Genomic DNA, 54,194 nt, shown 5'->3' with positions numbered 1-54,194 from the left:
GGCCCATCTGCGGCCGGACGTGGTCCTGATGGACCTCCAGCTGGGCGCGGGCATCGACGGCGTGGAGGCCACCCGCCGGATCGCCCCGACCGGGGTGCACGTCCTGGTCCTCACCACGTACGACACGGACGCGGACATCACGCGGGCGATCGAGGCGGGCGCCACCGGCTATCTCCTGAAGGCCGAGCGCCCCGAGGAGCTGTTCGCCGCGATCCACTCCGCCGCCCAGGGCCGTACGACGCTGTCGCCGCCGGTCGCCAGCCGGGTCATGGACCGGATGCGGGGCGCCGCGGGCCCCTCGCTCACCGACCGGGAGCGCGACATCCTGGGCCAGCTCGCCCACGGTCTGGGCAACCGCGAGATCGCCCGCGCGCTGTTCATCAGCGAGGCGACGGTCAAGACCCATCTGGGCCGGATCTACGCGAAGCTCGGCGTCGACACGCGCGCGGGCGCGGTGGCGGTGGCGAAGGAGCAGCGCCTGCTGCCGTAGCGGCCGCCGGGTGCTCCAGGGGCGGGCCCGTCCCCGACGGGCGGCGCCGGACGCTCACCCGGGCGTGCGGACCGGACCCGTGTTCCCCTTCCCGCGCCGCCCCCACTGCTACCCTGCGTTGCCACCCAGGCGCACACCGTCATGTCCTCGTGGGAGCGCATGTGAAGATCACCATCGTCGGCGGCGGGCCCGGCGGCCTGTACTTCTCGATCCTGATGAAGCGCCAGGACCCGTCCCACGAGATCACCGTGTACGAGCGCAACCCGGCCGGTTCCACGTACGGCTGGGGCGTCACGTACTGGGCGGGGCTCCTCGACAAGCTGCGCGCGGGTGATCCGGAGTCCGCCGGGGCGATCGCCGCCGCGTCGGTGACCTGGACCGACGGTGTGGCGATCGTCCGCGACCGGCGGACCGTGCACCGCGGCGACGCGGGCTTCGGCATCGGCCGGCGCCGGATGCTGGCGCTGCTCGCCGACCGGGCGAGGGAGCTCGGCGTACGGGTCGAGTTCGAGCACCCCGTCGGCGGCGCCGATGCCCCCGAGCTCGCCGGCGCCGACCTGGTCGTCGCCGCCGACGGGGTGAACAGCCTGCTGCGCGAGGCACATCCGGACCGCTTCGGCGCGGAGGTCCGCAGCGGCCGCAACCCGTACGTCTGGCTGGGGACGACGAAGGTCTTCGACTCCTTCAGCTTCGCGTTCAAGGAGACCGGGCACGGCTGGATCTGGTGTTACGCGTACGGCTTCAGCGGCGAGCAGTCGACCTGCGTGGTCGAGTGCTCGCCGGAGACGTGGAAGGGCCTCGAACTCGACCGCACGAACGAGGCCGACAGCCTGCGCCTGCTGGAGAAGCTGTTCGCGGACCTCCTCGACGGCGAGCCGCTGATCGGCCGGGAGCAGCACGGCGACGGCGCCCCCGCCCAGTGGCTCACCTTCCGCACCCTGACCAACCGGGCCTGGCACCACGGCAACCTGGTGCTGCTGGGCGACGCCGCCCACACCACCCACTACTCGATCGGCGCCGGCACGACCCTGGCCCTGGAGGACGCCCTCGCCCTGGCCGCCGCCCTGCGCGATCCCTCCACACCCCTGGACGCGGCCCTCACCGCGTACGGCCGCAGACGCCGCTCCGAGCTCGTCTCCTCGCAGAGCGCGGCCCGCTACAGCGCCCGATGGTACGAGAACCTGCCGCGCTACATGGGTCTGGAGCCGGCCCGGATGTTCGCCCTGCTCGGCCAGCGGCACTCCCCGCTGCTCCCGTACGTCCCGCCCCAGCTCTACTACCGGCTGGACCGCGCCGCCGGGCAGATGGAGGCCCTGCGCCGACTCAAGCGCTGGCTGGGCCCACGACTGGCCCGCGCGGCCCACCGGGCATGACCGGCCCACCGGGCATGACACCATCAGGGCGTGCTCGACATCGGCTACTCCCTCTCCCGCCGCTTCCCCGACCCGCCGCAGACCGACTACCGCCACGCGGACGTCCACGCGCTGCGGCACGACCTGTTCTGCGGTGACGTGTACCTCGCGGACACCGAGAAGGACCAGGAGCTGTCCACAGCCTGGGGATGGGTGCCGGTGCTCGACTTCGCGTGGGCGCTGTGCGACATCGTCGAGCAGCTCGACCGCGACCCGCGCGGCAGTCGCGCCGCGCAGCCGCAGTACGCGGAGCTCGACTTCACCGAGTCCTCCGACCGCATGCTGTTCGAGCGCCGCTTCGGCTGGGTGGACGTCGAGGCCGACTGGATGCCGGGCGACGAACCGCCGCTCACCTTCAACCACGGCGTACTGCGCCGCGAGGCCCGCGACTTCCTGCACGACCTGATCGCCGACCTCACGGACATGCACGAGGGCCTCGCGGACAACCCGGTGGTGTGGGCCCTCCAGGCCCGCTTCCCCCGGCTGCCGTAGGCACGCTCCGCCGCGCCGCGCCCGCCGGCCCCGTACCGCTCAGTCCTCCACCCGCACCCCCAACTGCGCCGCGAACACCGGCGCCAGGTCGAGCAGCTGCGCCGTGGAGATCACCGCCCCCGCCAGGGCGTCCACCCCGCGGGCGATCTCCAGGCGCTGGACGGTCCGCAGGTCGACGTCCTTCAGCCGCGCCCCGCCGAAGTCCGCCCCGACCAGCACGCAGTCCCGGAACTCCACCCTCTCCAGCGCCGCGCCCCCGAAGTCCGGCTCGCCGAGCACGCACCCCTCGAACACGACGTCCTTGAGGCTCGCCGCCCGCAGGTTCACATAGTCGATCTTCCCGCCCCGGACCCACACCCTCTCCAGCACCGCCCCGTGCAGCTGCGCCCCACCGAGCCGCGCCTCCCGCACCTCCACGTCCCGCAACTGCGCCCCGGCCAGGTCCGTCCCCACACCCCGTACGCCGTCGAGGACCGAGTCGAGGAAGCGGGCGGACGTCAGCCGCGCCTCGTCGAGCCCGCAGTCGCGCACCGCGCAGTCCAGGAACCGGGCCCCCGCCCCGTCCTGTCCGGCCAGGTCCAGGCCGGCGAGCTCCCGGCCGTCGTAGTCGCCGTCCGGCTCCAGACCGCCCCCGTACGGCTCCAGCGGCGGCAGCCGCACCTCGGGCCGACGCGCCTCGCGCACCGGCCGCGCCCGCCCCGCCCGCCCCGCGCCACCGGCCCGGCTCGCCGGGCTGTCCTTCGACACCGTCCTCTTCCTCATGCCGGCCATCGTGACGCACGCCACTGACAATCCCCCGGCCCCGATGTCACGAACGGGGCCCCGCCGCCCGTCCCCTTCGTGAATCCGACACAAGGAGCCAGAGAGATGCGGAAGATCACGATCGTCGGCGGCGGCTTCGCCGGGCTCACCGCGGCCGTCACCGCGGCGGAGGCGGGCGCCGAGGTGACCCTGTACGAGGCCCATCACACCCTCGGCGGCCGGGCCCGCACGGCCGCCGGCCCGTACCGGACCAACGAGGGCCCGCACGCCCTCTACAACGGCGGCCCGCACTGGACCTGGCTGAAGCAGCGCGGTCTGCTCGGCGAACTCGCCCCGCTGCCGCCGCTGGAAGCCGCGACGCTCCGCTTCCACCACCGGGGCGCGCTGCGCCGCATCCCGCCGCTCGGCTTCCTGCGGCAGGCCCTGCGCGGGGCCGACCGGGCGCCCGTGGACGTCGACTTCCGCACCTGGGCCACCCGGCTCGCCGGTCCGGACGCGGCCCGCGCCGCCGCCGCGTACAGCGGGGTCGCGCTCTACCACCACGACCCCGGCGCGCTCTCGGCCCGCTTCGTGCAGGAACGACTGCACCGCGCCGCGGCGGTCCCGCCGGAGGCTCACTTCATCAAGGGCGGCTGGGGCCGGCTGATCGAACGGATGGCGGCGCGCGCCCGGGAGCTCGGCGTGCGGATCGAGACCTCGTCGCGGGTCGACGCCCTCGACGCGCTGCCGCTCGCCCACGGCCCGGTGATCGTCGCGACCGCCCTGCCGTCCGCCGCCCGGCTCCTGGGCGACCCGTCGCTGACCTGGGAGTCCGGCCGTACGGTGCTGTTCGACCTGGCCCTGCGGACCCGTAAGGGCGACCCGTTCGCGATCTCGGACCTGGACGCGCCCGGCTGGGTCGAGCGGTTCACCACCCAGGACCCGGGTCTGGCCCCGGCCGGTGAACAGCTGATCCAGGCGCAGCTGCCGATCGCTCCGGGGGAGTCGAAGGCGGACGGCGTCGCGCACGCGGAGCGGCTGCTCGATCTGGGCTTCCGGGACTGGCGCGACCGTACGGTGTGGCGGCGCGAGGCCGTCTCCCAGGGCCGTACGGGCGCGGTGGACCGCCCCGGGACCACCTGGCGCGACCGGCCGGCGATCGACCAGGGCGGCGGGATCTACCTGGTCGGGGACCAGGTGGCGGCGCCGGGCGTGCTGGCCGAGGTGTCGTTCACGAGCGCGGTGGAGGCGGTGTCGATGGCGCTGCGCAAGGAGACACTTGACCTCAAGTCCGCTCGAGGTTGAAAGCTGGGCACGGTCACCGAGCGAAACCGAAGCCTCGGCCACGCACGTCGCCGCGAACGAACGGCGAACGAACAGGGGAGCCCCGCATGCACGCCATCCGCCTCCACGCCTTCGGCCCCGCCGAGAACCTCACGTACGAGGAGACCGACGACCCCGTCCCGGGCCCCGGCCAGGTCCGCATCAAGGTCGCGGCGGCCGGCGTGCACCTCCTCGACACGGTGCTCCGCGAGGGCGAGACCGGCCCCTTCCCCGCCCCGGCCGAGCTCCCGACCGTCCCCGGCCGCGAGGTCGCCGGCACGGTGGACGCGCTCGGCGAGGGCACCGACCCCACCTGGCTGGGCCGGCGGGTCGTCGCCCACCTGGGCATGGCGCCCGGCGGCTACGCCGAACTCGCCGTCACCGACGCCGCCCGGCTGCACGCCCTGCCCGACCACCTCGGCGAGGCGGAGGCCGTCGCCATGATCGGCACCGGCCGCACCACCTTCGGCATCCTTCAGTTCACCGAGCTCGGCCCCGAGTCGATCGCGATCGTCCCGGCCGCGGCGGGCGGCATCGGCACGCTCCTCGTGCAGTACGCGAAGAACGCCGGCGCGACCGTGATCGGCCTTGCGGGCGGCCCGGAGAAGGTGGCCCGGGTGGCGGAGAACGGCGCGGACCTCGCGGTCGACTACAAGGAACCGACCTGGCCGGAACAGGTCCGCGCGTATCTCGGCGAGCGCCGGGCGACGATCGTCTTCGACTCGGTGGGCGGCGACACGGCCCGCGCCGCCGTCGACCTCCTGGGCAAGGGCGGGCAGCACCTCGTCTTCGGCTGGTCGGGCGGCGCCGAACTCGTCCTCACGGAGGAGGAGCTGACCACCCGTGGCATCACCTCCGAGTCCGTCCTCGGCCCCGTGATGCTCCAGAAGGCCGGCGGTGACGTCCGCAACCTCGAACTCGCCGCCCTCGCCGCGGCCGGCGACGGCACCCTGCGCCCCGCGGTCCAGCCCTTCCCCCTGTCGGAGGCGGCCGCGGCCCACCGCACCCTGGAGACCAGGGGCACGATGGGCAAGGTCGTCCTGGTCCCCTGAAAAACCCCTCAGGGGACCCCTGAGGGCCCCCTGGGATGCCCCTGAGACCCCGTCAGGCCCCCAGCACGTCCCAGGAGTGCCCCTTGAACTCCTTCAGGAAATCGGGGTGGTCCTCCCACATCCGGGCGACGGAGCGCAGCACGTCCCAGTTGTGCTCCAACGCCTGGTCCACCACCTGCCGCAGCTCGGGCGCCGACTCCCGCTTCTCCACGAGCCCGTTCACGGCCGAGGCCGCCTGCACGGTGTACCGCAGCGCCCGCAGCGCCCGGGAGGTGTCGTCCATCCCGAAGCCGTGGTCGCTGCCGTTCTCGGGGTCGAAGAGCGGCGTGAGCCGCGCCTCGATGAAGGCGGTGATCCGCTCGAACCGCTGCTGAATGTCCATGTCCATGCCCCCTTCCTACCCTCTCGCGGAGCGTCCTGCCGAACCCAGGTCCTTCAGCGCCCCGTCCGTCAGGCGGTACACCGTCCACTCGTCCTGCGGGCGGGCGCCGAGGGACTCGTAGAAGGCGATCGAGGGGGCGTTCCAGTTCAGGACCGACCACTCCAGGCGCTCGTAGCCGCGCTCCACGCAGATCCGGGCGAGTTCGGCGAGCAGGGCCTTGCCGTGACCGCCGCCTCGGAGGTCGGGGCGGACGTAGAGGTCCTCCAGGTAGATGCCGTGGACTCCGCGCCAGGTCGAGAAGTTGAGGAACCACAGGGCGAAGCCGGCGACCTCGCCGTCGGAGGTCTCGGCGATGTGGGCGTAGGCGGCGGGGCGGTCGCCGAAGAGGGCCTCGTGGAGCTGCTCCGGCGTGGCGCGGGCCTCGTCGAGGGCCTTCTCGTAGTCCGCGAGGTCACGGATCATCCGGTGGATGACGGGCACGTCGGCAGGCGTGGCGGTACGGATCATGGGGCCAGACTGCACCGGATCAGGCCCGCCTGGCCAGCAGGTTCCGCGCGATGGACACCTGGTCGGGGTCGAGCGCCGGCTCGCCGTCCTCGACGTCCCACAGACCGTTCTGCAGCACCCGCGCCAGCGTCCAGGCCCGGGCCCGCCCGCGGTCGAGCCCGAGGTGCTCGGTGAGGAGGTCGAAGCGCCACAGGGTCTCCGCCGGATCCGGGCCGCCGTCGTCGTCCCATAGGTCCGTGAGCGCCGGGAGCAGTTCGAAGCCCGGGTCGCCGGCCAGCGGCTTCGGGTCGATGGCCAGCCAGGGCTCGCGCTCGGCGGCCAGGATGTTGTCGTAGTGCAGGTCCCAGTGCAGCAGCCGGTCGCCCGGCTCGGCCACGACCTCCCGTACCGCCGCCGCGCAGTCCCGCAGCAGCGCCGCGTCCTCGGCGCCCAGCCGGGCCGCGGCCGCCGGGGTCGCCGCGAGCATGTCCGCCGCGATGTCGCCGAGCCGCCGCAGCCCGGGCGGCGCCGGGACCGCCACCAGCCGGCCCAGCAGGCAGGCCAGGATCCGCACCGCCTCCCGGGCGTCCCCGGAGTGCCCGGAGTCCCCCAGCGTCGACAGGTGCCGCGTCTCGTCGGCGCGTTCCAGGAGCATGGTGCCGGTCTCGGCGTCGTGCTCCAGGAGCCGTACCGCCCCCTCCCCGCCCCACGTCCGCAACGCGACCGGCTCGCCCTCGCTCTCCTCGTCCAGGAGCTGGAGCTTGAGCGCGGCGGGGACACCGCCCCGCGTCACCGGCAGCACCAGCGAGGCGACGCCGTGCATCGAAGGACCGGTCAGCCGCAGGCCCCACCGGTCCAGGAACTCCTCCGCCCGGCCCGGCAGCGCCTCGACGAACGCCCGCCCCGCCTCGCCGTTGTACTTCGCCTGCGACGCGGCCAGTTCCTCGGGTACCCGGATGGATGCGTGGGTCATCCTCCGACCGTAGCCACCCGCGCCCCGCGGCGCCTTCGAAAAACGTGCCGATCACCCGCGAAGCGCGCGGGAGAAGGCGGCACGGGCGGGCGGCCGTGGGCGGTCCCGCACGACGGAATCCGCAGCCCCGGCCCCGGGCGCGTCCCCGCCCCAGGACCGCCGCCGGGCGACCCGTATCCACGCGGCCGGGGCCCCGGTAACCTCCCGCGCACGGACCCGGAAGAGGGATGGACATGAGCACGAGCAGCACGGTCAACGGCGGCATTTCGTTCTGGTACGCGCAGGAGGGCGCCTCCGCGCCCCGCGAACCGCTGCCCGGCGACCGGACCGCCGACGTCTGCATCGTCGGCGGCGGCTACACCGGCCTGTGGACCGCCTACTACCTCAAGAAGGCCGTCCCCTTCCTCGACATCACCGTCCTCGAGGCCAACTTCTGCGGCTACGGCGCCTCCGGCCGCAACGGCGGCTGGCTCTACAACGGCATCGCCGGCCGCGACCGCTACGCCCGGCTGCACGGCCACGAGGCCGCCGTACGCCTCCAGCACGCCATGAACGACACCGTCACCGAGGTCATCGACGTCTGCGCCGCCGAGGGCATCGACGCCGACCTCCACCGCGGCGGCGTCCTGGAGGTCGCCCACTCCCCCGCCCAGCTCGCCCGCCTCAAGGACTTCCACGCCGTCGAGCTCGCCTTCGGCGAGAAGGACCGCGAGCTGTTCGGCGCCCGCCAGACCGCCGAACGCATCCGGATCACCGGCGCCGTCGGCTCCACCTGGACCCCGCACGGCGCCCGCCTCCACCCGGTCAAGCTGGTCAAGGGCCTCGCCGACGCCGTCGAGGCGCTCGGCGTCACGATCCACGAGTCCACCCCGGTCACCGAGATCCGCCCGAAGCACGCCGTCACCCCGTACGGCACGGTCCGCGCGCCCTACGTGCTGCGCTGCACCGAGGGCTTCACCGCCTCCCTCGCCGGCCAGCGCCGCACCTGGCTCCCGATGAACTCCTCCATGATCGCCACCGAGCCGCTCACCGACGCGCAGTGGGAGTCCATCGGCTGGGAGGGCCTGGAAACCCTCGGCGACATGGCCCACGCCTACATGTACGCCCAGCGCACCGCCGACGGCCGCATCGCGCTCGGCGGCCGGGGCGTCCCGTACCGCTTCGGCTCCAAGACCGACAACGACGGCCGCACCCAGCCGCAGACGATCGAGGCCCTGCGCGAGATCCTGGTCCGCTTCTTCCCGCAGCTCGCCGGCGTCGGCATCGCCCACGCCTGGTCCGGCGTCCTCGGCGTGCCCCGCGACTGGTGCGCCACCGTCACCCTCGACCGCTCCACCGGCCTGGGCTGGGCGGGCGGTTACGTCGGCTCCGGCGTCGCCACCACCAATCTCGCCGCCCGCACCCTGCGCGACCTCATCCAGCAGGACTCCGGCCAGTCCGGCCCGACGGACCTGACCACCCTGCCCTGGGTCGACCACCGGGTCCGCAAGTGGGAGCCGGAGCCGCTGCGCTGGCTCGGCGTGCAGACCATGTACGCGGCCTTCCGCGGCGCCGACCGCCGGGAGTCCACCGCCCGCACGGCCGCCACCGACCGCGTCGCGGTCCTCGCCAACCGCCTCAGCGGCCGCTGAGGCGCGGCCGGGGCACCATCGGGCCCTCTCCTCCCCCTCAGCGGCCGCTGGGCGCGCCGGGAGGGGGCACCACCGGCCCCCTCCTCCCCCGCCTCCTCCCGCGGGCCGTCCTAACGCACCTCGATCCCGAAATCCCCCACCAGCTCGGCGAGCCCGCCCCGGTAGCCCTTCCCGCCGAGGACGAAGTCCCAGTCGCCGTCCTCCCGACGGCGGAACGACCCGAGCACGAGCGCCGTCTCGCCGGCCCGCCCCTCCGACACCACCAGCCGGTCCAGCTCGACCCCCGAGTCGTCCCGCAGCACGATCCCCGCCTCCACGAACCCCGCCAGGTCCGCCTCCGGGTTCACCTCCGGGTCCACCGCCGCCACCAGCACAAGCCGGTCCGCCCGCCGCGGCAGAGCGTCGAAGCCCACCCGTACAGCCGCCTTGTCGCCCGCCGGGGCCGTCACCATCGCCACGGAACCGTCCGGCGTCGCCGGGTTGTTGAAGAACACGAACCACTCGTCCGCCAGCACCCGGCCGCCCTCACACACCAGCGCGCACACGTCGAGCGCCACCGACCCCGACCACACCATGCCGAGCAGATTGAAGCCCTCGTCCTCCTCGACCGACGCCTCGGCCACCGCCACCGGCGCCACGGCCCCCGACCCGAGCCGCCCCCGAAGACCGTGCTGATGCAGCAGGTCGACCAGCTCCGTCCCCGAGATCAAGGTCAGCGGCTTGCCGTTGGCGAAGGCGTACGACCCCGGGCCGAACTTCGACGTCGTGACGAGGACCCCCTTGTTCGCCCCCGCGTCCTGCACCGTCCCGAAGAGGTCCCGCACCGCACTCGGCGGCACCGTGTTCCGATACCGCTTCACCTGCACGACGATCGACCCACCGCTGATCGGATCCGGATCCAGCGCCTGCACGTCCACCCCGCCGTCGTTCGACCGCCGCGTCGTCACCGCCTGCAGACCCCGCGCCCGGAACAACTCGGCCACAAGACCCTCGAAGGCGATCGGATCGATCGCCAGCAGATCCGGCTCCTCACCGTCCCCGTGCGACACCACCCCCGAACCCACCTGCTCCGGCACCGCCAACGGCTGCACGGCCACCCGCTCGTCCGGCTTCGCCGACAGACGACCCGACAACGCGCCCGTCACGCACTCGACCGCGCTCACCAGCTCCAGGTTCAGCTCCTCGAAGACCGACCGCCCCACCGCCACCGACGCGACACACACCCGCCCGGCCAACCCGGTCGCCGGATCCACACCGCCGACGAAACCGTTCAGCGTCACCCTGTCCAAGGCCCCGAAGCGGTCCGCGGCGAAGAGCTCCCGCAGCGCGAGCAGCACACTCTGCGCCAGCACGTCCCGGTACAGCGCCCGGCGCTGCGTAGCCGGCCGCGCGACCTCCTTCTCCTGGTCCGTGCTCGGCAGGTACTTGACCCCCTTCGCCGCCGGCACCACCTCGAACCCCGGCAGCTCCCAGTCGAGCACCAACCCGCGCGCCCCCTGGTCGTAGGCCGCCGACACCTCCCGCGGAAAGCCCTCCGGCCACGCCGTCGACGCGTACAGGACCGCCGTGAAGAACTCGACCGCCGTCCCCGGCTCGCCGGCCCTCAGCGCCTCCGCCATCGCGGCGATGCCCCCGTTGTGCCGGCGGACCTCCGCGAGCCGCGCGGCCGCCCACTCGTCGTACTGCCGCCGATACTCCGCCAGCTGCTCGACCCGACGCGCCTCGGCCGCCTGCGCCGCGTACCAGTCCCGCTCGAACGCGGCCCGCGCCTCCTGCTCCTCCTGCGCCCGCCCCGCGGCCGTCCACGCCGCCCCCCGAGGCCGGTAGAAACGCTGATCCGGCATCGCCACCGGCTCCCCGAGCCGCCCCGGCGCGAAAGGCTCCACCTCCTCCGGCTGCCGCAACGACTCCACACCGAACGGCGCGTGCCGACACCCCGCCGCCAGCAACCCCTCCAGCGCCGCCACCCGCTCGTCCAGCTCCCGCGTCCGCCGCAACGCGTCGGCCTCCCGGTGCCGCCGGTACTCCGCGCGCTGCTCACGCTGCATCCGCGCCACATCACGCTCGTACGACCGCTGTGCCCGCTCGACCTCCCGCTGCTGACGCAACCCCGCCTGCAGCTGCCCCTCCCGCTCCCGCTGCGCCACTCGCTGCGCCTCTGCCCAAGCCCCGATCAACCCACTGGAACGCCGGCCCATCCGCCGCACCCCTCCCCGGAAACACCCCTCGCGCACACGCCCCCGTAACGCACAAGTGTCCCGGACCTGAGAGGTCCGGGACACGAGTTTGGTGGAGCCGCCTGTCGGAATCGAACCGACGACCCCGGCTGTGCAGAAGTGGAGGCTTGGTGCGCCCCAAGCTCCGCTCCACCATGGGCCGTTGCTGCCGAGCCCGAGCCCCGCCGACGCCTCTCCTTCCCCGTGAGTCCCCGCACGAGCCGGCACGGATGTGGCACGGCCTTCGCCCCGCCGTCTGTCAGTGCCTCGCGATAGCGTCCACCTGCGCGCGGTCGGCTTCCGAGGTGTCCAGCTCTGTAGTGCAGCTGCATCCCTGGCTTTGTCCGGGGGCGGCCCGGTGCAAGCCCGGGACCCAACCGACGGCCAGGCTCCGCCGATGGCCAAGAGTGACCTGCCAGAGCCGACCGCGCGCGTCCTCGGCGGTTTCGAGCACTTGGCGTAGAGGTCGAGGCTGTCGCTCGTCTCGCTGCTATGGCCCTGGTGCTTTCCATCGTCTTGGTGACGACGAAGCGGCCGAGCTGAGGTCGGCCAGGCCACCTGGCTGGCGATCCTGAAAACCGTCGAGGCAGCGATGTCTCCCTGAATTCAAATGCCGCACCACCGCAGGTGAACGGTCCCTGACCAGGTAGATCGTTCAGGCGCCGTCGTGTTGTTCGGTGCCCGCGACCGAACGTTGTTCCCTGATACTCCCCGCTCGATCGGGCACGCCAGCGGCGCGTGCCCATGAGGGCTACTCGTAGATTCGAGCGGCAGTCAGGGCACGAGCGAAGAACGTCCAGTCACCTTCGCGGGGCAGATCAAGGCCGAAGTTTCGGTACCACCCCGGGGAGGCATCGGTCCAGGCTCGCAGGGCCTCCAGGAACCCTTCCAGCGTTGCGTTCTCCCACTGCTGACTGTTGGCGGCGTGGTCTTCGCGAAGACGCACCAGGAAGGCGCTGAAGGCCTCCCGATCGCCAAGGTGATCGTCGGGTGCCAAGGGGCTCGTCATGGCACCCGATTCTAAAGAGGGGCGTCCCAACGACACGCTCCTTCGCCACGGTGATACCGGTACCGACGCGGAGCGACCACACCGGCCTCCGCCGCATCGCGGCAGCTGCTGCTCCCCGCCCGCCCATTCCCGGTGGCGCGGTCACCTCACGCTCTCGTCATCCGTGACGGCGGGGGGTACGGCGCCCGGCCCTCCTCCCGGCAGTCGGCCGAAATCTGCAACGCCGGGCTGGCACTCATCGTCTGCTTCAAAGCCGTTGCCTTGAGCCGCGTCGGCAGCAGATGGACGCGGTGCCTGAGCGTCCCTTCTATGACGGCTTGCCGGTCGATGGGGTTCGGCGGGCGTCGGCGACCATGCCTCGCGGCTTCTATGCGGTTGACCCTGATCCGACCGGTGCGCCATTCGTGGCCAGCGATGATCAGGACAGTATTGTCCCGGCATATCCGGGTGGGCCGTCGATGAGCGACGAGGGTGTCGAGGTGGTCTCTGGAGGGCCACGCAACACTCTGCTGCTCCATCCTGAGGACATGCCCGGCCTGGCTCTGTTGAGCACAGGGGAAGTGGGCTGCTGCGGCGCTCCTGGCGACAAGGGGCCGAATCGAGGGTGCAGATGTGGTGCCCCGATCGGCACCGAGATGTCCGAGTGCTACACCCCGTACGAACTCCACCTCGTCCCGGGCGCGGTAGTCGAGGGATAGGCCTTGCGCAGTGGTGAGCACCTCGGCGATGGCGTGCATGTCCTCGGAAATGACGTCGGCCTGCGCTTCGGAGAATAGGACCTCCTTGTGGGGCTTGTTGGCGTAGCCGGTGGCGGGGCCCTGGGTGGTGGAGGGGCGCTGCTGACGGCTGCTGCGGGCAGTCGGGTAGGACCGCCCCCGTCCGCTGTCGTTGATGTCAGCCGTGGATGTCAGACCGGCCTGACATCCTGCGCCCGTGAGAGTGACATGGGCTGACTTCTGGGCGCTGATAGCCAACCTGAACGGCGAAGCGACTGAAGAGAGCTGCCGGCGTCTTGCCGAGGAGCTGAGCCGCCGCCCCGTCTCCGACATCGTCGGCTTCGCGGAACGGCATGCCGAGGCGCTCTACCGCCTGGATCAAGAGAAGTTCGGCACTCTGCCGGTGGTCGATCTGACGGCCCGGTTCGGCAGCCCGTTCCCGCAGTCGTCCGACGTGTTCCTCTACGCGCGCTGCGCTGTGGTGGCCGCGGGTCAGGCCGTGTGGGAGAGCGTCTTCTTCGACGTCGACAAGTTCATCCCGTACACCTCAAGCGAGTGCGACGGCGAATGGCTGCTGTACGTGCCGGACAAGGCGTACGAGCTGGCCACCGGCGAGGAGTGGGACCGCTCCACCCGGTACTGCTTCGAGAGCTACTCCAACCGGGACGGCTGGCCAGACCTGCGGAGCTGAGGCGAGCTACCGCTTGATCGGGGTAGCCGCATCTTCTGGCTTGCCGGAGGCACGCCGTGCAGTCACTAGGTAGCCCGCGAAGCCATCCGGCATGCACACCCGTACGCGCCTGATCGCCGTACGCGTGCTCAGAAGGTGGTGACCGACCCCATGCCGTCCCTCCGCCATACCATCGTCGACGCCCTCCGGACAAGCGGAAGCGCCCCGATCGCCACCGTTGACGTGACGCTGCATGCCAAGACCCTCGACCAGCATCGGTTGGGGGTCTTCGTGTCCCCCCTGGCGCCTCTCCCCGGATCAGGGCGTTGTGCGTCTGACCGCATCTGCGAGGCGAGACCCGACAGGACGGCGCTCTCTGTCATAGGTGCCTGACAGGATCCCGAACGTGATAGCCATCGAAGATCTCGTTCCCCGCGTAGCGGCGAAGGCCAAGGCCACTTCTCCGACCTTGCCTCCCGCCGCCACTGCCGAGGATGTCGCCAAGGCGGAGGCAGTTCTCGGCTTCACCCTCCCGCCCCTGCTGGCGAGCCTGTACCGGGAGGTGGCCAACGGTGGCTACGGCCCCGATTACCAGCTTCTTCCGCTGGTCGGACCAGGACGTACGGCGCTGAGCGAGTACCAGTCCGAACGATCCGCCTCGGCCGAGGATGAAACGCCGTATTGGCCGGCGGGCGTGCTGCCGATTCTCGACTGGGGCTGTGCCATGTACGCCGCGGTGGACTGCCTCAGCGAGACCGCCACAGTCCTCCTCTTCGAACCGAACGCCATGACGGACGACGGAGCCGCCGCCTGGTTCGTCGACGCCGGAAGTCTGGCCGAATGGCTCGAAACCTGGCTTGCCGGAACAGGGTGGTACCGGGAAGACGCCGACGAGTACGAAGACGTCGCGGAGCCGACCCCGTGGGAGATGGCCGCCTCCCGGATCGCGGAGTGAACGAACCGCGGGATGGCCGCTGAGCTCGCTCGGTGGAGCGGCCCCTCACACGACGGCATCCAAGGCCCGACCGCCCCTGACCGCCCCCGTTGATGTCACCCGTGGATGTCGAAGACCCCCGACCAAGATCGGTCGGGGGTCTTCGCGTTTCCTACCTGGAGCCCCCTGTCGGGTTCGAACCGACGACCCCCGCTTTACAAGAGCGGTGCTCTGGCCAGCTGAGCTAAGGAGGCAGCGAGTGCAGTGTAACGAACGACCGCGCGGCGAAGGTCGGAAATCTCACGGCCGCCGGAGTGCTGACAGATCCGGCGGCGCCGGGTAGCGTCACCCGGAGTTCACCCAGGTGGACTACACCACATCCTTCCTTTACTCGGATCGTCCGGCACGTTCCTGCCGGTGAAGGGACACATCACCATGGCTTCCGTCACCTACGACAAGGCGACCCTGGTCTACCCGGGCGCCGAAAAGCCCTCCGTCAACGAGCTGGAGATCGAGATCGCCGACGGCGAGTTCCTCGTTCTCGTCGGCCCCTCCGGCTGTGGCAAGTCGACCTCGCTGCGCATGCTGGCCGGCCTGGAGGACGTCACCTCCGGTGCCATCCGCATCGGCGACCGCGACGTCACGCACCTGCCGCCGAAGGACCGGGACATCGCCATGGTGTTCCAGAACTACGCGCTCTACCCGCACATGACCGTCGCCGACAACATGGGCTTCGCGCTCAAGATCGCCGGCGTCAACAAGAGCGAGATCCGCGCCAAGGTCGAGGAAGCCGCCAAGATCCTCGACCTCACCGAGTACCTGGACCGCAAGCCGAAGGCGCTCTCCGGCGGTCAGCGCCAGCGCGTCGCCATGGGCCGCGCGATCGTCCGCGAGCCGCAGGTCTTCCTCATGGACGAGCCGCTGTCCAACCTCGACGCCAAGCTCCGCGTCTCGACCCGTACGCAGATCGCGAGCCTCCAGCGCCGCCTGGGCATCACCACGGTGTACGTGACGCACGACCAGACCGAGGCCCTCACCATGGGCGACCGGGTCGCTGTCCTCAAGGACGGTCTGCTCCAGCAGGTCGACACCCCGCGCAACATGTACGACAAGCCCGCCAACCTCTTCGTCGCCGGCTTCATCGGCTCCCCGGCCATGAACCTGATCGAGGTCCCGATCACCGACGGCGGCGTGAAGTTCGGCGCGAGCATCGTCCCGGTCTCCCGCGACGCCATCGCCGCCGCCTCCGCCAAGGGCGACACCACCGTGACCGTCGGCGTCCGCCCCGAGCACTTCGACGTGTCGGGCCCGACGAGCAAGGACGGCCTGGCGGTGACCGTGAACGTGGTCGAGGAGCTCGGCTCCGACGGCTTCGTGTACGGCTCCACCCGCGTCGGCGGCGAGGACAAGGACGTCGTGGTCCGCGTCGGCGGCCGCGAGGTCCCCGCCAAGGGCTCCACGCTGCACGTCGTGCCGCGCTCCGCCGAGCTGCACGTCTTCTCGACCTCGACCGGCGAGCGCCTCTCCGGCTGACGCCGGGACGGTTTCCGTCCGGCCCCGTTCCCGCTTGCGGGGGCGGGGCCGTTCGCGTACAGGGGGCATGAAAACCCGAGTCGGCGAAAACCCCGGCACAACTGGGCATTCGGGCCCGGAAGCACTCCCCCGCGTCAACACGGAATTCGAAAAGCCGCCTCGAACCATCCCTCGCGAGAGTGACTAAATGTCGCCATATCACTACCGCCCGCTACGCTCGCCTGCGTGACCCACACTGCCCGCCGAATCGGCCGCTCTCTCGCCCTCGTCCTGCCCGTCGTCCTGGTGCTCTCCGGAACGCTCGCGGTGTCCGCCGTTCCGTGGGCCGGCCAGGGCTCCGGGACCCAGATGCTGACCGCGTCGTCCACCGACGTCTCGGTCCGGGCCAAGTCCCGCGCACCGCAGGATATTCTCCGCGACCAGCTCCTCGCCGAGCTTCAGGAGAAGGACCCCGGCACGGCCCTCACCCACCTCCAGCGCGAGGTGGAGAACCGGCCGTCGCTCGCCCGGCACTGCATGTCCATCGCCAAGGCCCTCGGTGCCGCCGCCGTCCGCCACTACGGCCCCACGCGCGCCCAGTCCTACGCGCGCCCGGTCTGCGACACCTCCTTCGCGTACGGCGTCCTGCACGCCGCCGGCTGAGCCGGGCGAGCACCGCCCGGTAGGCCTGCCGTACACCGCATATCGTTCCCGGTATGCATACCTCCCCGACGCAGGCCGTGGTCCTGGCGGGCGGCCAGGGCTCGCGGCTGCGCCCGTACACCGACGACCGCCCCAAGCCGATGGTCGAGATCCCGGGCACCGGGACCCCGATCATCGGCCATCAGCTGTCCTGGCTCGCCGCGGAGGGCGTGACGCATGCCGTCGTCTCCTGCGGTCATCTGGCGGAAGTGCTCCAGGACTGGCTGGACACCGCGAAGCTGCCCCTCGACGTGACCACGGTCGTCGAGTCGGAGCCGCTGGGCCGCGGCGGCGGCCTCAAGTACGCCGCCGCGCACCTGCCCGAGCCCGGGCAGCCCTGGTACGCCACCAACGGTGACATCTGGACCCGCTTCTCGCTGCGGGAGATGGCCGACTTCCACGCCGAGCGCGACGCCACCGCCACCCTCGCGCTGGCCCGGCCGCGGATCCCCTGGGGCGCCGTCGAGACCGACGCGTTCGGGCACATCACCGACTTCATCGAGTCGCCGCCGTCGCCGTACCTCATCAACGCGGGCGTGTACGTCTTCTCCGCGGCCTTCACCGAGCTGCTGCCGGAGCGCGGCGACCACGAGCGCACCACCTTCCCCCGACTGGCCCGGGAGCGGCGCCTCGCCGGCTTCCCGCTGCCGCAGGGGGCCTACTGGCGGGCCATCGACACCGCCAAGGACCTCACCGAGGCGGCCAAGGAGCTCGCCACCCAGGCCTGACACGAGACAGGCCTGAGCCGACACCGGCCTGAACGCGGCACCCGAAGGGCGCGACACCGGCCCGAGCCGAGGACACCTGAAGGGGCGGCACCACGAGGACTCGTGGTGCCGCCCCTTCGTCGTACGAGCGTCGTACGAGCGTCGTACGGGGAGCCTGCCGGTCAGCCCAGCAGGCCGCCGATCGGGTTGCGCGCCCCGCCCGACGTCGAACCGCCGTCCGACGAACCGCTGCTGCTCCCGCTCGACGGCGTGCCGCTGGTGCCGCCCGAGGTCGAGTCGGAGCTGGAGGAGGACGGCGCCGTCGTACGCGACTGGCTCGGGCTGCGCGTCCCGCTGGTCGCGCTCGGGCTGCGCTGCTCGCTGCGCCGGCTCTCCCTCGCCGACTCCTTCGGCGCCGCCTCCTCGTCCTCCTCGCGCTCGCCGCTCGCCCCGGTCGTCGCCGACGGCTTCGGGCTCTTCGAGGCCTTGCGGGACGGGCTGTTCGCACCCGGCTCCTTCGGCAGCGGCTGCCCCGGCAGGTGGTTGACCGGGTCGTCGTTCGGACCCGGGACCGTGACCATCTCGGTGGAACGCACCGCACCGCCGAGCATCGAGCCGACCAGCAGCGTGAGTCCGACGACCACCGCCGCGACGACCGTGCCGCGCCGCAGCACCCGGCGGCGCAGCTCCCACAGCTCGGCGCGCGGTCCGAGGCGCCGCCAGGCCTCGCCGGCGAGCCGGCCGTCGATCGAGTAGACCGGGGCGCCCGCGATGATCAGCGGCGACCAGGCGGCCAGGAAGATGATGTCCGGCGCGTCGTAGACCGGGACGGTCTTCCAGCTCACGGTGAGGATGAGCGCGGCCGAGAGCAGCGCGCCGACCACGGCCGCCACCCGCTGCCACAGGCCCAGGACCGTGAGGACGCCCACGACGACCTGGAGGAAGGCGACGGTGAGCCCGGCGCCCACCGGGTGCTGCAGGGCGAAGTCGCGCAGCGGCTCGGCCAGCGGCCACGGGTGCAGCGAGGTCAGCCACTTGACCATGGAGCCGCGCTCGCCGCCGTCGAAGTAGACGGGGTCGCAGAGCTTGCCCATGCCCGCGTAGATGGAGATGAAGCCGAGGAAGACCCGGAGCGGCAGGAGCACCACCCCGAGGTTCATCCGGCGGCCGGGGTAGTAGGCGTGCCGGACAGGGTCGGCGCCGTGCCGGTGCGGGGAGCGGGCGTCCGCGTCGGCACCGTCGTCGTACGCGTCGGGCTCGATCGCGTACAGGTTGTCGTACGCCCCCTCCGCGCGCCGCATCGGCGGCAGCAGCGGGGCGGCCGGCTCGGCGGGCACCACCGGGGTCGGCATGGTGTCGTCGATGCGCGGGATGGTCTGGGTGGTCGGCTCCAGCGTCGCGACGCCCGGGGCGGACGATTCGCGGACGGCCTGGAGGAGACCGGTGGCGCCGGGAGAGGACTTCCCGGTCCACACGACGGGCCTGCGGCGGGCCGCTCCGGCGCCCGCCGCACCGACGGCGGCGGCTCCGGCGAGGGCGGTGATCCGGGGGTTCGCGGCGAACTTCGGCTGTTGGGCCGGCGCGAGCCGCACACGGAAGCTGGCGTGGTTCACGATCACCTGGGCGGGATCGGAATCCACCTTGACCATGCTCAGCGCGGGCTGATCGTCGAACCCCGGCCGGGGCGTTCTGGTGTCCACACTCATCTAACCGAGTGACGCGGGGTTAGGACACTGCCTTGACGGGCCCCAAATGTCGGAGGCCCGTCAAGATCACGGCCGGGGCGCCTCCCCCGTTCGGGTCAGCGCGAGCGGTACCGCGTTCAGCCCCTGCGGCGGCGGGCCGCCTCGTAGAGCACGACGCCCGCGGCGACACCGGCGTTCAGCGACTCGGCGCCGCCCGGCATCGGGATGCGGACCAGGAAGTCGCAGGTCTCGCCGACCAGGCGGGACAGGCCCTTGCCCTCGGAGCCGACCACGATGACGACCGGCCCGGCGAGCGCCTCCAGCTCGTGCACCTCGGTGTCGCCGTCGGCGGAGAGGCCGACGACGGTGAGGCCCGCCTTCTGGTACTGCTCCAGGCAGCGGGTGAGGTTGGTGGCGCGGGCCACCGGCGTGCGGGCGGCGGTGCCGGCCGAGGTCTTCCAGGCACCGGCGGTCATGCCGGCGGCGCGGCGCTCGGGCACGACCACGCCGTGGCCGCCGAAGGCCGAGACGGAGCGGACGACGGCGCCGAGGTTGCGCGGGTCGGTGACGCCGTCGAGGGCCACGATCAGCGGGTCCTCGTGGTCGTCGAAGGCCGCCTCGGCGAGGTCCTCGGGGTGCGCGTACTCGTACGGCGGGACCTGGAGGACGAGGCCCTGGTGGTTGAGGCCGTTCGTCATCCGGTCCAGCTCGGGGCGCGGCGCCTCCATGATGTTGATGTTGCCGCGGCCGGTGGCGAGGTTCAGCGCCTCGCGCACGCGCTCGTCGTTGTCGATGAACTGCTGCACGTAGAGCGTGGTGGCGGGCACGCCGTCGCGCAGCGCCTCGAAGACCGGGTTGCGGCCGACGACCATCTCCGACTGGCCCTTGCCCCCGCGGCGGGCGATGGGCTTGCGCTTGGCCGCGTTCCGGGCCATGGCGTTGGAGACGCGATAGGCCTTGTGGCCCTTGCGGTTCTCGGCCTTGGGCGTCGGGCCCTTGCCCTCGAGGGAGCGGCGTCGCTTGCCACCGCTGCCGACCGTCGCGCCCTTCTTGTTGGACGTACGGCGGTTCCTGCGCTGGCTGTTCCCGGCCATGACTACCTGTTTCCTCTACTGCGTAAGCGAAGCCCGTGAGCCTCTGAGTGAAGCCTGTAAGTGAAGTGTGCCGCCCGGGGCCCCGGACGGCACATTCATCAGCGGTCTAGCGGTTGCCCAGCGTCCAGCGGGGGCCGTCGGGGCTGTCCTCGATGGCGAGCCCGGAGCGGGTGAGCTGGTCGCGGATGGCGTCCGCGGACGCCCAGTCCTTGCGCTCCCGGGCGGACTCGCGCTGCTCGAGCACGAGCCGTACCAGGGTGTCGACGACGCCGTGGAGCTCCTCGCCGCGGTCGCTCTCCTCGGCCCAGTGCGGGTCGAGCGGGTCGAGTCCGAGGACGCCGAGCATGGCGCGCACCTCGGCGAGGCGGGCGATGGCCTCGTCCTTGTCGTCGGCGGCCAGGGCGCTGTTGCCCTGCCGCACGGTGGTGTGGATGATCGCGAGCGCGTGCGGCACGCCCAGGTCGTCGTCCATGGCCTCGGCGAAGGCCGGCGGCACCTCGGCGGCGGGGGCGACGGGCGACCCGGCCTTCTCGGTGGCGCGCTGGACGAAGCCCTCGATGCGGGCGAACGCCGCCTCGGCCTCGCGCAGGGACTCCTCGCTGTACTCGATCATCGAGCGGTAGTGCGGGGTGCCCAGGTAGTAGCGCAGGACGATGGGGCGCCAGTTCTTCACCATCTCGGAGACGAGGACGCTGTTGCCCAGCGACTTCGACATCTTCTCGCCGCTCATGGTGACCCAGGCGTTGTGCACCCAGTAGTGGGCGAAGTCGTCGCCGAAGGCCTTGGCCTGCGCGATCTCGTTCTCGTGGTGCGGGAAGATCAGGTCGAGACCGCCGCCGTGGATGTCGAAGGCGGAGCCCAGGTACTTGTGGGCCATCGCCGAGCACTCCAGGTGCCAGCCGGGACGGCCGCGGCCCCACGGCGTCTCCCAGTCGGGCTCGCCCGGCTTGGTCGCCTTCCACATGGCGAAGTCGCGCGGGTCGCGCTTGCCGGTGATGCCCTCCTCGGCGGGCTGGCGCAGGTCGTCGATGTCCTGGTTGGACAGCGACAGGTAGCCGGGGAAGGACCGCACGTCGAAGTAGACGCTGCCGTCGGCCTCGTAGGCGTGTCCGCGCTCGATCAGGCCGCGCATCATCTCGACCATCTCGGTGACGTGGCCGGTGGCGCGCGGCTCGTAGGTCGGCGGCAGGCAGCCGAGGGCCTGGTAGCCGTCGTTGAAGGCGCGCTCGTTCTCGTAGCCGATGGACCACCAGGGGCGGCCCTGGTCGGCGGCCTTGGTGATGATCTTGTCGTCGATGTCGGTGACGTTGCGGACGAACGTGACGTCGTAGCCGCGGTACGCGAACCAGCGGCGCATGATGTCGAAGTTCAGGCCCGAACGGATGTGCCCGATGTGCGGGGCGGCCTGCACGGTCGCACCACAGAGGTAGATCGAGACACAGCCCGGCTTGATCGGGGTGAAGTCACGGATCTGCCGGGCGCTGGTGTCGTACAGGCGAATGGTCACGGGTCCAGGGTAGTGGGCGGGGGACAGTGCCCCGCGACCGATTCCCGGTCGCGGGGGCGACTTTTTCGCCGTGTGCGGCGCGCCGGGGCCGCCCGGGGGGCCGGCGCGCGGCTTCGGCGCGTCCTACGGCGCGGTGACGGGGTAGACGAGCGCGGTCGCGAGGGCGGCCAGGCCCTCGGCGCGTCCGGTGAGGCCGAGGCCGTCGGTGGTGGTGCCGGAGACGGAGACGGGCGCGCCGGCCGCCTCGCTGAGCGCCTTCTGGGCCTCGTCGCGGCGCTTGCCGATCTTGGGGCGGACGCCGACGACCTGGACGGCGATGTTGCCGATCTCGTAGCCCTCGGCGCGGACGATCCGGGCGGCCTCGGCGAGCAGGGTGACGCCGGAGGCGCCGGACCACTCGGGCCGGGAGGTGCCGAAGTGGGCGCCGAGGTCGCCGATGCCGGCGGCGGAGAAGAGCGCGTCGCAGGCGGCGTGGGCGGCGACGTCACCGTCGGAGTGCCCGGCGAGTCCGTACCCGTCGCTGTCGGAGCCCTCCCACAGGAGGCCCGCGCACCACAGCTCGCGGCCCTTTTCGAAGGCGTGGACGTCGGTGCCGATGCCGGTACGGGGGATGAGGGGCCGGTCAGAAGCCATCGTTGGCCCTCCTGCGGGCGAGCACGGCCTCGGCGAGGACGAGGTCGAGGGGGCGGGTCACCTTGAAGGCCTCTTCGTGGCCGGGCACGACGACCACGGGCGCGCCGAGCTTCTCGACCATGCCGGCGTCGTCGGTCGCGCCCTCACCGGTGAGGGCGACGGTGGCGTGGGCGTTGACGAGGGTGTCGCGGTCGAAGCCCTGCGGGGTCTGCACGGCGCGCAGGCGGGCGCGGATCGGCGTGGCGACGACCTGCTCGGGGTCGCCGTTCTTCTCGGCCGGCTCGACCTCCTTGACGGTGTCGGCGACGGGCAGCGCGGGGACGACGGCGACGGCCCCGTCCCGTACCGCCTCGATGACCGCGTCGACCGTGTCGACGGGGACGAGGGGCCGGGCGGCGTCGTGGACGAGGACGGCGGTGATGTCCTCGGGCAGCGCCTGGAGGCCGAGGCGGACGGACTCCTGGCGGGTGTCGCCGCCGGGGACGACGACGTAGTCGGTGCGCTCGGGCAGCGCGTGGGTGTCGAGGAGGTTCTTGACCTCGGTTGCCCCGTCGGAGGGGGCGACCACGACGACGAGGGAGACGGCGCGGGAGGCCGCCATCGCCCGGACGGCGTGGATGAGCATGGGGGTGCCGTTCAGCGCGCGCAGCGCCTTGGGGGCGCCCGGGCCGAGGCGCACGCCCCGGCCGGCCGCGGGGATCACCACGGCGGTACGTGGAGGACGCGCTTCGTCTGTCATCGGTTGCACTCCGGCAGGTTTGTTTCCGCGGACGAGGTGGGTATGGCGTCAGCAAGCTGATGGAGACGCCTCGACCGGGCCCTTTCCGTGACGACGGTCGGGGCGTCGCCATGCGAGGCGTCGCCGTGCGAGAGTCGCAGGTCAGGGGGTCGGGAGAAGAGAGACGAACATGCCGCAGTGCCCGGCGACGGCACTGTGGAATCAAGGGGATTCACAGCGCGCCGACGGGCACCGCGGCATGTGCTGGGCTTGGCATGGACGCCAGGCGTCAGACGGTTCGAGCAGCAGGCGTCAGGAGGCGAGCACCTCGTCGAGCAGTGCCTCGGCCTTGTCCTCGTTGGTGTTCTCCGCGAGGGCCAGCTCGCTCACCAGGATCTGGCGCGCCTTGGCGAGCATGCGCTTCTCACCGGCGGACAGTCCGCGCTCGCGCTCGCGGCGCCACAGGTCGCGCACCACTTCGGCGACCTTGATGACATCGCCCGAGGCGAGCTTCTCCAGATTTGCCTTGTAGCGACGAGACCAGTTCGTCGGCTCCTCGGCGTACGGTGCACGCAGCACCTCGAAGACCCGGTCCAGCCCGTCCTGACCGACCACGTCGCGAACACCGACGAACTCCGCATTGTCCGCCGGCACACGAACCGTCAGGTCGCCCTGCGCGACCTTGAGCACCAAGTAGGTCTTGTCCACGCCTTTGATCTGGCGAGTTTCGATGGCCTCGATCAGCGCGGCCCCGTGATGGGGATAGACCACGGTGTCGCCAACCTTGAACGTCATGTGACAGGTACCCCTTCCGTGGCTATCCAGGGTAACACGGATACGGCTTCTTCTGAATGGCGTTTTCGCAGGTCAGGGCATATCTCGGGGCTTGACAACAGCAACGCGAACGTGCTGCGACGGGCTTCCGGAAGGCGGTATTCGCAGGTGGGAGCGGCTGCGCGGACGCAGAGAAACACCCACGTTACAGGTGTGGAGAGGGGTCCGAAGGAGGGGCGATGTCCCGGTATGCCGGGTTCGGTGTGGCCTGCTTCACGTACTCCGTTCGAGGATCGCCTGCCCGATCGACCACCCGAACGGACCGATTCTCGAATTGATCACTGCCGACCGGACGGATTTTTTGGAAGGACCCGGACGGAGGAATGCGGAACCGGGCGCCGAATTGATCACGGCGGATATGTGAACGGCGGGTCAATGGGTCGTGATCCGGCCACGTCGGCGAGTTCCCGACGGCCCCCGGACGACCCCCGGACGGCCACCGGACGGCCCCGGGACGGCGACCAGGGGACGCGGGGCGGGCGAGATACCCCCCTAGGGGGCGGGTCGGGTGCGGGACGGAGAGTGCGGCTCGGTAACCTAAGCGCGCTGACACACCTTTAGTCCTTCCCTAGCCTGTCCGTACGTCCTAGGAGTTGCCGCCGCCGTGAGCCGCAGCCTTCGACGCGGCGCCCTCGCCGCCACCGCCCTCGTGATCTCGATCGCCTCGCTGTCCGCCTGCGGGGCGGGCAACGACGCTCAGACGCTCGGTGTCCGGCCGGACAACGCCGCCGTCACGGTGGAAGACGTCAAGATCCAGAACGCCGTCGTGATCACCCAGCCCGAGGCGGGCGCGGAGGGTCCCGCGGTCGTCTCCGCGACCGTCTTCAACAACGGCCGGGCCGACCAGACCCTGGAGTCCATCAGCCTGCCGGGCACCAACGCCAAGGTGACGCTGAAGGCGGCCCAGGGCAGCGGCCCGATCACCGTCCCGGCCGGCGGTTCGGTCGTCATCGGTGGCAAGGGCAACGCGTCCGCCACGATCGAGAACGGCCGTGAGGCCGCGAAGAACGGCGACGCGCAGAAGGTCGTCTTCAAGCTGAGCAAGACCGGTGACGTGGAGCTGGAGGCGTTCGTCGTCCCCGCGACCAGCTACTTCAAGGACTTCGGCCCCGCCGAGATCCCGAAGCCCCCGGCCGCCACGCCGTCCGGCACGGCCACCCCGTCCGGCACCGCGACGCCGGGCCACGGCACCGCGAGCCCGGGCCACGGCGCCGAAGGCTCGGCCACCCCGACGGGCGAGGCGAGCCACTCGGCCGGCCACTGAGCCCCGTACGTACGTGAAGGGCGCCCCCTCCTGCGAGGGGGCGCCCTTCACGTATGCCTACGGGCTTCAGGCGCGCGGCCCATGCCTACGGGCTCGCGGCCTACGGCTCGAACTTGTAACCCAGGCCCCGCACCGTCACCAGGTACCGCGGCGCGCCCGGGTCCGGCTCGAACCCCTGCACCCACCGCGCCCCTCGCACTGCTCGGCCCCAGGGGGCCTCACAGGCTTCGGCACGCCGCGCCGGACTCCGTCCGGCTGGAGTGGGTGGCAGGCCACGCTCTACGGCTCGAACTTGTAACCCAGGCCCCGCACCGTCACCAGGTACCGCGGCGCCCCCGGGTCGGGCTCGATCTTCGCGCGGAGGCGCTTCACGTGGACGTCGAGGGTCTTGGTGTCGCCCACGTAGTCCGCGCCCCAGACGCGGTCGATGAGCTGCATGCGGGTCAGGACGCGGCCCGCGTTGCGCAGCAGCATCTCCAGGAGGTCGAACTCCTTGAGGGGGAGGTCGACCTTGCCGCCGGCGACGGTGACCACGTGGCGGTCGACGTCCATGCGGACCGGGCCGGCCTCCAGGGCCGCCGGGGTGACCTCCTCCGGCTCGCCGCGGCGGCGCAGGACCGCGCGGATGCGGGCGACGAGCTCCCGCGAGGAGAAGGGCTTCGTCACGTAGTCGTCGGCTCCTATTTCGAGGCCGACGACCTTGTCGATCTCGCTGTCCTTGGCGGTCACCATGATCACCGGGACGTTGGAGCGGCCGCGCAGCTGCCGGCACACCTCCGTACCGGGCAGACCCGGCAGCATCAGGTCGAGGAGGACGAGGTCCGCCCCGTTGCGCTCGAACTCGTCGAGGCCGTCGGGCCCGGTCGCCGCCACGGCGACCTCGAAGCCCTCCTTGCGGAGCATGTACGACAGGGCGTCGCTGAAGGATTCCTCATCCTCGACGACAAGCACTCGGGTCACGGAAGGACCTCCGGGGCGGGGAGCGGTTCGGTCATGAGATCGGGGGTGGTCGAGGCGGACTCGGAGGACCGGCGGTCCCGTACGGCGCCCGCCTCGGGCAGCCGCAGGGTGAAGGTGGACCCCTGGCCCTCGGTGCTCCACACCGTGACCTCCCCGCCGTGCGAGGCGGCCACGTGCTTCACGATGGCCAGGCCCAGGCCCGTACCGCCGGTGGCACGGGAGCGGGCGGGGTCGACGCGGTAGAAGCGCTCGAAGATGCGCTCCTTGTCCTTGTCGGGGATGCCGATGCCCTGGTCGGTCACGGCTATCTCGATCATGTCGCCGCCGGGCGCCGCGACGCGGCGGGCGGCGATGCCGACCCGGGTGTGGGCCGGCGAGTAGTTGACGGCGTTCTCGACGAGGTTGCCGAGGGCGGCGGCGAGCTGCCCGCGGCTGCCCCAGACGAACAGGTCCGAGGTCCCTCCGGACGCCATCGTGATCTGCTTCGTGGACGCGGTGTGCCGGGAGCGGTCGATCGCCTCGGCGACCAGCTCGTCCACCCGCACCGGCTCGGAGTCCTCCAGCGGGTCGTCGTTCTGCACCCGGGAGAGGTCGATGAGCTCCTGTACGAGATTGGTCAGGCGGGTCGCCTCGATCTGCATCCGGCCCGCGAAGCGGGTGACCGCCTCGGGGTCGTCCGAGGCGTCCATGACGGCCTCGGAGAGCAGGGAGAGCGCGCCGACGGGCGTCTTGAGCTCGTGGCTCACGTTGGCGACGAAGTCGCGCCGTACCGCTTCGATGCGGCGGGCCTCGGTCAGGTCCTCGACGAGCAGCAGCACGAGCCGCGACCCCAGCGGGGCGACCCGGGCGGAGACGGCGAGGGCCTCGCCGCGGCCGGTGCCGCGCCGGGGCAGGTCGAGCTCCACCTGGCGTATCTCCCCGTCGCGGCGGGTGTCGCGGGCCATGTTGAGCATGGGCTCGACGGCCAGCTTGCCGCCCCGGACCAGACCGAGCGCGTACGCCGCCGAGCTGGCCTTGACCACGGAGTCGCTCTCGTCGAGGACGACCGCGGAGGAGCGCAGCACGGACAGCACGGTGTCGACGCCGGGCGGCAGCACGGCATCGGTGTGCAGGGAGGTACGGGTGGGTCGCGCCTGGTCGCGCTCGCTCCAGCGGAACGCCAGCATGGCGATCACGCCGGTGCACACGCCGGCGATAGCGGCCAATGCGGCGACCGCCGCGTTCACGTCCATGCCATCCAGGTTATGCGGGTCGGCTGACACTCTCCCAGCCGTCCGAGTGGCTCCTCGAACAGTCGTCGCCCAGAGTTCACCGAGGGGACCGGAGTGGTTCATTTGACCTGAGAGAGACTGCGGCGCAGGTCGCCCAGAGTTCACCTGGGTGAAAGTGGCGGTTCATGTGTGGGGGTGGAGCCGGACGCGTACGGGCCCGAACGTGGGAGCGTGGGAGTACCGGCCTGAGTGACGGACCCACGTGAGGGACGTAGAAACAGGCACGTAGAGCAGGAGAGAGGGACACCGATGCGGGACGCGTACCACGAGGAACTTGACTCGATCGGCGAGGGCCTGGTCGAGATGGCCCGCCTGGTCGGGTCGGCGATCGGGCGCGCCACGACGGCCATGCTCGACGCCGACCTGAAGCTCGCGGAGAGCGTGATCGCCGCCGACCAGAAGGTCGACGACCTCCAGCACGGCCTGGAGGCGCGGGCGATAGCGCTGCTCGCCCGGCAGCAGCCGGTGGCGACGGACCTGCGGATCGTGGTCACCTCGCTGCGGATGAGCGCCGACCTGGAGCGCTCGGGCGACCTGGCCCAGCACGTGGCGAAGCTGGCCCGGCTGCGCTTCCCGGACCGCGCCGTGCCGAACGACCTGCACGCCACGATCCTGCAGATGGGACAGCTCGCGCAGCGCCTGATGGCGAAGGCGGCGGAGGTCATCATCACCAAGGACGTCGACCTGGCGCTCCAGCTGGAGCAGGACGACGACGAGATGGACACGCTGCACCGCACGCTCTTCAAGCACCTGATGGACGACCGCTGGAAGCACGGCATCGAGACGGCCGTCGACGTGACGCTGCTCGGTCGCTACTACGAGCGGTTCGCGGATCACGCGGTGTCGGTGGCCAAGCGCGTGGTCTACCTGGTGACGGGTGAGCACGCGGACGAGCTCCAGCCGGCGGAGGCGCCGGTCGAGGGCGCTTAGGGCGACCGCGCGGGGGCGTAGGTCGACCGCGGGGGGGGCGGAGGGCGTGTGGTGGGGCGCAGGGCGCGTGGCGGGCGCCGGTCGACTGGTCGCACACCTGTGCGCCGTTGATGCGCCCTGCGGGTTGGGCATGCAATGGGGGGAGGCGAGGTACGCCTCTCAGGGAGGGACCCCATGGCCGAATCCGCTCCGATCACCGACCTCCAGCAGGAGACCGTGCTCCCGCGCGACGCGGAGTTCCTGCCCGTCCTCGGCGCCTGCGGGTGCGGCTCCGGCTGCGGCTGCGGCTGCCAGTCCGGCGGCCCGTGCCAGTGCGGCGGCTGCTCCGGCTGACCCTGCGCGGATGGGCGCGGGCCCCGCTCACCGGCGGGGTCCGCGCTCACGCGCTCGTGTATGCGGCCGTCTACGCGATGTCGAGGACGCCGACGATCTGGTCGCCGGCCAGCTCCCCGGTCTCGCGGAAGCCGAGCCCGCGGTAGAAGCCGCCGGGCCCGTGCTCGCCGTCGTGCCAGGACACGTACAGCTCGGTGGCCCCGCGCCGCCGCAGCTCCTCGCGCACGGCCTCGACGGCGAACCGTCCGTAGCCCTTGCCCTGGTGCTCGGCACCGATGTTCAGCCGCCACAGGCCGCTGCGCCGGTCGTCCGGGTCCTTCTCCGGGTTCCACTGGATGTCGACGAAGGCCATCAGGAAGCCGACGAGCTCGTCCCCGTCGACGATCAGCCGTGGCCAGGCGGTTTCCCCGTGCGCGTACGCCTCGGCGAGCGAGCGGACGACGGGGGCGACGTTGTCCTTCTGATGCGGGTGGACGCTCAGGTCGAGGGCGGCGTCGATGTTGGCCGGGGTGACCGGTTCCAGATGCGGTGACATGGCGCGCACCGTAAACGATCTCCGTGGCCGGGCGCGCGCGAATATGCGAAGGCGACCGTCGGAGGGGCGGCCGGGAGACCTGTTGCGGCGGCGCTTGAGGGGCCAGGATGGGGCCCGTGACGCACGTGCTCGCCCATGCCACCGTCCCCGGGGACGTCTCCCCCGCGCTCCGCGGAAGCCTGATCGACTGCTGGATCGCGGTCACCGACGCGGGCGGCGCCGCCGGCTTTCCCTTCCCGCCGGTCACCGAGGCGGACGTGGCGCCGGTCCTGGACGCTCTGGTCGACCGGCTCGGCCCGGACCGCCATCGCCTGATCACCGTGACGGTGGACGGGACGCTCGCCGGCTGGGTCGTGCTCGGCCACGACCCGAACCCGCTCGTCGCCCACTGGGGCACGGTCCACCACCTCCAGACCCACCCCGGCTTCCGCGGCCTCGGCCTCGGCACCGCCCTCATGCGCGAGCTGCACCGGGTCGCCCGTGACGAGCTCGCCCTCGACCACCTCCGCCTCGCCGCCCGCGGCGGCGAGGGCCTGGAGGGCTTCTACGCCGCCCTCGGCTGGCACGAGTCCGGCCGCTGGCCGAACGCCCTGCGCCTCGCCCCGCACGACACGCGCGACGAGGTCCTGATGCGGCTGGACCTGCACGCGTGAGCGGAGCTTGCGCGGCTTACGGCGCGAGGAAGATCACCGAGCGGAGCTTCAGGCGGGCCGTGGCGGGCCGGCCGTGCGGGCGGAGGCTCCAGGAGTCGCCGGTGCAGTCGGGCGCGGTGAGGACGATCGCGTGCGCGTCGGTGTCGTTGTGCGGCGCGAAGGCCGGCCGGGAGGCCCACGGGTCGGCGACCTCGGGGAGGTTGGCGGGGTCGGCCGCCGCCGGTCACGCCTGGAGCTCGGGCCACACGTGCGGTTCCTGGTAGACGTGCTCGCCGCGGAAGAACCAGTCGGCCAGGTCCGTCAGCCGCTCGACGCAGGAGTCGTAGTAGGCCTGCGGTTCCGGGCGGGGGAAGTTCGGGTGTGCCGTCCAGGAGGGGACGTCGGTCGCGACGTGGTGGTAGCCCTCCGCCAGCCAGCGCGGCAGCTGCTCGGCGCCCTGCATCTGTTCGCAGACCGCGCGCATGGCCTTCTCCAGCCGGGAGAACCCCTCCCGGTCCCAGACGAGCTCACACCGCAGCCTCAGCAGGAAGCTCCCCGGCTCGGCACGGAACTCGTGCTCGAGGGTCTTCGTGGCCTCGTCCATGGCCCGGCCCAAGCCCCGGTTCATCGCCTGATCGTCCATGGTCGGCAATGCTGCCAGGCGAGCTACTTGCCGGCTTCGGGGCCGTACCACTGCAGGGGCTGCCCGGTCACGGCGGCGATGCACGCGAAGTCGCGGTCGCGGTGCAGGAGGGTGAGGCCCCGCAGCTCCGCTGTCGCGGCCACCACGAGATCCACCGCGCCGGCGCTGCGGTGCCTGCCCGGAAGCCCCCGACCCCGCCGCTGAGCGGCGAAGTCGGGGGCTGTCGGCTGTCTCCTACGTCAGGGCTACTTCTTCTTGCCCTGGTTCTTCACGGCCTCGATGGCCGCCGCCGCGGCCTCCGGGTCGAGGTAGGTGCCGCCCGGGTTCAGCGGCTTGAAGTTCTCGTCGAGCTGGTAGGCGAGGGGGATGCCGGTCGGGATGTTAAGGCCCGCGATGTCGGCGTCCGAGATGCCGTCGAGGTGCTTGACCAGGGCGCGCAGGCTGTTGCCGTGGGCGGCGATCAGGACCGTGCGGCCGGCCAGCAGGTCGGGGACGATGCCGTCGTACCAGTAGGGGAGCATCCGCTCGACGACGTCCTTGAGGCACTCGGTCTGCGGGCGCAGCTCCGGCGGGATCGTCGCGTAGCGGGCGTCGTGGGCCTGGGAGAACTCGTTGTCGTCGGCGAGCGCCGGCGGCGGGGTGTCGTACGAGCGGCGCCAGAGCATGAACTGCTCCTCGCCGAACTCGGCCAGGGTCTGCGCCTTGTCCTTGCCCTGCAGCGCGCCGTAGTGGCGCTCGTTCAGGCGCCAGGAGCGGTGGACCGGGATCCAGTGGCGGTCGGCGGCCTCCAGGGCGAGCTGCGCCGTGCGGATGGCGCGCTTCTGGAGGGAGGTGTGGACCACGTCGGGGAGCAGACCGGCTTCCGTCAGCAGCTCACCGCCGCGCGCCGCCTCCTTCTCGCCCTTCGGGGTGAGGTTGACGTCCACCCAGCCGGTGAACAGGTTCTTCTCGTTCCACTCGCTCTCGCCGTGGCGGAGGAGGATCAGCTTGTACGGTGCGTCGGCCATGCGTCCGAGCCTAGACGACGGTCGACGCCTGACGCGCACCGTCAATTCGCTGGCGTCCGGCGTATGAGATGCGTAAGTTACGAGAGCCGCATGAGGGACTTACACGCACAGGGGGCCGGCCACACATGTCCATCGACTCGCTCAGACGATCAGCACGTGCGACGGTCTCGGGGCTGCCGGGCGGCTTCTGGTGGCTCTGGCTGTCGACTCTGGTCAACCGCACCGGCGCCTTCGTCCTGACGTTCCTCTCCCTCTACCTCACCCAGGAGCTCGGCCACTCCGCCTGGTTCGCCGGACTCGTCGTCGCCCTCCACGGCCTCGGCGGCGTGGCGGGCTCGCCGCTCGGCGGCATGCTCACCGACCGCTGGGGCCGCCGCCCCACCATGGTCACCATGCACCTGGCGGCCGCCTCCTGCGCCCTGCTGCTCGCCTTCGTCACCAGCGCCTGGGGCGTGGCCCTCGTCGTCCTCCTCATGGGCGTCGCCATGCAGGCCGTACGGCCCTCCATCAACGCCACCATCGCCGACATGGTCCCCGCCCACGAGGTCCGCCGGGCCTACGCCCTCAACTACTGGGCCCTCAACCTCGGCTTCGCCATCGCCGCCATCGGCGGCGGCGCCGCGATCGTCCTCGGCTACCGCACCCTCTTCGTCGTCGACGCCGCCGCCACCGCGCTGTGCGCCCTGATCGTCTTCCTCCGCCTGCCCGAGACCCGGCCGGAGGCCAAGGTCGACGAGGAGACCGGCAAAGCCGTCGCCGAGGAGAAGGTCAGCGTCCTCACCGTCCTGCGGGACGCGCCCTTCCGCACCCTGGTACTGCTCAACCTGCTCGTCTGCCTGGTCTTCACCGCGCCATGGATCGGCCTGCCGCTCACCATGGCGGCGGAGGGGCTCGCACCGTCCGCGTACGGCATGGTCATCGCGGTCAACGGTGTCGTGATCGTCGGCTTCCAGCTGCTCGTCAACAAGGTGACCGACAAGCGCTCCCCGGTGATGCTGCTGAGCGTCTCCTCCCTCCTCTTCGCCGTCGGCACCGGCGCCACCGCGCTCGCCGGCAGCTCCCTCGCCTTCGCCGCGACCGTCGTCGTCTGGACGATCGGCGAGATGGTCCACGTCCCCACCAACGCCGCCGCCACCGCCCGGCTCGCCCCCGAGCACGCCCGCGGCCGCTACCAGGGCGTCATGGGCATGTCCTGGGCGGTGGCCGGTTTCGTCGCCCCGATCCTGGCCGGCTGGGTCGTCGACGGGCCGGGGCCCGACGTCCTGTGGATCGCCTGCGCGGTGATCGGCGCCGTCGCCGCCCTCGGCTACCAGACCCGGCTGCGGTCCGCGCTCGCCGACGCCGAGGAGGACGTCCCGACGCCGGACGCCCCGACGCCGGAGGCCGTGGTGCCGGACGCCCCGGTGCCGGCGCCCCCGGCCCCGGCCCCGAACGCACCGGCACCGAACGCACCGGCACCGAGCGCCCCGGCTCCGGTCGACAAGGCCGGGAACCCGGCTCCCGCCGCCGACGCCGTCAGCTCCTCCTGAGGGTCCTGAAGCGCCGCTGCGCCTCGTAGAGGTTCCGGGGGCGTACGGCGCCGGGCGCGCCGTACGCCTCCAGACGCGCGTGGAGTTCGCCCGCGAAGTCCGGCACGTCGGTCTGGTCGAACTCCCGCACCTCGCTGATGCCCACGGTCGCGCTGTACGGGGCGACCGTGTCCAGCTTCACGAGCCCCGCCCGGCCGTTGGTCACCGTCACGTTCCAGTGGGTGAACCGCGCCCCGTAGAGCGGGCCCGCCGAGGCGTCGCCGCCGTGGCGGCCGTTGTTCTCGACCGTGATCTCGGTGCGGACATTGGCGAAGGGCATCCCCCGGTGGGTGTCGAAGGTGCCCATCTCCATCACCCCGCGCGACCAGACGTTGTGGCTGGACAGCCCCTCCACGTTGATGCCGTGGAGCTGGGTGCCGGCCGGCGCGGGGACGGTACGGGCCGCGACGTGGAAGTCCTCGACGAGGTTGTCGTGCGCGCCCTCCCGGCAGAAGTACGGGTGGTGGGAGCCGCGCCCCTCGACGCGGGTACGGCGCAGGGTGCAGGCGGAGGCGGCGACGAGCCCGAAGCCGTTGTCGACGTGGCGGACCACCACGTCCTCGGCCCAGCAGTCGTACGCGCACTGGAAGGTGACGCCGTTGAAGCCGCGGTCGAGCAGGTGCGGGGCCTGCGCGAGCAGGGGCGCCTCCAGGGTCAGGCCGACCACCCCCGAGCCGGTCAGCGGGGTGACCCCCGAGACCAGTCGGGGATCCCACTCGGGGCGGACGTCGAGGGGCAGCGGTCGTTCGAGGCGGACGCGGTGGCCCTCGATCCGGGTGATGCGTACGGGCCACTCGTAGGGGACGTACGAGGTCAGCTTGGTCTTGTCGGCCCAGGTGTAGGCCTCGGCGCCGGGGCCGCCGCCCGCCATGTGCTCCAGGAGGCCGTGCCCGGCGTCGTCGGCGAGCCGGAGGAGCACGAGCTGTCCGCGGCGCAGCCGGGAGGGGTCGTCGACGGTGACGGCGTGATCGCCCCGGCGGGCCGGGCGGACGGTGGTCAGGCTGGTCCACTCGTCGCGCCGGTTGCCGGTCCAGCCCTCGAAGGGCCAGGCCCGCTCCCGTATCGCGGCGACGAGGGAGGCGTGGCGGGCGCGCGGGGAGAGCCAGATCAGGCCGCCGGCCCAGGACCAGGCCGACTTGTCGCCGCCGTACCGGGACCCGTAGGGGCCGATCAGCTCGGTCAGGCCGCGGCCGGCGACCAGGGTGGTCCGGCCGGAGCCCGCGCCGCGCAGGACGACGCCGCTGTCGCCGATGTGGAGGTAGCCGTCGAGGCGGTACGTACCGGGCGGGAGCAGGACCGTGCCGCCGCCCCGCTCCCCCGCCGCCGCGAGGGCGCGGTTGATGGCGGGGGCGGAGTCGGCCGAGCCGTCGGGGGTGGCGCCGTGGGCGAGGGCGTTCGCGACGACGGGCGGGCGCGGGAGCCGGGCGGCGCCGCCGTGGGCGCCGGCGAAGCCCACGTAGGGGATCTGGGGGTGGGTGTAGGGGGCGTTCACGTACTCCTCCCAGAGGGAGGCGTACGGCGTGCGGGGCGCGGGCCGGAATCCCGTGGTGGTGGCGGCGGTGACCGCCGCCGCGCCGCCGACGAACTGCCTTCTGCTGAGTGCCATGAACCTGAGCCCTTCACATACATGAATGGTGTTCAGATGCGCGTTGCGCGTGAGCATGGCATCCCGCGCCCCGTACGGGAAGGGGGCGGGAAGCTCCTGAGAATCTGTGCGCGGGCGCCGGCCGGCGGTCAGTCGGTGGCGGGCTTCTGGGTCAGGTTCCTGAACGCGTCGAGGTTCCTCGTCGACTCGCCGCGCGACACCCGCCACGCGTACTCCCGGCGGATCGCCGTCGCGAAGCCCAGCTCCAGGAGCGTGTTGAAGTCGCCGTCCGCCGCCTCCAGGACGGACCCGAGGAGCCGGTCCAGTTCCTCCGGCGTGACGGCCGCCAGTGGCAGCTTGCCGGCCAGATAGATGTCGCCGAGCTGGTCGATCGCGTAACTCACCCCGTACAGCTTGAGGTTGCGCTCGAGCAGCCAGCGGTGGACGCCCGCCTCGTTCTCGTCCGGGTGGCGGACGACGAAGGCGTTGAGGGACAGGGAGTGGCGGCCCACCCGCAGGGACAGGGTCGTGAAGAGCTTGCGCGTGCCGGGCAGCTTCACCACGTAGGAGCCGGGTTCGGGGGACTCCCACTCCAGCTCGGCGTCCTTGAAGGTGTCTTCGACGATCCGCCGTACGTCCTCAGCCATGGTGCGAGCGTACGCGACGGCGGTGGTCGCGCAGCCGGTGGTCGTGGACGGCGGCGGTGTACACGTCCGCCGTGCCGGACGCCGCCGTGTCCCAGCCGAAGGACGCCGCGTGCCGGGCGGCGGCCGCGCCCATCCGGTCGGACAGCCGCGGGTCGTCGACGAAGCGCCCGAGCGCGCGGGCGTAGTCCACGGGGTCGTGGCCCTGGACGAGGAAGCCGGTCACGTCGTCGCGGACGGCCACCGGCAGACCGCCCACCGCGGCCGCGACGACCGGGGTGCCGGCCGCCTGGGCCTCGATGGCGACCAGGCCGAAGGACTCGCTGTACGAGGGCACGACGAGCACGCTGGCCGCCCGGAACCAGTCGGCGAGCCGGTCCTGGCCGACCGGCGGGTGGAAGCGGACGACGTCGGAGATGCCCAGCTTCGCCGCGAGCTTCTGCAGTCCCTCCGGCTTGGCGAGGCCACTGCCGCTGGGGCCGCCGACCACCGGCACGAGCATGCGCGAGCGCAGCGAGGGGTCGCGCTCCAGGAGCAGGGCCGCCGCCCGCAGCAGGATGTCCGGGGCCTTCAGCGGCTGGATGCGGCCGGCGAAGGCGGGGATGAAGGCGTCCCGCGGCAGCCCGAGCCGGGCCCGGGCGGCGGCGCGGCCGTCGGCGGGGCGGAAGTGGTCGAGGTTCACGCCCGGGTGGACCACGGCGATCTTGGCGGGATCGGCCTCGTAGAACCGGGCGAGCTCGTCGGCCTCCTCGGCCGTGTTGGCGATGAGCCGGTCGGCCGCCGCGACGACCTGGGTCTCGCCGATCACCCGGGCCGCGGGCTCGGGCGTGTCGCCCTCCGCGAGCGAGGCGTTCTTGACCTTGGCCATGGTGTGCATGGTGTGGACGAGCGGGACGCCCCAGCGCTCGGCGGCGAGCCAGCCGACGTGGCCGGACAGCCAGTAGTGGGAGTGGACCAGGTCGTAGTGGCCGGAGCGGTGGCCCGCCCAGGCCCGCATCACGCCGTGCGTGAAGGCGCACAGCTGGGCCGGCAGCTCCTCCTTGGCCAGGCCCTCGTACGGCCCCGCGTCCACGTGCCGCACGAGCACGCCGGGCGCGAGCTCGACGACCGGGGCGAGGCCGCCGGTGGTGGCCCGGGTGAAGATCTCCACCTCGATGTTGATCGCGGCGAGCCGCTTGGCCAGCTCCACGATGTAGACGTTCATGCCGCCGGCGTCGCCGGTGCCCGGCTGGTGCAGCGGGGAGGTGTGGACACTGAGCATGGCGACACGGCGCGGGGTGCGGGACCGGCCGGGAAGCCGGAGCCGCGGCGTCGCCGCCAGGGTGCCGGCGAACCGGGACACGTACTGGCTCACGTCGGCGGTCCTTCCGCTGTCGGGCGCTGTCGGGCATGACTCGGGCTGTCGGGCATGACGCAGAGGGGGGCGTGCGGGCTTCCTCCAGGCGCCACAACACCGGAATGCCCCCTTTCATTTCCGCCGACGGGGGCGTTTTGCCAACTCATTACCGAAGGATCCGGCGCGTCGAGCGCGCCCGGCGCACTCCGGGTCCCCTTGGGGGCGCCCCTTACGCTCGTTCCATGGCCTCCCGCACCCTCCGTCCCGTCGGCACCGTCACCCGCGGGACCACCAACCCCAACCGGCTGCGCCGCCAGGACCGCTGGATCGCCGCCGTGCACGGCCCGGCGCTGCGCCGGTCCGCCGAGCCGCCGGTGGCCGTCGACCTCGGTTACGGCGCCGCCCCCTGGACGGCGGTGGAGCTCCTGGCCCGGCTGCGCATTGCCGAGCCCCGCACCCTCCTCTACGGCATCGAGATCGAGCCCGCCCGGGTCGCCGCGGCGCGGCCGTACGAGTGCGAGGGGCTGGCCTTCCGGCACGGCGGCTTCGAGGTGCCGGTGCCCGGCGAGGTCTCCCTGATCCGGGCGGCGAACGTGCTGCGGCAGTACGACGAGGAGCAGGTCGCCGCCGTCTGGGAGCGGCTGTGCGCACGGCTCGCGCCCGAGGGCCTGCTGGTGGAAGGGACCTGCGACGAGATCGGGCGGCGGCACGTGTGGGTGGCGCTGGACCGGACGGGGCCGAGGACGGTGACCTTCGCGACCCGTCTCGGCTCGCTCGACCGGCCCTCCGACCTCGCGGAGCGGCTGCCGAAGGCGCTGATCCACCGGAACGTGCCGGGCGAGCCGGTCCACTCCTTCCTGCGGGACTTCGACCGGGCGTGGGCGGCGGCGGCCCCGTTCGCCTCGCTGGGCGCCCGCCAGCGCTGGATCCGCACCGCGCGGGACCTGGCGGCGGACTGGCCGCTGACGGACGGCCCGCGCCGGTGGCGGCAGGGCGAGCTGACGGTGCGATGGGAGGCGCTGGCCCCGCGCACATGAGGGGCGCCGGCCCGCGTACACAAGGGGCGCCGGCCCGCGCATCCGAGGGGCGGGGAAGCCGACCTGCGGAACTCTCCCTGAATTTCCGCCGAATGGGGAACGCGAGCGGCGCAACGCTCGTCCCCCGTGGGGGGATGTGACCCGACAGGACCCGCTTTCCCCTGTTGCTTTGCCGTCTGACATGGCACTATCACCAAGGTCACGACCAAGTTACTGACGGTAAATCAGATATGGGTCACTTGAGGGGGAGCCTGTGAACCGACGCCGCCATGCCATCGCCGCCGCGATCACCGTGGTCTGCGCCCTGACGGTGCTCGTCTCGCCCGCCCTTACCCTCCCGGCCTCCGCCGCCCCGCTCCCTCCGCCGCCGCCGAAGCTGCAGAAGAAGACCCTCGAAGAGGTCCGCAAGGAGATCGACGGTCTCTACCGCCAGGCCGCGGCCGCCACCGACGCCTACAACCTCGCGGAGGAGAAGGCCGAGGAGCAGTCCGAGGAGATCGTGAAGCTGGCCCGGATGATCGTGGCCGGCCGGGAGCGGATCGACGACCTCAAGGCGCGGGCCGGCGCCGCGGCCCGCGCGCAGTACCGCAACGGCGGACTGCCCGACGGCGCCCAGTTCGTCCTCACCGACGACCCCCAGCTCTTCCTCGACAACGCGGGCAGGCTCAAGGAGGGCCACAAGGCCACCAAGGACCTGCTCGGCGAAATGAACCGCACACAGGTCGAGTTGACCACGTACGCGAACGAGGCCAGCCTCAACTGGACGAAGCTGGAGGCCAACCGGCTCAAGCAGGCCAAGGCGAAGAAGGAGATCAACGCCAAGATCGACGCGGCGAAGAAGCTCGAGTCCGAGCTCGCCGCCGAGGAGCGGGCCCGGCTGCTGCACATGGAGGAGCAGGAGCGGGACCGGGCACAGACCGCCTGGCTCGGCACCGGCGTCCTCAAGGGCCTGAACGAGAAGGCGACTCCCGCGGGCAAGCGGGCGGTCCTGTTCGCGACGGCGCAGATCGGCAAGCCGTACGTGTGGGGGGCCGAGGGCCCGGGCTCGTACGACTGCTCGGGACTCACCCAGACCGCTTGGGCCAACGCCGGCCGCGACATCCCGCGCACCTCGCAGGAGCAGTGGCGGCTGCTGCCGCGCGTGGACATCAAGGACATGCGGCCCGGCGACCTGATCGTCTACTACAAGGACGCCAGCCACATCGGGATGTACATCGGCGACGGAGCGATGGTGCACGCGCCGCGGCCCGGCCGGAACATCACCGTCGCGGGCGCCGGCTCGATGGAGATCCTGGGCGTGGTCCGGCCGGACTAGCTCCGGGCGCGAGCCCGCCGGGTCCGGGATCGGGCGCGGCCCCCTCGGCCGGAGTGACGTTCCTCATCCTCCCCGAGGCCCCCGCCGGCTCCCCGAAGGCCGTCCGCGGGCCGTCCGAACGGCAGCTACCTCCCCATCCGTGGCATATGCCATACCGCCGTGGCGGTTCACAGGGTGATCGCCATTCCAATGCGGTGCGCGGTACCGCTATGGTCGGTCCCCGGCCCTCGGGGGGAGGGAAGGAAGACCAGACCGATGCCCGTACCCGTCCCGCGACAGAGAATCGATTCTGCCGCGCCGCCCGGCGCGTCCGGCACCGCGACCGATCTCACTCTGCTCGTGGTCGAGGACGACCCGGCCGGCGCCCTCGCCGTACCCGAGCTGCTCGACGCGGCCGGTACGCGAGTCCGTATCCGCACCGCCCGCAACCTCACCGAGGCCGAGCGGCTCCTCACCGACGACGTGCACTGCGTCCTCGTGGACCTCGCCCTGCCCGCACCGCGCACGGCCGAGGACGACCCGCTCGCCCCGCTCCGGCACATCCTGCGGCTCGCGCCGCGGCACGCCGTCCTCGCGCTCGCCGCGTCCGCCGACGCCGAACTCGCCGCCGAGGCCGTACGCGTCGGGGCACAGGACCACCTCTTCCGGGAGGAGCTCGACGGACGGCTGCTCAGCCGCGCCATCCGGTACGCGGTCGAGCGCAAGCGCGCCGACGCCGTCCAGGTGAAGCTCACCGAGTCACGGCTGCGCGCCCAGGAGAACGCCCGGCTGGAGCGCGGGCTGCTGCCCACGCCCCTCCTGGAGGGCTCCGACCTGCGGTTCGCCGCCCGCTATCGGCCCGGCCGGTCACGGGCGCTGCTCGGCGGCGACTTCTACGACACCGTCCGCACGCCCGACGGCACGGTCCACGTCATGATCGGCGACGTCTGCGGCCACGGGCCTGACGAGGCCGCGCTCGGCGTGGAGCTGCGGATCGCGTGGCGCGCGCTGACCTTCGCGGGGCTGTGCGGGGACGAGCTGCTCTCCACCCTCCAGCAGGTCCTGGAGCACGAGCGGGAGAGCGACGAGATCTTCGCGACCCTGTGCACGGTCGACATCGCGCCGGACGGCCGCCGGGCCGGAATGTGCCTGGCCGGCCATCCCTCGCCGCTGATCGCCCGGCACGGGCGGGCGGCGCAACTGCTGCCGTACGAGGACAGCGGACCGGCCCTCGGCCTGCTGCCGCGCGCCCGCTGGCCGCGCCGGCAGGTCGAGCTGGGCGCGACCTGGAGCCTGCTGATGTACACCGACGGCCTGATCGAGGGCCGCTCGGCGGGCCCGGACTCGCCCCGGCTCGGCCAGGACGGGATGGTCGAGATGATCAACCGGCAGCTGGCGCAGGGGCTGCGCGGCGAGGAGCTGCTGGACGCGGCCGTGACGGAGGTGCGGTCGCTGAACGGCGGGGAGCTGACGGACGACGTGGCCGTGCTGGCCCTGGAACGGGACAGGGCCCGGGGTTAGCCCCCGGGCCCCGCTCGTCTCGTCGGATCTCGTCGGATCTCGGCGGGGATCGGCCCCGCCGTCACCGGCCGCTCACGCTGTCACCGGCCGCCGTTGTACGGGCCGTACGGGCCGTCGCTGCTGGAACCGCCGCCGCGCCGGCCGCCGCCGCCCGTGACCTGGCGCAGGGCGGGCCGCACGTCGACCATGAAGACGATGGCCGCGATGAGTCCGGCGATCTGCAGGAACAGCATCGGCAGCAGCAGGTTGAGCAGCAGGTTGACGCCGAGCAGGATCAGCCAGAACTTCTTCGTCTGCTTGTCGGCGGCGCGATAGGCGTCCTCGCGCGCCGTGGCGGCGAAGGCGAACGCGGCGATGGCGAAGCCGGTGAAGACCAGGAAGGTCACCAGGGACAGGATCGAGTCGAAGCCGTTCGCCAGCATGCTGAGCACCGCCTAGGTGAGTGAGTGTTGCGCCTCGCGGCCAAGGTACCCGTTACAACGCTCCGGACACCGGGATTGGTGCCCGGACCCGCCTACTTCTCCGCGCCTTCGGCGGCGGTCGCCTTCTTGGCGGGAGCCTTGCGCGTCGTGGTCCGGCGCGCCGCGGCCTTGGCCTGGGGCTCCTCCGTCTCGGCCTTGGCCTTGGGCTCCGTCGCGACCTTCGGCTCCGGGTCGGGCTCGACGGCGATGGCGATCTCGGTGATCTCCTCGGCGGCCTCGCCCCGCCAGGTCTTGACGGCCTCCTCGCCGTGCGCGGCGAGCTCCTCGTACTTCTCGCGCGCCTTGACCGCGTACTCGGCGGCGACGCCGACCCCGCGCAGGGCCAGGTCCTGGGCCTGCTCGCCCAGCTTCTTCAGATCCGTGTCGAGGCCGCCCACCAGCTCGGCGAACTTCGCCTGCGCCTTCTCCTGCACCGCCTTCGGGTCCGTCTTCTTGACGGCCTCGATCCGCGCGGGCGCCTCGGCGGCGATCTGCTCGATCAGGCCGGGGACCTTCCTGGCCTGCTGCACGGCGAGGTCGGCGGTGCCGGCGGCGAAGTAGAGGGGGGTACGCAGTTCGTCGATGATGGCCATGGTCGTGGTCCTCCTAAGTGTCGGTGGGCTGGGCCTGCTCGGCGGCGTTCTCCTTGCGGAACGAGTCGTAGATCTGGAGCAGCACCTGCTTCTGCCGCTCGTTGATCGAGGGATCGGCCAGGATGACGGCACGCGTCTCCAGCTCCTCCCGCTCCTTCTCGTCGAGGATCCCGGCGCGCACGTACAGCGTCTCGGCGGAGATCCGCAGGGCCTTGGCGACCTGCTGCAGCACCTCGGCGCTGGGCTTGCGCAGCCCCCGCTCGATCTGACTCAGATACGGATTCGACACTCCCGCGGCCTCGGCGAGCTGCCGCAGGGACAGCTGCGCGGTGCGCCGCTGCTCGCGGAGGTACTCGCCGAGATTGCCGACGTTGAGTGAAGCCATGCCTCGACCATGCCAGCCGGTGCTAACTATTGCAAGCAGGCGCTTGCAATAGTTCTGTCACGCGAGTCGGTCACGCGCGCGGGTCCCCGGCGAGCAGCCCGTACACCTCCATGTCACGCCGCTCGCCGCCCACCTCCTGCCAGCCGCGCAGCAGGCCCTCGCGGCGAAAGCCCGCGCGCTCGGCGGTGCGGGCGGAGGCGGTGTTCCAGGGCTCGACGTGCAGTTCGAGGCGGGGCACGCGCAGCTCGTCCAGGGCCCAGGCGGTGACGGCGGTCAGGGCGGAGGCGGCGGCGCCGTGGCCGCGGGCCGATGCGGCCAGCCAGTAGCCGAGGGAGGCCCGGCCCTGCGGGAGGTCCCGCACCCAGAGGCCGATGGTGCCGAGCGGACGGCCGGCGGCGGACACGATGACGAAGGGGTAGCCCGCGCCGGTGGCCGCCCGGGACCACTGGCGCTCCACGAAGGCGACGCCCTCGGCCTCGGAGTACGGCGAGGGGACCGTCGTGATCAGGGGGATGTACGGGTCCTTCGCGGCCTCGGCGACGAGCGGAAGGTCCGTCAGACGCCAGGGCCGCAGGGTCAGCCCGCCGGACGCGGTGAGTTCGGGCACCTCAAGCTGCATCCACCCATCCTGCCCCGGTGACCGTCACGTGCGGTGCCAGCGCGGCCAGGAAGTCCGGGGCGTCGAAGAGGGCGCCCGCCGAGCGGACGCCGCCGGCCGTGCCGCGCGTGCGGCCGGTGAGGAGGCGGTCGACGGCCTCCACCGCCAAGGGGGCCGTCACGGCGTAGATGTCCCGGCCGGTCGCCACCGCACGGCGCTCCTCGGCGCCGGAGCGGACCCGCACGTCGACCAGGAAGGTCTGGTCGGACCGCCCGCTCGCGTCGGCCGGGGCCGGCGGCGGCGTGTCGGCGGCCGCCAGGTCGCCGGCCGCCTCCGTCGTCATGTACGTGCGCACCTCGGGGACGGCGAGATGGCTCGGCACCGTCACGACGTCCGCCATCGTGAACTCGCCGATCACCGTCCGCGGGCCCATCGGCGCCGGGAACGCCCACTCCAGCGTCGGCGGGGCGTCGTCCCGGTAGCTCAGGCGGCCGTCCGTGTGGACCGGGCGCCGGCCGCCGCGCCGCTCGCGTGAGACCGCCCCCGCGGCCCGCGTCCCGGCCGTCGGGTGCCAGCTGTTCAGGCCGTACGCGACATGGACCTCGTCGGCCGCCGTCCAGTCGCCCATCGCGGCCGTGGCCAGCAGGTCGCCGAGGCCGCCGTAGAAGGCCATCGCCGGGAGCACCGGCACGCCCGCGGCACGGGCCCGGTCCCCGTAGAGCGCGAAGGTGTCGGCATTGGCCTCGATCTCGGCCGCCACGTCCACATACGGGATCCCCGCCCGCAGGGCCGCCTCGATCACCGGCCCGGCCGTCGTCGCGAACGGACCCGCGCAGTTGACCACGGCCGCCGCGCCCGCAAGCGCCCGGTCGAGCGCCACCGGGTCGTCGACCGCCGCCGGGCGCACCTCGAGACCGTCGGCCGTCTCCTTCAGCTTCCGCCCGTCACGGCCCGAGAGCACCGGGACGAAGCCGCGCTCCCGCAGCTCCGCCACCACGAAACGGCCCGTGTGCCCGTACGCGCCGTACACCACCACTGTCTGCCCGGCGGTCTTTCCCGTTGTCTGCTCGATCGTCATGCGGACAGTCTCGCCACCGGCCGCGTCCCACCGTGAGTGTCGGAAACGACGTACCCCGTACAGTTTCCGACATGGTCTCCCGGGACGCACCCACCCTCGCCCTCGCCGTCACCGACGGCATGCTCCACTTCGAACTCGCCATCGCCCACGAGGTGTTCGCCCGGGACTACGACCTCACCGTCTGTGGTCCCGGCCCGGTCCGGGCCGGACGGTTCCTGCTCGAACCGGACCACGGGCTCGACCGGCTCCCCCACGCCCGTACCGTCGTCGTCCCCGGCTGGGCCGACGTCGACGCCGCCCCGCCCGCCGCGCTCGTCGACGCCGTGCGCGCCGCGCACGAGGCCGGCGCCCGCGTCGCCTCGCTCTGCACCGGCGCGTTCGTGCTCGCCGCCGCCGGGCTGCTCGACGGGCGGCGGGCCACCACGCACTGGGCGCACACCGACGTCCTGGCCGCCCGCCATCCCCGGGTGACGGTGGACCCGGACGTGCTCTACGTGGACGAGGGCAGCGTGCTCACCTCCGCCGGCAAGGCCGCCGCCCTCGACCTGTGCCTGCACCTGGTCCGGCTCGACCACGGCTCGGCGGTCGCCAACACGGTGGCCCGCCGGCTCGTCGTGCCGCCGCACCGGGACGGCGGCCAGGCCCAGTTCGTCACCACCCCCGTCCCCGAGCCCGGCAACCATCCGCTCGACGGGCTGTTCCCGTGGGTCATGGAACGGCTCGACCGGCCGCTGACCGTGGAGGACCTGGCCCGCCGGGCCGGCATGAGCTCCCGTCAGCTGGCCCGCCACTTCCATGCTGTCACCGGCACCACCCCGCTGCGCTGGCTGCTCGCCCAGCGCGTCCGGCGCGCCCAGGAGCTCCTGGAGACCACCGACGACGGCGTCGACCGCATCGCGGCGGCCACCGGCATGGGGACCGCCACGACACTGCGCCGGCACTTCGCCCGTACGGTCGGGGTGCCGCCGGACACGTACCGCCGCACCTTCCGCGTACGGACGGGGGCTCGGGGCGGCGCGTCCGGCCGGGACGGGGCTCAGGCGCCCACGTAGGCCGCGAGGTGCTCGCCGGTGAGGGTGGAGCGGGCGGCGACCAGATCGGCCGGGGTGCCCTCGAAGACGATCCGGCCGCCGTCGTGACCGGCGCCGGGACCCAGGTCGATGATCCAGTCGGCGTGCGCCATGACCGCCTGGTGGTGCTCGACGACGATGACCGACTTGCCGGAGTCCACGAGCCGGTCGAGCAGCCCGAGCAGCTGCTCCACGTCCGCCAGGTGCAGACCGGCGGTCGGCTCGTCGAGCACGTAGATCCCGCCCTTCTCGCCCATGTGCGTGGCCAGCTTCAGCCGCTGCCGCTCGCCGCCGGAGAGCGTGGTGAGCGGCTGGCCGAGGGTGAGGTAGCCGAGGCCGACGTCGGCGAGCCGCTCCAGCACGCGGTGGGCGGCCGGGGTGCGGGCGTCGCCCTCGCCGAAGAACCGCTCCGCCTCGCTCACCGGCATCGCGAGCACCTCGGCGATGTTCCGGCCGCCGAGGCGGTATTCGAGCACCGCGGCCTGGAAGCGCTGCCCCTCGCACTCCTCGCAGACGGTGGCGACCCCGGCCATCATCGCCAGGTCGGTGTAGACGACCCCGGCGCCGTTGCAGGTGGGGCAGGCGCCCTCCGAATTGGCGCTGAACAGGGCCGGCTTGACCCCGTTGGCCTTGGCGAAGGCCTTGCGGATCGGCTCCAGGAGTCCGGTGTACGTCGCCGGGTTGCTGCGCCGCGAACCGCGGATGGCGCCCTGGTCGACCGAGACGACGCCCGCGCCCGCCGGGATCGAACCGTGCACCAGCGAACTCTTGCCGGAGCCGGCGACGCCGGTGACGACGGTGAGGACGCCGAGCGGGATGTCCACGTCGACGTCCCGCAGGTTGTTCGCCGTCGCCCCGCGGATCTCCAGGACGCCGCTCGGCTCGCGCACGGACTTCTTCAGGGAGGCGCGGTCGCCGAAGTGCCGGCCGGTGACGGTGCCGCTCCTGCGCAACCCTGCGACGGTGCCCTCGAAGCAGACGCTGCCGCCCGCCGTACCGGCGCCCGGGCCGAGGTCGACGACATGGTCGGCGATCACGATCGTCTCCGGCTTGTGCTCCACCACGAGGACCGTGTTGCCCTTGTCGCGCAGCCGCAGCAGCAGGTCGTTCATGCGCTGGATGTCGTGCGGGTGCAGGCCGGTGGTCGGCTCGTCGAAGACATAGGTGACGTCGGTGAGCGAGGAGCCGAGGTGGCGGATCATCTTGACGCGCTGTGCCTCGCCGCCGGAGAGGGTGCCGGACGGCCGGTCGAGGGCGAGGTAGCCGAGGCCGATCTCGACGAAGGAGTCCAGGGTCTGCCGGAGCGTGGCCAGCAGCGGCGCGACCGACGGGTCCTCGATGCCCCGGACCCATTCGGCCAGGTCGCTGATCTGCATCGCGCAGGCGTCGGCGATGCTCACCTTGCCGATCTTGGAGGAGCGGGCCCCCTCGTTGAGCCGGGTGCCGTCGCAGTCGGGGCAGGTGGCGAAGGTGACCGCACGCTCCACGAAGGCGCGGATGTGCGGCTGGAGGGAGTCGATGTCCTTCGACAGCATCGACTTCTGGAGCTTGGGGATCAGGCCCTCGTAGGTCAGGTTGATGCCCTCGACCTTGATCTTGGTGGGTTCCCGGTGGAGCAGGTCGTTCAGCTCGCGCTTGGTGTAGCGGCGGATCGGCTTGTCCATGTCGAAGAAGCCGCTGCCGCTGAAGATCCGGCCGTACCAGCCGTCCATGGTGTAACCGGGGATGGTCAGCGCGCCCTCGGCGAGCGACTTGGAGTCGTCGTACAGCGCGCTCAGGTCGATGTCGGAGACCGAGCCACGGCCCTCGCAGCGCGGACACATGCCGCCGGTGATGCTGAAGCTGCGCCGCTCCTTCACGGTCCGGCCGCTCTTCTCGACCGTGACCGCGCCGGCGCCGCTGATGGAGGCGACGTTGAAGGAGAAGGCCTTGGGGCCGCCGATGTGCGGCTTGCCGAGCCGGCTGAAGAGGATCCGCAGCATCGCGTTGGCGTCGGTGGCGGTGCCGACGGTGGAGCGGGGGTCGCCGCCCATCCGCTGCTGGTCGACGGTGATCGCGGTCGTCAGACCGTCGAGGACGTCGACGTCGGGGCGGGCGAGGGTGGGCATGAAGCCCTGGACGAAGGCGCTGTACGTCTCGTTGATCAGCCGCTGCGACTCGGCGGCGATCGTGTCGAAGACCAGGGAGCTCTTGCCCGAGCCGGACACCCCGGTGAAGACGGTGAGCCGGCGCTTGGGGAGCTCGATGCTGACGTCCTTGAGGTTGTTCTCGCGGGCGCCGTGCACGCGGATCATGTCGTGGCTGTCGGCGGCGTGCGTCTTGCTCATGATTCTCCCTGCTCGTGTCCTCTGGCAGCCAGGCTAGGCGGGGGCGGGCGGCCGTGCTTCTCGATTCCTGACGGGCCCGTTCGCGGCGCGCCCGTGGCAGGGTGGGTGCGTGACGCCGACCCTCGACGACCTGGCCAGACTGCGCCGGGCCCGGGACATGATGGACCGCGACTACGCGGAGCCGCTGGACGTCCCTGCCCTGGCCCGGGCCGCGCTGATGTCCCCGGGGCACTTCTCGCGCAGCTTCCGGGCCGCCTACGGGGAGACGCCGTACGGCTATCTCATGACCCGGCGCATCGAGCGGGCGAAGGTGCTGCTGCGGCGCGGCGACCTGAGCGTGACGGAGGTCTGCTTCGCGGTGGGCTGTACGTCGCTGGGGTCGTTCAGCACGCGCTTCGCGGAGCTGGTCGGGGAGAGCCCGAGCGCGTACCGGGCGCGGGACCACGAGGCGGGTGCGGCGATCCCGGGGTGCGTGGCGATGTATCTGACGCGCCCGACACGGGCGTCGCGGACGGCGGGGGCGTCGCGGACGGCGGGGGCGTCGGGGGCGTCGGGGCGGGGTGCCGACGAACCGGTCAGGAACGGAGAAGCGGAAAACCCGGCCGACTCGTAGCGTCGACGGCATGAACACCAACGCCGCTCAGGCCACCAACGCCGCTCAGGCCACCAACGCCGGCACCACCATCAACCTCGCCCAGTGCTTCATCGCCGTCGACGACCACGACAAGGCGCTCACCTTCTACCGCGACGCCCTCGGGCTCGAGGTCCGCAACGACGTCTCCTTCGAGGGGATGCGCTGGGTGACCGTCGGCTCGCCCACGCAGCCGGAGGTCGAGATCGTCCTGGAGCCGCCGCTCGCCGACCCCAACGCCCCCGCCGCCGACCGGCAGGCCGCGGCCGAACTCCTCGCCAAGGGCATGCTGCGCGGAGTCATCTTCCGTACCGACGACGTGGACGCCACCTTCGAGCGGGTCCGCGCGGCGGGCGGCGAGGTGCTGCAGGAGCCGATGGACCAGCCGTACGGCGTGCGCGACTGCGCCTTCCGCGACCCGGCGGGCAACATGCTGCGGTTCAACCAGCCGCGCAAGGGCTGATCGTTCAGGCGGCCGCGTGGGCGAGCCAGGTGAGAATCCCGAGCGCGATCGGGAGGGCCACGGCGCCGATGGTGAGGAAGCGGCCGGGCATGGACATGCGCCGGACGACGGGGGTACGGGCGAGGAGTGCCAGGAGCGCGGTGGCGGCGAGCGGGACGCCGAGGCCCGCAAGGAGCAGACCGTCGACCGGCTCGCCCTCGGCCGCCAGCCAGGTCACGGTGAGGAGGAAGGCGAACGCCGGCCAGGCGAGCAGGGTGAGGACCGCCGCCCACACCAGCCCCGCCAGCACCGCGAGCACCGTCTCACCCTTGCGCCCGGCTGGCACCGGAGCCGGCCGGCCCGGTCCGTACAGGGCCGCGTACGTGTCGGGGTTCATCGGGAGGGCTCCATCCGTGGGGCGGGCGCGGGGCGCGGTCCGGCGGTCTCGGTCTCCGGTCATCCTGGCCGCGCACCGGGGGGTCGGGGATGAGCACGACCGCTCATTCCGCCTGAGCCCCGTACTCAGCCGCCCAGGCGGCGACCGTCGCGTAGTCCGCCGCCGTGAGGCCCTTGGCCGGGTCGACGCGGTGGAGGAGGGCGGGGGCGGGGTGGTGGGCGCGGACCCAGGCGCGGTCGGCGCCGGTGATCTCGTCGTCGAGCCAGACGTACGACCGCCCGGCGGCCCGGCCGGAGAGGGCGCGCGTCTTCCAGTGCAGCCGCGCCGGGCCGCCCTCGTCCCCCTCGCCCTCGTCCCCCTCGCCCTCGTCCCCCTCGTCCCCCTCGTCCTCGTCGTCCTCGTCGTCCGGCCAGTCCACGACCGGAAGCGGCGGCAGGCCGAGCCGCGGCGCGAGCACCTCGTTCGCCTCCTGGCCCCAGGTCGTGGCCCAGACGAGCTCGCAGCCGAGGGCCACGAGGCGCCGACCGTGGTCCGGGTCGACGCGGTACAGGAGCGGGTGCGCGTCCGAGGGCGGCTCGGGGGCGTACGCGGGGTGGGGCGCCGAGCCGCCGAAGGGGATCAGGGGGCCATCGACGTCCAGGAAGAGCAGCGGTCGCATGGCCCCAGGATCCCCTGCCCCGGCAGCCACCCCGGGCGGCCCCCCGCCCCCGCCCTGCCCGCCTCCAATCGTCCGCAACGGACCTTTTCTCGCTACCCTGGCCGCATGACCGCCATGGCACCCGCCCGCACCGAACCCGACCTCTCCTATCTCCTCGACCACACCAGTCATGTGCTGCGCACACAGATGGCCGCCCGGCTCGCCGAGATCGGACTGACCGCGCGCATGCACTGCGTGCTCGTGCACGCCCTGGAGGAGGAGCGGACACAGGCGCAGCTCGCCGAGATCGGCGACATGGACAAGACCACGATGGTGGTGACCGTGGACGCGCTGGAGAAGGCGGGGCTCGCCGAGCGGCGGCCGTCGAGCGCGGACCGGCGGGCGCGGATCATCGCGGTGACCGAGGAGGGCGCGAAGGTCGCCGCGCGCAGCCAGAAGATCGTCGACGAGGTGCACGAGAGCGCACTCGCCTCGCTGCCGGACGAGGAGCGCGAGGTGCTGCTGCGCGCCCTGAACCGCCTGGTGACCGGCCATCTGGAGACACCGGCCGAGGGGCCGCGCCCGGCCCGCCGGGCCCGCCAGGCCACCTAGCACGGGCCTTGAGGCATCCCGGCCGTCCACCCGAGGTCGGCATATTCAGACCGAGATAGATGGTCTGCAACAAAACTATCTGCTAGCGTCCTACCTGTCGCCCACCCGACAGGAGAAACGCTGTGCGCACCTCTCGCTGGACCGCCCTCGCCGTCTTCGCCAGTTCCATGCTCATGACGATCCTCGACGGCAGCATCGTCACCGTCGCCATGCCCGCCATCCAGGCCGACCTCGGGTTCACCCCGGCCGGCCTGAGCTGGGTCGTCAACGCCTACCTCATCGCCTTCGGCGCCCTGCTGCTGCTCTCCGGCCGCCTCGGCGACCTCCTCGGCCGCAAGCGGATGTTCCTCGCCGGCACCGGCGTCTTCACTGCCGCCTCGCTGCTCGCCGGCGTCGCCGCCTCGCCCGGGGTCCTGATCGCCGCCCGCTTCCTCCAGGGCGTCGGCAGCGCGATGGCCTCCGCCGTCAGCCTCGGCATCCTCGTCACGCTCTTCACCGAACCCCGCGAACGCGCCAAGGCCTTCGCCGTGTTCAGCTTCACCGGCGCCGCCGGCGCGTCCATCGGCCAGGTCCTCGGCGGCCTCCTCACCGACGCCCTCACCTGGCACTGGATCTTCTTCATCAACCTGCCCATCGGCGCCGCCGCCCTGCTCCTCGCCCTCCCCGCCCTGCCCGCCGACCGCCCGGCCGGAGTCCGGGGCGGCGCGGACGTCCTCGGCGCGCTGCTCGTCACCAGCGGCCTGATGACCGGCATCTACGCGGTCGTCAAGATCGAGGAGTACGGGGCCGGTTCGGCCCACACCCTCGGCCTCGGCACCCTCGCGCTCGCCCTGCTCGCCGGCTTCCTCGTCCGCCAGGCCACCGCCGCCCACCCCCTGATGCCGCTGCGCGTGCTGCGCTCCCGGGCGGTCGCCGGCGCCAACCTCGTCCAGATGCTGATGGTCGCCGCGCTGTTCTCCTTCCAGATCCTGGTCGCGCTCTACCTCCAGAAGGTCCAGGGCTACGGCGCCGCCGAGACCGGCCTCGCGATGCTGCCCGCCGCGGCCGTCATCGGCGCGGTCTCCCTCGGCCTGTCCACCCGCCTCATCGCCCGCTTCGGCGAGCGGAACGTCCTGCTCACCGGACTCGTCCTGCTGATCGGTGTGCTCGGCCTGCTCACCCGCCTCCCGGTCCACGCCTCCTACGCCGTCGACCTGCTGCCGGTGATGCTGCTCGCCGCCGGCTTCGGCCTCGCCCTGCCCGCGCTGACCGCGCTCGGCATGTCCGGCGCGAAGGAGGAGGACGCGGGCCTGGCCTCCGGGCTGTTCAACACCACCCAGCAGATCGGCATGGCCGTCGGCATCGCGGTCCTGTCCACCCTGGCCGCCGCCCGCACCGAGTCCCTCACCGCCGCGGGCCGCCCGGCCGCCGAGGCCCTCACCAGCGGCTACCACCTCGCCTTCGCCGTCGGCGCCGGCCTCCTCGTCGCCGCCTTCGCCGTCGCCTTCACCCTGCTCCGTACGCCGAAGCCGGCCCACCGGGAACAGCCGGAGACCATGGAGGCCACCGAGGCAACGGAGGCCACCAAGGTCACCATGGCGGCATGAGGGCCGATCGCCCGCTGCCCGCGCCGCCCTCCCCCGGATCGGAGAGCGGGGCGGGCAGCGGCTTGCGGTGCACCAGGTCCAGACGCGACACCGCCCGCGTGAGCACCACGTACAGCCGGTGGAGCCCGCGCGGCTCGGCCGCCACGATCTCGGCGGGTTCGGCGACGACGACATGGTCGAACTCCAGGCCCTTGGCGAGCGACGCCGGGACGACGGAGACCCGCTCCCCGAACCCGTACGAGGCGAGGGCGGCGACCGCCGGATCCGCGGCGATCACGCCCACCGAGCCCTCCTCCTTCAACGCCGCCCGCACCGCCTCGGCCACCCCTTCGGCGACGTCCGCCACCTGACGCACGGTCACCTCGCCTCCCGTGCGCAGCGAGCGGCCGGCCCAGGCCGCCGCGCCGAGCTCGGGCAGCAGCCGGTTGGCGAGGTCGACGACCGCCGCCGGGACGCGGTATCCGGTGATCAGCGGCACGATCTCGGCGTCCGGCTTGCCCAGATGGGCCAGCTGCTCGCGCCAGTCGCGGGCCGCCCACGGGGTCGCGCCCTGCGCCAGGTCGCCGAGCACGGTCAGGGAACCGCATCCGGCCCGCCGGGCGATGGCCCGGCACTGCATGGGCGAGAGGTCCTGGGCCTCGTCCACGACGACATGGGCATAGCCCTCGGGCCGCTCGATCAGCCCGGCGAGCTCGTCGAGCAGCACCAGGTCGGCGGCGCTCCAGCGGGCACTGCGGTACGAGCGCGGCGGCTTCGCCCAACGGATCGCGGCCCGCTCCTCCTCCGTCAGAAGCCCGTCCGCCGGATCGGCCGGGCCAGTCGGATCGGCCGGATCGGCCGGCGCCGCCGGGTCGGAGAGGAAGGCGGCGAGCACCTCCTCCGGGGTGACCTTCGGCCAGCAGGCGTCCACGAACTCCCTGACCGGCCGAGCCCGTTCGACCGCGCGCACCCAGGCGTTGCCCAGTGTCCCGGCCCGCCGCTCGGCCCGCTCCCGCAGCGCCCGCACCACCCGGGCGCGCACCCGCTCCCGGCCGACCGCGTAGGGCGGGGCCTCCTCCCGTACGGACGCGACGATCGCGGCGAGCTCGTGCGCGGGCACGCGCCGGCGGGAGGAGCCGTCCGGGACGGTCAGGTCCTCGGCGGGGGCCGGGTCGACCCGCGCGTACAGCGCCCGGCGCAGCACCTCGGCCATGCGGACGTCGTGCTTGACCAGGGCCGCCGCCTCGCCGTCCACCGCGCGCACCTCGTGGACGGCCAGCTCGTCCTCGACGGTCGACTGGCGCACCCCGGTCTCGCCGAGCGCGGGCAGCACCTCGGAGATGTAGGAGAGGAAGGTGCGGTTGGGGCCGAGGACGAGCAGTCCGGAGCGCTGGAGGCGCTGGGGGTGGGTGTAGAGGAGGTAGGCGGCGCGGTGCAGGCCGACGGCGGTCTTGCCGGTGCCGGGGGCGCCCTGCACGCAGATGGACTCGGCGGGCCCGGAGCGCACAAGGTCGTCCTGCTCGGGCTGGAGGGTCGCGGCGATGTCCCGCATGGGGCCGACGCGGGGGCGCTCGATCTCACCGGCGAGGATCGCGCCCACCGCAGCCCCGCCACCACCGTCCCTCAGGTGCTCGTCCTCCACGGCGGTCAGGTCCTCGGAGGCGCCGTGACTGCCCGGCGCCCAGCCGAAGCGGCGGCGCCGGACGACGCCCTGCGGGTCCTGGGGCCCCGCCTGGTAGTACGCGCGGGAGACCGGGGCCCGCCAGTCGACGACGAGCGGCGGGGCGGCCGGGTCCTCGGCGATCCGGCGGCGTCCTATGTGGTGGACCTGGCCGTCCTCGCGGTCGAGGCGGCCGAAGAAGAGGGGGCCCGGCGGCATCTCCCGGAAGGTCCTGGCGCGGCTGCGCAGGTGGCGGCCGAGGACTTCGGCGTCGGCTCCGGAGGCCGCGGTGTCCTCTCTGGTGACGACCTGCTCCTCGACGTCCTCGGTCATCCGGGCGAGGGCGGCGCGGCAGGCGTCGTGGTGGGCTCGTTCCTGGTCGAGGTCATGGTGGAGCGGCTTCATGCGTCCAGGATAGACGAAAAGCGTTACTCGGTTACATTATTTACTCAGACAGATCCTGAGACCGCGACCGGAAGCCCCTCCGCGAGCCGCCGGAACGCCAGCCGCGTCGCCGCCACCGCCCCCGGCAGCACGTCCTCCACCCGCTCCCCCGCCGAGATCCGCCGCACGTTGTCCTCCGCGAGCACCCGCAGCACCGCCACCACCTGCGCCGCCGCCAGCCGCGCCGCCAGCGGGTTGTCGCCGCCGAGCGCCTCGGCGAGCAGCTCCTCCGCACGCCGCTGGTACGCGTGCATCCGCGCGACCAGCGCCGGCGTGCCGTAGAGCAGACGCAGGAAGGCGAGCACGGCCGGCGCGTCGTTGAGTCCGGTCACCGGATCGCGCCGCTCCAGGCCCGCGAGCACGTGGTCACGCAGCGCGTCGAGCGGCGGCACGCCGGCCTCCCGCGCGGCGGCCACCACCCGGGCCGGCTCGTCCTCGTGGTCCGCGAACCGGTGCAGGACCAGGTCCTCCTTGGCCGGGAAATAGCGGAACAGCGTCGGCTTGGACACCTCGGCCGCCGCCGCGATCTCCGCGACCGACACCGCGTCGAAGCCCTTCTCCAGGAAGAGCTCCACCGCGGTCTCGGACAGGACCTGCCGCGTCCGCTCCTTCTTCAGCTCCCGCAGCCCGCCGCCCACGACACCCTCCACCCGCTCTCGATCACTCGACCACTGGACCACTCGATCACTCGATCAGAAGATGTCCATACTCCACGGCCGCAGCGGGGTCCGCAGCAGCAGGTCCGCCCGCGCCGCCGCCCCGGCCGCCGCCTCCTCGATCCGGCCGAGCGCCACGAGCCGTACCGCCGACTCGTC

55 protein-coding genes, 1 tRNA gene and 1 pseudogene (2 of these 57 cut by a window edge) are annotated in these 54,194 nt (G+C 72.5%); 24 read left to right on the top strand and 33 right to left on the bottom strand.

The window, feature by feature from the left end; translation table 11 throughout:
* From ACFY7C_RS35070 to ACFY7C_RS35060, 3 genes are all read left to right on the top strand, one after another.
* Positions 1-490: the 3' portion of a response regulator gene (locus ACFY7C_RS35070; RefSeq protein WP_389659091.1), read on the top strand. It extends 137 nt beyond the left edge of the window; 490 of the gene's 627 nt are visible here — the last part of the coding sequence; the start codon falls outside the window, past its left edge; it ends in the stop codon at positions 488-490.
* 161 nt (positions 491-651) lie between these two features.
* Entirely contained in the window at positions 652-1,863 is a 1,212-nt protein-coding gene (locus tag ACFY7C_RS35065; RefSeq protein WP_389659088.1) for an FAD-dependent monooxygenase, read from the top strand.
* Between the two features lie 30 nt (positions 1,864-1,893).
* Positions 1,894-2,394, top strand: a complete 501-nt coding sequence (locus tag ACFY7C_RS35060; RefSeq protein WP_389659085.1) for a hypothetical protein — start codon at positions 1,894-1,896, stop codon at positions 2,392-2,394.
* Between the two features lie 39 nt (positions 2,395-2,433).
* On the opposite strand, the gene ACFY7C_RS35055 is transcribed toward ACFY7C_RS35060, so the two are convergent.
* Positions 2,434-3,156: a pentapeptide repeat-containing protein gene (locus ACFY7C_RS35055; protein ID WP_389659082.1), complete on the bottom strand. Its 723-nt coding sequence runs from the start codon at positions 3,154-3,156 to the stop codon at positions 2,434-2,436.
* A gap of 105 nt (positions 3,157-3,261) precedes the next feature.
* Between ACFY7C_RS35055 and ACFY7C_RS35050 the strand changes: the two genes are divergently transcribed.
* Both ACFY7C_RS35050 and ACFY7C_RS35045 read left to right on the top strand, forming a co-directional pair.
* Positions 3,262-4,440: an FAD-dependent oxidoreductase gene (locus tag ACFY7C_RS35050; RefSeq protein WP_389659079.1), complete on the top strand. Its 1,179-nt coding sequence runs from the start codon at positions 3,262-3,264 to the stop codon at positions 4,438-4,440.
* 86 nt (positions 4,441-4,526) lie between these two features.
* The gene (locus tag ACFY7C_RS35045; RefSeq protein WP_389659076.1) at positions 4,527-5,510 is read left to right on the top strand and encodes a zinc-binding dehydrogenase; all 984 of its coding nucleotides are present in this window, start codon (positions 4,527-4,529) and stop codon (positions 5,508-5,510) included.
* Between the two features lie 52 nt (positions 5,511-5,562).
* Here the strand turns inward: ACFY7C_RS35045 and ACFY7C_RS35040 are convergent, their stop codons facing one another.
* From ACFY7C_RS35040 to ACFY7C_RS35030, 3 genes are read right to left on the bottom strand one after another with little or no spacing between them, the layout of a single operon-like run.
* Positions 5,563-5,898 carry a hypothetical protein gene (locus ACFY7C_RS35040; protein WP_389659073.1) on the bottom strand — a complete coding sequence of 112 codons (336 nt, stop codon included), beginning with the start codon at positions 5,896-5,898 and terminating at the stop codon, positions 5,563-5,565.
* Between the two features lie 9 nt (positions 5,899-5,907).
* Positions 5,908-6,399 (bottom strand): GNAT family N-acetyltransferase, encoded by a 492-nt coding sequence (locus ACFY7C_RS35035; RefSeq protein ID WP_389659070.1) that lies wholly within the window; start codon positions 6,397-6,399, stop codon positions 5,908-5,910.
* 19 nt (positions 6,400-6,418) lie between these two features.
* Positions 6,419-7,351, bottom strand: a complete 933-nt coding sequence (locus ACFY7C_RS35030) for an aminoglycoside phosphotransferase family protein (protein ID WP_389659067.1) — start codon at positions 7,349-7,351, stop codon at positions 6,419-6,421.
* Positions 7,352-7,584: 233 nt separating this feature from the next.
* On the opposite strand from ACFY7C_RS35030, the gene ACFY7C_RS35025 reads away from it, so the two are divergent.
* Positions 7,585-8,982: an NAD(P)/FAD-dependent oxidoreductase gene (locus ACFY7C_RS35025; RefSeq protein WP_389659064.1), complete on the top strand. Its 1,398-nt coding sequence runs from the start codon at positions 7,585-7,587 to the stop codon at positions 8,980-8,982.
* A gap of 110 nt (positions 8,983-9,092) precedes the next feature.
* Here ACFY7C_RS35025 and ACFY7C_RS35020 read toward each other — a convergent pair whose 3' ends face one another.
* Both ACFY7C_RS35020 and ACFY7C_RS35015 read right to left on the bottom strand, forming a co-directional pair.
* The gene (locus ACFY7C_RS35020) at positions 9,093-11,180 is read right to left on the bottom strand and encodes a restriction endonuclease (RefSeq protein WP_389659061.1); all 2,088 of its coding nucleotides are present in this window, start codon (positions 11,178-11,180) and stop codon (positions 9,093-9,095) included.
* A 769-nt stretch (positions 11,181-11,949) separates the two neighbouring features.
* The gene (locus ACFY7C_RS35015; protein WP_389659058.1) at positions 11,950-12,207 is read right to left on the bottom strand and encodes a hypothetical protein; all 258 of its coding nucleotides are present in this window, start codon (positions 12,205-12,207) and stop codon (positions 11,950-11,952) included.
* A gap of 933 nt (positions 12,208-13,140) precedes the next feature.
* Here ACFY7C_RS35015 and ACFY7C_RS35010 point away from each other — a divergent pair.
* Positions 13,141-13,614, top strand: coding sequence for a DUF4240 domain-containing protein (locus tag ACFY7C_RS35010; protein ID WP_389659055.1), 474 nt, complete (start codon positions 13,141-13,143; stop codon positions 13,612-13,614).
* 385 nt (positions 13,615-13,999) lie between these two features.
* Positions 14,000-14,548 carry an SMI1/KNR4 family protein gene (locus ACFY7C_RS35005; protein ID WP_389659053.1) on the top strand — a complete coding sequence of 183 codons (549 nt, stop codon included), beginning with the start codon at positions 14,000-14,002 and terminating at the stop codon, positions 14,546-14,548.
* 156 nt (positions 14,549-14,704) lie between these two features.
* Here the strand turns inward: ACFY7C_RS35005 and ACFY7C_RS35000 are convergent.
* Positions 14,705-14,781 (bottom strand) — tRNA-Thr (locus ACFY7C_RS35000).
* A gap of 181 nt (positions 14,782-14,962) precedes the next feature.
* Between ACFY7C_RS35000 and ACFY7C_RS34995 the strand changes: the two genes are divergently transcribed.
* From ACFY7C_RS34995 to ACFY7C_RS34985, 3 genes are all read left to right on the top strand, one after another.
* Positions 14,963-16,060: an ABC transporter ATP-binding protein gene (locus tag ACFY7C_RS34995; protein ID WP_389659051.1), complete on the top strand. Its 1,098-nt coding sequence runs from the start codon at positions 14,963-14,965 to the stop codon at positions 16,058-16,060.
* A 225-nt stretch (positions 16,061-16,285) separates the two neighbouring features.
* Positions 16,286-16,702 (top strand): hypothetical protein, encoded by a 417-nt coding sequence (locus tag ACFY7C_RS34990; RefSeq protein WP_389659049.1) that lies wholly within the window; start codon positions 16,286-16,288, stop codon positions 16,700-16,702.
* A 53-nt stretch (positions 16,703-16,755) separates the two neighbouring features.
* Positions 16,756-17,469, top strand: a complete 714-nt coding sequence (locus tag ACFY7C_RS34985; RefSeq protein WP_389659046.1) for an NDP-sugar synthase — start codon at positions 16,756-16,758, stop codon at positions 17,467-17,469.
* A gap of 161 nt (positions 17,470-17,630) precedes the next feature.
* On the opposite strand, the gene ACFY7C_RS34980 is transcribed toward ACFY7C_RS34985, so the two are convergent.
* From ACFY7C_RS34980 to ACFY7C_RS34955, 6 genes are all read right to left on the bottom strand, one after another.
* Positions 17,631-19,154, bottom strand: a complete 1,524-nt coding sequence (locus ACFY7C_RS34980; protein WP_389659044.1) for a DoxX family protein — start codon at positions 19,152-19,154, stop codon at positions 17,631-17,633.
* 116 nt (positions 19,155-19,270) lie between these two features.
* Positions 19,271-20,227: a 23S rRNA (guanosine(2251)-2'-O)-methyltransferase RlmB gene (rlmB, locus tag ACFY7C_RS34975; protein WP_389659040.1), complete on the bottom strand. Its 957-nt coding sequence runs from the start codon at positions 20,225-20,227 to the stop codon at positions 19,271-19,273.
* Between the two features lie 106 nt (positions 20,228-20,333).
* On the bottom strand, positions 20,334-21,734 hold the full coding sequence (gene cysS, locus ACFY7C_RS34970; protein ID WP_389659037.1) for a cysteine--tRNA ligase: 1,401 nt from the start codon (positions 21,732-21,734) through the stop codon (positions 20,334-20,336).
* A 123-nt stretch (positions 21,735-21,857) separates the two neighbouring features.
* Positions 21,858-22,367 (bottom strand): 2-C-methyl-D-erythritol 2,4-cyclodiphosphate synthase, encoded by a 510-nt coding sequence (ispF, locus tag ACFY7C_RS34965; protein WP_389659034.1) that lies wholly within the window; start codon positions 22,365-22,367, stop codon positions 21,858-21,860.
* Positions 22,357-23,106, bottom strand: a complete 750-nt coding sequence (ispD, locus tag ACFY7C_RS34960; RefSeq protein WP_389659031.1) for a 2-C-methyl-D-erythritol 4-phosphate cytidylyltransferase — start codon at positions 23,104-23,106, stop codon at positions 22,357-22,359. The genes ispF and ispD overlap by 11 nt, the downstream gene beginning before the upstream one ends.
* 291 nt (positions 23,107-23,397) lie before the next feature.
* The gene (locus tag ACFY7C_RS34955) at positions 23,398-23,880 is read right to left on the bottom strand and encodes a CarD family transcriptional regulator (RefSeq protein WP_003953493.1); all 483 of its coding nucleotides are present in this window, start codon (positions 23,878-23,880) and stop codon (positions 23,398-23,400) included.
* A gap of 643 nt (positions 23,881-24,523) precedes the next feature.
* Here ACFY7C_RS34955 and ACFY7C_RS34950 point away from each other — a divergent pair.
* Positions 24,524-25,183, top strand: a complete 660-nt coding sequence (locus ACFY7C_RS34950) for a DUF461 domain-containing protein (protein WP_389659028.1) — start codon at positions 24,524-24,526, stop codon at positions 25,181-25,183.
* Positions 25,184-25,462: 279 nt separating this feature from the next.
* On the opposite strand, the gene ACFY7C_RS34945 is transcribed toward ACFY7C_RS34950, so the two are convergent.
* Positions 25,463-26,143: a response regulator transcription factor gene (locus ACFY7C_RS34945; protein WP_015035162.1), complete on the bottom strand. Its 681-nt coding sequence runs from the start codon at positions 26,141-26,143 to the stop codon at positions 25,463-25,465.
* Complete coding sequence (locus tag ACFY7C_RS34940) at positions 26,140-27,375, bottom strand: ATP-binding protein (protein ID WP_352075172.1); 1,236 nt, start codon at positions 27,373-27,375, stop codon at positions 26,140-26,142. The genes ACFY7C_RS34945 and ACFY7C_RS34940 overlap by 4 nt, the downstream gene beginning before the upstream one ends.
* A gap of 288 nt (positions 27,376-27,663) precedes the next feature.
* On the opposite strand from ACFY7C_RS34940, the gene phoU reads away from it, so the two are divergent.
* Both phoU and ACFY7C_RS34930 read left to right on the top strand, forming a co-directional pair.
* Positions 27,664-28,344, top strand: coding sequence for a phosphate signaling complex protein PhoU (gene phoU / locus ACFY7C_RS34935; RefSeq protein ID WP_389659025.1), 681 nt, complete (start codon positions 27,664-27,666; stop codon positions 28,342-28,344).
* A 174-nt stretch (positions 28,345-28,518) separates the two neighbouring features.
* A complete protein-coding gene (locus ACFY7C_RS34930) occupies positions 28,519-28,677 on the top strand; it encodes a hypothetical protein (RefSeq protein WP_389659022.1) in 159 nt (52 codons plus the stop codon).
* Positions 28,678-28,747: 70 nt separating this feature from the next.
* Here ACFY7C_RS34930 and ACFY7C_RS34925 read toward each other — a convergent pair whose 3' ends face one another.
* Positions 28,748-29,212: a GNAT family N-acetyltransferase gene (locus tag ACFY7C_RS34925; protein WP_389659019.1), complete on the bottom strand. Its 465-nt coding sequence runs from the start codon at positions 29,210-29,212 to the stop codon at positions 28,748-28,750.
* Positions 29,213-29,319: 107 nt separating this feature from the next.
* On the opposite strand from ACFY7C_RS34925, the gene ACFY7C_RS34920 reads away from it, so the two are divergent.
* Positions 29,320-29,865 (top strand): GNAT family N-acetyltransferase, encoded by a 546-nt coding sequence (locus ACFY7C_RS34920; protein WP_389659017.1) that lies wholly within the window; start codon positions 29,320-29,322, stop codon positions 29,863-29,865.
* A 223-nt stretch (positions 29,866-30,088) separates the two neighbouring features.
* Here the strand turns inward: ACFY7C_RS34920 and ACFY7C_RS34915 are convergent, their stop codons facing one another.
* The 3 genes and pseudogenes from ACFY7C_RS34915 to ACFY7C_RS34905 all read right to left on the bottom strand — a co-directional run bounded on the left by ACFY7C_RS34915 (position 30,089) and on the right by ACFY7C_RS34905 (position 31,494).
* The gene (locus tag ACFY7C_RS34915; protein ID WP_389659014.1) at positions 30,089-30,472 is read right to left on the bottom strand and encodes a hypothetical protein; all 384 of its coding nucleotides are present in this window, start codon (positions 30,470-30,472) and stop codon (positions 30,089-30,091) included.
* A 38-nt stretch (positions 30,473-30,510) separates the two neighbouring features.
* A pseudogene (locus ACFY7C_RS34910) lies at positions 30,511-30,690 on the bottom strand (hypothetical protein); the annotation flags it as partial.
* A 42-nt stretch (positions 30,691-30,732) separates the two neighbouring features.
* Positions 30,733-31,494 carry a phosphoglyceromutase gene (locus tag ACFY7C_RS34905; RefSeq protein WP_389659012.1) on the bottom strand — a complete coding sequence of 254 codons (762 nt, stop codon included), beginning with the start codon at positions 31,492-31,494 and terminating at the stop codon, positions 30,733-30,735.
* Positions 31,495-31,619: 125 nt separating this feature from the next.
* On the opposite strand from ACFY7C_RS34905, the gene ACFY7C_RS34900 reads away from it, so the two are divergent.
* Positions 31,620-33,023, top strand: a complete 1,404-nt coding sequence (locus tag ACFY7C_RS34900) for an MDR family MFS transporter (protein WP_389659009.1) — start codon at positions 31,620-31,622, stop codon at positions 33,021-33,023.
* On the opposite strand, the gene ACFY7C_RS34895 is transcribed toward ACFY7C_RS34900, so the two are convergent.
* The 3 genes from ACFY7C_RS34895 to mshA all read right to left on the bottom strand — a co-directional run bounded on the left by ACFY7C_RS34895 (position 33,010) and on the right by mshA (position 36,645).
* A complete protein-coding gene (locus ACFY7C_RS34895; protein ID WP_389659006.1) occupies positions 33,010-34,668 on the bottom strand; it encodes a glycosyl hydrolase family 28-related protein in 1,659 nt (552 codons plus the stop codon). The two genes, ACFY7C_RS34900 and ACFY7C_RS34895, sit on opposite strands and share 14 nt — an antisense overlap.
* Before the next feature lie 128 nt (positions 34,669-34,796).
* Positions 34,797-35,294, bottom strand: a complete 498-nt coding sequence (locus ACFY7C_RS34890; protein WP_389659004.1) for a YbjN domain-containing protein — start codon at positions 35,292-35,294, stop codon at positions 34,797-34,799.
* Complete coding sequence (gene mshA, locus ACFY7C_RS34885; protein ID WP_389659001.1) at positions 35,287-36,645, bottom strand: D-inositol-3-phosphate glycosyltransferase; 1,359 nt, start codon at positions 36,643-36,645, stop codon at positions 35,287-35,289. Before mshA ends, ACFY7C_RS34890 begins: the two co-directional genes overlap by 8 nt.
* 224 nt (positions 36,646-36,869) lie before the next feature.
* Here mshA and ACFY7C_RS34880 point away from each other — a divergent pair, with 224 nt between their 5' ends.
* The 3 genes from ACFY7C_RS34880 (at position 36,870) to ACFY7C_RS34870 (ending at position 40,479) form a co-directional block, all read left to right on the top strand.
* Positions 36,870-37,664, top strand: coding sequence for a class I SAM-dependent methyltransferase (locus tag ACFY7C_RS34880; RefSeq protein ID WP_389658999.1), 795 nt, complete (start codon positions 36,870-36,872; stop codon positions 37,662-37,664).
* A 253-nt stretch (positions 37,665-37,917) separates the two neighbouring features.
* The gene (locus tag ACFY7C_RS34875; RefSeq protein ID WP_389658996.1) at positions 37,918-38,979 is read left to right on the top strand and encodes a C40 family peptidase; all 1,062 of its coding nucleotides are present in this window, start codon (positions 37,918-37,920) and stop codon (positions 38,977-38,979) included.
* Positions 38,980-39,234: 255 nt separating this feature from the next.
* Positions 39,235-40,479 carry a PP2C family protein-serine/threonine phosphatase gene (locus ACFY7C_RS34870; RefSeq protein WP_389658993.1) on the top strand — a complete coding sequence of 415 codons (1,245 nt, stop codon included), beginning with the start codon at positions 39,235-39,237 and terminating at the stop codon, positions 40,477-40,479.
* A gap of 80 nt (positions 40,480-40,559) precedes the next feature.
* Here ACFY7C_RS34870 and ACFY7C_RS34865 read toward each other — a convergent pair whose 3' ends face one another.
* From ACFY7C_RS34865 to ACFY7C_RS34845, 5 genes are all read right to left on the bottom strand, one after another.
* Complete coding sequence (locus ACFY7C_RS34865) at positions 40,560-40,901, bottom strand: DUF2516 family protein (protein WP_389658990.1); 342 nt, start codon at positions 40,899-40,901, stop codon at positions 40,560-40,562.
* Between the two features lie 92 nt (positions 40,902-40,993).
* Positions 40,994-41,533, bottom strand: a complete 540-nt coding sequence (locus tag ACFY7C_RS34860; protein ID WP_389658987.1) for a hypothetical protein — start codon at positions 41,531-41,533, stop codon at positions 40,994-40,996.
* Positions 41,534-41,546: 13 nt separating this feature from the next.
* Entirely contained in the window at positions 41,547-41,918 is a 372-nt protein-coding gene (locus ACFY7C_RS34855; protein WP_389658984.1) for a helix-turn-helix domain-containing protein, read from the bottom strand.
* Positions 41,919-41,988: 70 nt separating this feature from the next.
* Entirely contained in the window at positions 41,989-42,537 is a 549-nt protein-coding gene (locus ACFY7C_RS34850) for a GNAT family N-acetyltransferase (protein WP_389658981.1), read from the bottom strand.
* Complete coding sequence (locus ACFY7C_RS34845) at positions 42,527-43,594, bottom strand: saccharopine dehydrogenase family protein (RefSeq protein WP_389658978.1); 1,068 nt, start codon at positions 43,592-43,594, stop codon at positions 42,527-42,529. Before ACFY7C_RS34845 ends, ACFY7C_RS34850 begins: the two co-directional genes overlap by 11 nt.
* A 71-nt stretch (positions 43,595-43,665) precedes the next feature.
* Between ACFY7C_RS34845 and ACFY7C_RS34840 the strand changes: the two genes are divergently transcribed.
* Entirely contained in the window at positions 43,666-44,646 is a 981-nt protein-coding gene (locus tag ACFY7C_RS34840; protein WP_389658975.1) for a helix-turn-helix domain-containing protein, read from the top strand.
* Here the strand turns inward: ACFY7C_RS34840 and ACFY7C_RS34835 are convergent.
* Positions 44,631-46,991: an ATP-binding cassette domain-containing protein gene (locus ACFY7C_RS34835; protein ID WP_389658972.1), complete on the bottom strand. Its 2,361-nt coding sequence runs from the start codon at positions 46,989-46,991 to the stop codon at positions 44,631-44,633. The two genes, ACFY7C_RS34840 and ACFY7C_RS34835, sit on opposite strands and share 16 nt — an antisense overlap.
* A gap of 157 nt (positions 46,992-47,148) precedes the next feature.
* Between ACFY7C_RS34835 and ACFY7C_RS34830 the strand changes: the two genes are divergently transcribed.
* Complete coding sequence (locus tag ACFY7C_RS34830; RefSeq protein WP_389659252.1) at positions 47,149-47,604, top strand: helix-turn-helix transcriptional regulator; 456 nt, start codon at positions 47,149-47,151, stop codon at positions 47,602-47,604.
* A gap of 10 nt (positions 47,605-47,614) precedes the next feature.
* The gene (locus ACFY7C_RS34825; RefSeq protein ID WP_389658969.1) at positions 47,615-48,085 is read left to right on the top strand and encodes a VOC family protein; all 471 of its coding nucleotides are present in this window, start codon (positions 47,615-47,617) and stop codon (positions 48,083-48,085) included.
* A gap of 4 nt (positions 48,086-48,089) precedes the next feature.
* Here ACFY7C_RS34825 and ACFY7C_RS34820 read toward each other — a convergent pair whose 3' ends face one another.
* Together ACFY7C_RS34820 and ACFY7C_RS34815 are read right to left on the bottom strand one after the other, a co-directional pair.
* Entirely contained in the window at positions 48,090-48,461 is a 372-nt protein-coding gene (locus ACFY7C_RS34820; RefSeq protein WP_389658966.1) for a hypothetical protein, read from the bottom strand.
* Positions 48,462-48,564: 103 nt separating this feature from the next.
* Positions 48,565-49,119 (bottom strand): HAD domain-containing protein, encoded by a 555-nt coding sequence (locus ACFY7C_RS34815; protein ID WP_389658963.1) that lies wholly within the window; start codon positions 49,117-49,119, stop codon positions 48,565-48,567.
* 105 nt (positions 49,120-49,224) lie between these two features.
* Between ACFY7C_RS34815 and ACFY7C_RS34810 the strand changes: the two genes are divergently transcribed.
* Positions 49,225-49,710, top strand: coding sequence for a MarR family winged helix-turn-helix transcriptional regulator (locus ACFY7C_RS34810; protein ID WP_389658960.1), 486 nt, complete (start codon positions 49,225-49,227; stop codon positions 49,708-49,710).
* 167 nt (positions 49,711-49,877) lie between these two features.
* Positions 49,878-51,296, top strand: a complete 1,419-nt coding sequence (locus ACFY7C_RS34805) for an MFS transporter (protein ID WP_389659249.1) — start codon at positions 49,878-49,880, stop codon at positions 51,294-51,296.
* Here the strand turns inward: ACFY7C_RS34805 and ACFY7C_RS34800 are convergent.
* The 3 genes in view from ACFY7C_RS34800 to ACFY7C_RS34790 are tightly spaced (at most 44 nt apart) and all read right to left on the bottom strand, a layout consistent with a single transcriptional unit that may run on beyond the window.
* The gene (locus ACFY7C_RS34800) at positions 51,280-53,340 is read right to left on the bottom strand and encodes a HelD family protein (RefSeq protein ID WP_389658957.1); all 2,061 of its coding nucleotides are present in this window, start codon (positions 53,338-53,340) and stop codon (positions 51,280-51,282) included. The two genes, ACFY7C_RS34805 and ACFY7C_RS34800, sit on opposite strands and share 17 nt — an antisense overlap.
* A 44-nt stretch (positions 53,341-53,384) precedes the next feature.
* On the bottom strand, positions 53,385-54,029 hold the full coding sequence (locus tag ACFY7C_RS34795) for a TetR/AcrR family transcriptional regulator (protein WP_389658954.1): 645 nt from the start codon (positions 54,027-54,029) through the stop codon (positions 53,385-53,387).
* Positions 54,030-54,071: 42 nt separating this feature from the next.
* On the bottom strand, positions 54,072-54,194 hold the final stretch of the coding sequence (locus ACFY7C_RS34790; protein WP_389658951.1) for a GNAT family N-acetyltransferase. The gene runs 1,134 nt beyond the window's last position; 123 of the gene's 1,257 nt are visible here — the last part of the coding sequence; its start codon lies off the right edge, out of view; the stop codon is at positions 54,072-54,074.

This window comes from Streptomyces sp. NPDC012769, from assembly GCF_042901205.1.
Classification (GTDB): domain Bacteria; phylum Actinomycetota; class Actinomycetes; order Streptomycetales; family Streptomycetaceae; genus Streptomyces.
This window is presented reverse-complemented; position numbering and strand designations above follow the sequence as displayed.

What these genes read in the sequence shown, in the direction of transcription:
- ACFY7C_RS34940 (WP_352075172.1), bottom strand. Translation starts at nt 27,375, where the DNA reads ATGGACGTGAACGCGGCGGTCGCCGCATTGGCCGCTATCGCCGGCGTG.
- ACFY7C_RS34930 (WP_389659022.1), top strand. Translation starts at nt 28,519, where the DNA reads ATGGCCGAATCCGCTCCGATCACCGACCTCCAGCAGGAGACCGTGCTC.
- ACFY7C_RS34850 (WP_389658981.1), bottom strand. Translation starts at nt 42,537, where the DNA reads ATGCAGCTTGAGGTGCCCGAACTCACCGCGTCCGGCGGGCTGACCCTG.
- ACFY7C_RS34855 (WP_389658984.1), bottom strand. Translation starts at nt 41,918, where the DNA reads ATGGCTTCACTCAACGTCGGCAATCTCGGCGAGTACCTCCGCGAGCAG.
- ACFY7C_RS34820 (WP_389658966.1), bottom strand. Translation starts at nt 48,461, where the DNA reads ATGAACCCCGACACGTACGCGGCCCTGTACGGACCGGGCCGGCCGGCT.
- ACFY7C_RS34865 (WP_389658990.1), bottom strand. Translation starts at nt 40,901, where the DNA reads ATGCTGGCGAACGGCTTCGACTCGATCCTGTCCCTGGTGACCTTCCTG.
- ACFY7C_RS34870 (WP_389658993.1), top strand. Translation starts at nt 39,235, where the DNA reads ATGCCCGTACCCGTCCCGCGACAGAGAATCGATTCTGCCGCGCCGCCC.
- ACFY7C_RS34920 (WP_389659017.1), top strand. Translation starts at nt 29,320, where the DNA reads ATGGGGCCCGTGACGCACGTGCTCGCCCATGCCACCGTCCCCGGGGAC.
- ACFY7C_RS34925 (WP_389659019.1), bottom strand. Translation starts at nt 29,212, where the DNA reads ATGTCACCGCATCTGGAACCGGTCACCCCGGCCAACATCGACGCCGCC.
- ACFY7C_RS34835 (WP_389658972.1), bottom strand. Translation starts at nt 46,991, where the DNA reads ATGAGCAAGACGCACGCCGCCGACAGCCACGACATGATCCGCGTGCAC.
- ACFY7C_RS35020 (WP_389659061.1), bottom strand. Translation starts at nt 11,180, where the DNA reads ATGGGCCGGCGTTCCAGTGGGTTGATCGGGGCTTGGGCAGAGGCGCAG.
- ACFY7C_RS34890 (WP_389659004.1), bottom strand. Translation starts at nt 35,294, where the DNA reads ATGGCTGAGGACGTACGGCGGATCGTCGAAGACACCTTCAAGGACGCC.
- ACFY7C_RS34980 (WP_389659044.1), bottom strand. Translation starts at nt 19,154, where the DNA reads ATGAGTGTGGACACCAGAACGCCCCGGCCGGGGTTCGACGATCAGCCC.
- ACFY7C_RS34840 (WP_389658975.1), top strand. Translation starts at nt 43,666, where the DNA reads ATGGTCTCCCGGGACGCACCCACCCTCGCCCTCGCCGTCACCGACGGC.
- ACFY7C_RS34995 (WP_389659051.1), top strand. Translation starts at nt 14,963, where the DNA reads ATGGCTTCCGTCACCTACGACAAGGCGACCCTGGTCTACCCGGGCGCC.
- ispF (WP_389659034.1), bottom strand. Translation starts at nt 22,367, where the DNA reads ATGGCTTCTGACCGGCCCCTCATCCCCCGTACCGGCATCGGCACCGAC.
- ACFY7C_RS35035 (WP_389659070.1), bottom strand. Translation starts at nt 6,399, where the DNA reads ATGATCCGTACCGCCACGCCTGCCGACGTGCCCGTCATCCACCGGATG.
- rlmB (WP_389659040.1), bottom strand. Translation starts at nt 20,227, where the DNA reads ATGGCCGGGAACAGCCAGCGCAGGAACCGCCGTACGTCCAACAAGAAG.
- ACFY7C_RS35030 (WP_389659067.1), bottom strand. Translation starts at nt 7,351, where the DNA reads ATGACCCACGCATCCATCCGGGTACCCGAGGAACTGGCCGCGTCGCAG.
- ACFY7C_RS35025 (WP_389659064.1), top strand. Translation starts at nt 7,585, where the DNA reads ATGAGCACGAGCAGCACGGTCAACGGCGGCATTTCGTTCTGGTACGCG.
- ACFY7C_RS35055 (WP_389659082.1), bottom strand. Translation starts at nt 3,156, where the DNA reads ATGAGGAAGAGGACGGTGTCGAAGGACAGCCCGGCGAGCCGGGCCGGT.
- ACFY7C_RS34845 (WP_389658978.1), bottom strand. Translation starts at nt 43,594, where the DNA reads ATGACGATCGAGCAGACAACGGGAAAGACCGCCGGGCAGACAGTGGTG.
- ACFY7C_RS34825 (WP_389658969.1), top strand. Translation starts at nt 47,615, where the DNA reads ATGAACACCAACGCCGCTCAGGCCACCAACGCCGCTCAGGCCACCAAC.
- ACFY7C_RS34915 (WP_389659014.1), bottom strand. Translation starts at nt 30,472, where the DNA reads ATGAACCGGGGCTTGGGCCGGGCCATGGACGAGGCCACGAAGACCCTC.
- ACFY7C_RS34895 (WP_389659006.1), bottom strand. Translation starts at nt 34,668, where the DNA reads ATGGCACTCAGCAGAAGGCAGTTCGTCGGCGGCGCGGCGGCGGTCACC.
- ACFY7C_RS34900 (WP_389659009.1), top strand. Translation starts at nt 31,620, where the DNA reads ATGTCCATCGACTCGCTCAGACGATCAGCACGTGCGACGGTCTCGGGG.
- ACFY7C_RS34800 (WP_389658957.1), bottom strand. Translation starts at nt 53,340, where the DNA reads ATGAAGCCGCTCCACCATGACCTCGACCAGGAACGAGCCCACCACGAC.
- ACFY7C_RS34880 (WP_389658999.1), top strand. Translation starts at nt 36,870, where the DNA reads ATGGCCTCCCGCACCCTCCGTCCCGTCGGCACCGTCACCCGCGGGACC.
- ACFY7C_RS34985 (WP_389659046.1), top strand. Translation starts at nt 16,756, where the DNA reads ATGCATACCTCCCCGACGCAGGCCGTGGTCCTGGCGGGCGGCCAGGGC.
- ACFY7C_RS34860 (WP_389658987.1), bottom strand. Translation starts at nt 41,533, where the DNA reads ATGGCCATCATCGACGAACTGCGTACCCCCCTCTACTTCGCCGCCGGC.
- ACFY7C_RS34830 (WP_389659252.1), top strand. Translation starts at nt 47,149, where the DNA reads ATGATGGACCGCGACTACGCGGAGCCGCTGGACGTCCCTGCCCTGGCC.
- phoU (WP_389659025.1), top strand. Translation starts at nt 27,664, where the DNA reads ATGCGGGACGCGTACCACGAGGAACTTGACTCGATCGGCGAGGGCCTG.
- ACFY7C_RS35040 (WP_389659073.1), bottom strand. Translation starts at nt 5,898, where the DNA reads ATGGACATGGACATTCAGCAGCGGTTCGAGCGGATCACCGCCTTCATC.
- ispD (WP_389659031.1), bottom strand. Translation starts at nt 23,106, where the DNA reads ATGACAGACGAAGCGCGTCCTCCACGTACCGCCGTGGTGATCCCCGCG.
- ACFY7C_RS34815 (WP_389658963.1), bottom strand. Translation starts at nt 49,119, where the DNA reads ATGCGACCGCTGCTCTTCCTGGACGTCGATGGCCCCCTGATCCCCTTC.
- ACFY7C_RS34905 (WP_389659012.1), bottom strand. Translation starts at nt 31,494, where the DNA reads ATGGCCGACGCACCGTACAAGCTGATCCTCCTCCGCCACGGCGAGAGC.
- ACFY7C_RS34955 (WP_003953493.1), bottom strand. Translation starts at nt 23,880, where the DNA reads ATGACGTTCAAGGTTGGCGACACCGTGGTCTATCCCCATCACGGGGCC.
- ACFY7C_RS34810 (WP_389658960.1), top strand. Translation starts at nt 49,225, where the DNA reads ATGACCGCCATGGCACCCGCCCGCACCGAACCCGACCTCTCCTATCTC.
- ACFY7C_RS35015 (WP_389659058.1), bottom strand. Translation starts at nt 12,207, where the DNA reads ATGACGAGCCCCTTGGCACCCGACGATCACCTTGGCGATCGGGAGGCC.
- ACFY7C_RS34805 (WP_389659249.1), top strand. Translation starts at nt 49,878, where the DNA reads ATGCTCATGACGATCCTCGACGGCAGCATCGTCACCGTCGCCATGCCC.
- ACFY7C_RS35050 (WP_389659079.1), top strand. Translation starts at nt 3,262, where the DNA reads ATGCGGAAGATCACGATCGTCGGCGGCGGCTTCGCCGGGCTCACCGCG.
- ACFY7C_RS35045 (WP_389659076.1), top strand. Translation starts at nt 4,527, where the DNA reads ATGCACGCCATCCGCCTCCACGCCTTCGGCCCCGCCGAGAACCTCACG.